The following is a 56,207-nucleotide window of genomic DNA, read 5'->3' on the forward strand; positions in this document are numbered from 1 at the left end:
GGCGCATGGTGACAGAGCGCCTGTCTGAAGGCACCGTTCGCGACATCGCCGCCATTATCGAGATAATCCGCAATTATCCGCAGGACAGCAACTACAACGAAGTCAGCCGCATCGCCGACAGCTCTCTCGGCCTGACGATTGCAATCGAGGAGAACGGCCAGCTGCCGCCGCCCCGCCAGCGCCCCTTCTTCGCGATCCTCGACAACATCCTTGCCGAACAGTTGAGCAGTCAGATCCGCATGCCGTTCTGGATCGATACGGTAGGCGACAGTCGGCTCGTCGAGATCCGCGTAAAAATGGACGAACGGGTGCTGCGGGTGTTTGCCAGACGCGGCTCTACCTACGCGTCCAACACCCACATCTTCCTGATCTGGATGATCGGCACCGCCTTCGTGCTGGTGGTGATTTCGATCCTGTTCCTGCGCGGCCAGATCCGCCCGATCCTGAGACTTGCCCAGGCGGCGGAAAGTTTCGGCAAGGGACAAAAGACCGAAGGCTTTTCGCCGCGCGGCGCAGACGAGGTAAGGCGCGCAGGCCTTGCCTTCATCCAGATGCGCGAACGGCTCGAACGGCAGATGGAGCAGCGCACCGCGATGCTGGCCGGCATCAGCCACGACCTGCGCACCATCCTCACCCGATTCAAGCTGCAGCTGGCGCTTGCCGGCAACAAGCCGGAACTCGCCGGCATGGAACAGGATGTCGAAGACATGCAGTCCATGCTGGAAGGCTACCTGGCGTTTGCCAAGGGCGAGGCCGAGGAGGACTTCGGTACGCTGTATCTGAGCGAGCTTCTCGAGAAATTCCGCGTAAGTTTCAGCCTGCACGGGCAGATCCTCACCTACCACATCGAGGGCGACGACGAGATCGCCGTCAGGCCGAACGCCTTCAACCGCCTGCTCGGAAACCTCGTCTCGAACAGCCAGCGCTACGCAGACAACCTGCATATCGATGCGCGCCACAGCGCCAAGTGGCTGACATTGACCCTCGATGACGACGGCCCGGGCGTTCCTGCGCAATCCCGCGAGGATGTGTTCAAGCCATTCCACAGGCTCGACGAGGCCCGCAATCTCGATGCGTCCGGAACCGGCCTCGGCCTCGCGATCGCCCGCGACATCGCCCGCTCGCATGGCGGCAATGTCACGCTGGACGACAGTCCGAGCGGTGGCTTGAGAGCTATCGTTCGCGTTCCCGCCTGACCGAAGGCCGGCAGTCAAAGAGCTCACGTGAGAGTTAGGGAGACTGTTGGCGAAACGGCTAAGGTGTCCGGTGAGGACGCCCTCGCGCCTGATCACATCATCTTCTTGCCGTTTGGAACGCCCTGCTCGACGGCAGCCAGAACGATCGCGCCGTTCTCGTCTTCAAAGCCAAGCGTCAGCACTTCGGAACGGACCGGCGCGATCTGGCGCGGCGGAAAATTGACGACGCCCAGCACCTGGCGTCCGAGCAGCGTTTCAGGCGTATAGTGGACGGTAATCTGCGCCGACGATTTCTTGACGCCGATCTCAGGCCCGAAATCGATCTTCAGCTTGAAGGCCGGCTTGCGGGCTTCCGGAAACGGCTCGACCTCGACGATCGTGCCAACCCGGATATCGACCTTCTCGAAGTCGGCAAAGCTTATCTCGTTAGACATGGCTGCTCAGCGTCCCAGTTCTTCCGCGCGGCTCCGCGCTGCCTCGATTGCCTTGTCGAACAGCGGCTGCATCCCATCGTCTGCCATCAGCACGGACAGTGCCGCAGCCGTGGTGCCGCCCGGAGACGTCACGTTCTGGCGAAGCCGCGAGGCATCCTCCGTCGATTGATGCAGAAGTTCTCCCGCACCCGACACGGTTTCGCGCGCAAGCCGCATCGCAAGATCGGCAGGAAGACCGGCTTTGCGCCCGGCCTCCGCCATGCATTCGACCAGATAGAAGACATAGGCCGGCCCGCTACCGGAAACGGCGGTGACGGCATCGATATCCGCCTCGCTCGAAACCCACTCGACCGGGCCGCTGACTTTGAGCAGCGCATGCACGGCGTCGCGCTGGGCGGCGGAAACCTTGTCGTTGGCATAGGCGCCGGTCACGCCGCGGCCGATCATGGCCGGCGTATTCGGCATGGCGCGCACCATCGCAGCCTCGCCGAGATGTCTCTGCATCGAGGACAACGTCTTGCCCGCCGCGACCGACACGACGACCGTCGCATCGCCGACCAGAGCCTTCAATGGCGGCAGGACGGCATCCATCAGCTGCGGCTTGACCGCAAGGAACAGAATGTCTGCCGACATGCCTTCAGGAATTGCCGTCACATGTGTCGCGCCGGCATCTGACATCATGGCCCGCATCGCATCTGACGGCGATGGATCAACGACGGTGACGGAAGCGCCGGGAACGCCGTTCTTCAACCAGCCGGAAAGCATGGCGCCGCCCATATTGCCGGCACCGACGAGAACGATCGAACCCAGCTGCAACGCCATCAAGCCTCGCCGACCGTCTCGAACAGAACGCAATCCATGGCAGCCTTCGCTTCCATGCCGGACCAGACGACGAACTGGAACGCCTGATAATAGGCCTCGCAGGCATCAAGCGCGCTGGAAAACAGAACCTCGACCTGCTGGTTCGTGGGTTCGGCACCGCCGGCCAGCAGAAGCGACTGGCGGAAGATCACCACGTCTTCCTGACGCCACAGGTCGAAATGCCCCATCAGCGTCTGACCATTCACGTAGGACAGAAGCCGGATGACCTCGTTCACACGGATATCGGGGATCTTCAGATCGAAGGCGCAGGCGAGATGCAGCGCCTCGAACTCCTCCATCCAGGAGAAGGATACGTGGTAGTCCGTCCACCGACCCTCCACGGTCATGGCGATCTCGTCTTCGCCGGACCGTTCGAATGTCCAATCGTTGGAAGCTGCGACGAACTCGATCATGTCCACCGGGTTCGACTGACGCTCAACGTTTAATTCCATGAGGCTCATGCGGCACCTTTTTGACCGGAATGAATGCGAATTCGAGCGGAACGCGCCAACACTTAACCGGAACTACATTTCGATGATCGCTCGTCGCCGCCAGAATAACTGAGTTACCCTGTCTGGAGCTTACCTTCAGCCTCGTCGGTAACCTGTCGGTCACCACCGGAAGCTCGCCGGCTCGTTTCGAATCATCGTGTAAAATCAGTGTAGCTAGACGGAGTCCGGCTGCCATCCCCTGAATGCCGATTTCCGTGGATTGAACCCCGAAACCGGTTCGCGCATGAGATCAGAACGGATGGTTAAATGACTCTGGACGCTGGCTTTTTTAAGAGTGTCCACAGGGCTTAATTTTTTGTAAATTCATGGGGATTTGGCGAGGCAAAACAGACGCCTGACTGTGCCGATTAGACGCGATGACGCTCAATCGCGAATAGGCTGGGAAAGATCGCCGCGCAGGCTTTTGGCGCTGGACTTTGACGGCGATCTCAAACGGAGATTGCGAATCCCCTGAGGGGCCACAGTTTATGGCCCGATCTGAAGTGGCCTACTGACCTGAATGGCCCTGATCATGGCTCTGGCTCTGGCCGAATTTTGCCTCCAGCGCATCGAGACGGGCCTTTAGCGCAACATTCTCGTCGCGGGCGCGGGCAGCCATCTCGCGAACGGCTTCGAATTCCTCCCGCTTGACCAGATCCATGTTGTTAAGGAACCGTTCCGCCTGGGCATGGAAAGCCGTCTCCACTTCCTTTCGCACACCCTGTGCAGCGCCGGCAGCGTCCGTCATCAGCCGTGCGAAATCGTCGAATATGCGGTTCGTTCCGGTCGACATAAGGTTCCGTCTCCTTGCCATCGGCAGCGATATCGGCCCGATATCGGCCTGTGTTTGTCCTATGGGATCTGAAGTAGGGCTTGGGTCGCCGCGTTGCAAGCGTCATCCACTGTTGCGCGCGTCTCAGAATGAGATTCATCTTGACCGGCGATGTCCCCAAGTCCATCTTTTCACACGACTGTGAGTAAGCGAGACACCTGTAATTTGTACGAAGCGCTTCATTTTTTTGCTCTCATGCCATTTCCCGAGATAAATCCGGTCGCGTTCTCCTTGGGGCCGCTTGCGGTACACTGGTATGGCCTTGCCTATGTTGCCGGTATCATGCTGGGCTGGCTTTACGCCCGCAAGCTGACCGCAAACGCGTCACTGTGGCCCAACGGTCAGGCCCCGATGACCGCGGTCCATCTCGACGACTTCCTCGTCTGGATCGCGGCAGGCGTCGTCCTTGGCGGCCGCATCGGCTACATCCTGTTTTACGATCTCGGCCCGATCCTGGAAAACCCGATCCGCGCGATCGAGATCTGGAACGGCGGCATGTCCTTCCATGGCGGCTTCCTTGGCGCAACGATTGCGATGATCGTGTTTGCCCGCCGTCATGCCATTCCGGTCTGGAGCATGTTCGACATCGTCGCCGCCGTCGTGCCGTTCGGCCTGCTGTTCGGCCGCATCGCCAATTTCGTCAATGGCGAACTCTGGGGCCGGTTGAGCGATGCACCATGGGCTGTCGTCTTCCCGACCGGTGGCCCGTTCGCCCGCCATCCGAGCCAACTCTATGAAGCAGGCCTGGAAGGCATCATCCTGCTTCTGGTGCTGGCACTCCTGATCTATCGTTTCAAGGCCCTTCGTGTACCCGGCACCATCTGCGGCGCGTTCGTCCTCGGCTACGGGCTCTGCCGAATTTTTGTCGAGTTCTTCCGCGAACCGGATGTGCAGCTCGGCTATTTGCTCGGCACCAATTGGCTAACGATGGGCATGGTGCTATCACTACCGATGGTTGCTGTTGGCATCTGGGCGATCACGCGGGCTCGCGTCGCCTCCGCGGCGAAAGTGTGAGGCACCCGTGAACAGCCCAGAAGTAACCACGCCCCTTGCCGAAAAGATCAAGACGCTGATCCGCGCCAGCGGACCGATCAGCGTCACCGACTATTTCGCGCTCTGCCTTGCCGATCCGGAATTCGGCTACTACCGCACCCGCGAACCTTTCGGCCGGCATGGCGATTTCGTCACCGCGCCGGAGATCAGCCAGCTGTTCGGCGAAATGGTCGGCATTTTCATGGTCCACGCCTGGCAGCGCCAAGGTAGCCCGGGCGATGTGCGCCTGGTCGAGATCGGTCCCGGCCGCGGCACGATGATGTCCGACATGCTGCGCGTCATCCAGCGCATCGCACCATCCCTGATGGACGGCCTGCGGGTCCATCTGGTGGAAACCAGCGAACGCCTTCGCGGCGTTCAGCGCGTTACGCTCGAGGCCTATTCGACAAAAATTTCCTGGCACGACAGTTTCGAAGACGTGCCGGAAGGGTTTACCCTGATCGCCGCCAACGAGTTGTTCGACGCGATCCCGATCCGCCAGTTCGTGCGGACCCCGACCGGTTTTCGCGAAAGGCTGGTGGGCCTTGGCCCGGAGGACGAGCTGTCCTTCGTCGCCGGCATCGCCACGCTCGATCCGGTCATCCTGCCCGCCCCGGTCGCTTCCATCCCGGAAGGCACGATCTTCGAATTCGCCCCTGCCCGCCAGGCCGTCATGCAGACGCTCTGCGAAAGGCTAAGGAATTTCGGCGGCAGTGCGCTCGTCATCGACTACGGCCATATGGTCACCAGTTTCGGCGATACTCTGCAGGCCGTAAAGAACCACGACTATGACCCGCCGCTTGCCAGCCCCGGCGAGGCAGATCTGACCAGCCATGTCGATTTCGAAGATCTCGCCAAGGTCGCCTTGGCGTCCGGCATTCATCTGAACGGCGGCCTCCATCAGGGCGAATTCCTCTATGGCCTCGGCCTTGCCGAACGGGCTTCAGCCCTTGCGCGCGACAAGGAACCGTCCGAACAGCGGCTGATAGCAGCTGCCGTCGATCGCCTTGCCGGCGAAGGTGCGGGCAAGATGGGCGAACTCTTCAAGGTCATCGCCGTCTCGGGCTCCGCGGTCAATCTGATGCCCTTCCGTCCGGTCGACTGAAAGAGCACGTCCGGGCGGATTGACACACGCTATCGGCTTGCGCCAATCTCGCGCCCAATCGAAGCAGCGAGTGCCGCCGACGGTGCATCACGCAAAAACCAACAAAATCAGCAGGGTGGATAAACCGATGCCGGAGAACGCCTCGCCGACGCCGATCGAAAGCGCCCTATTGAACGCGACAGCCGGCGCCAAGATCCGCCACGGCTTCTTCACGCGAAAGGGCGGCGTGTCGGACGGAATCTACGCCGGTCTCAATGTCGGTGTCGGGTCGAAAGACGATCAGACGCTCGTTCTCGAAAACCGCCGGCGGGTTGCGGCCTGGTTCGATCTGCCGCTCGAAAAGCTCGCAACCGTCCATCAGGTCCATTCGCCTGATGTGGTCGTGGTCGATGCTGCCTATTCCGGCGAGCGCCCGCAGGTCGATGCGATGGTCGCGGCCACGCCGGGCGTCGTGATCGGCGTCCTGTCTGCCGATTGCGGCCCCATCCTGTTTGCCGATGGCGACAATGGCGTGATCGGCGCGGCTCACGCCGGCTGGAAGGGCGCGCTGACAGGCGTGCTCGAAAACACGATCGACGCGATGGTGTCGCTCGGCGCTGAAAGGGAAAAGATCGTGGCCGTTCTCGGACCCTCGATCGGCCCTGACAGCTACGAGGTCGGCCCGGAATTCGTGGAACGCTTCCTCGGCGTGAACCCCGAATACGCAGCCTTCTTCACACCGTCTCCAAAGCCGCAGCATTCCATGTTCGATCTACCCGCTCTCACCATGTCGCGCCTGAAGGCGGCAGGCGTCACCGCTGAGAACCTCGGCCTCGACACCTACCCGGATCGGGAACGCTTCTTTTCCTATCGCCGCACGACGCATGACCAAGAGCCGGATTACGGCCGCCAGATTTCAGCCATCGCGCTTCAGCAATAAAAGTTCGGGAGGACTACCATGGCTCTGCACTTCGACAGATCGGAATATGCCGATCGCCTCGCCCGCCTGACGACGAAGATGGCCGAGGAAAAGCTCGATGCCATCCTGCTGTTTGCGCAGGAAAGCATGTACTGGCTGACCGGCTACGACACGTTCGGCTACTGCTTCTTCCAGACGCTGGTCGTGAAGGCCGATGGCTCGATGACGCTGCTCACGCGCTCTGCCGACCTTCGCCAGGCCCGCCAGACCTCGATCATCGAAAACATTGTGGTCTGGGTCGACCGGGTGAATGCCGATCCGACGCTGGATCTCAAGAACCTCTTGAGCGAACTCGATCTGCTCGGCGCAAGGATCGGCGTCGAATACGACACGCATGGCATGACCGGCCGCATCGCGCGCCTGCTCGACAACCAACTCACCAATTTCGGCCAGCTCAGTGACGCATCCTATCTGGTCAGCCGGCTGCGCCTCGTCAAAAGCGCGGCCGAGATCGCCCATGTGCAACGCGCCGCCGAACTGGCGGACGATGCGCTCGACGCCGCTCTGCCGCTGATCAAGTCCGGCGGCGACGAGGCCGATATCCTCGCGGCGATGCAGGGCGCGGTGTTTTCCGGCGGCGGCGATTATCCCGCCAACGAATTCATCATCGGTTCCGGCGAGGATGCGCTTCTGTGCCGTTACAAGGCCGGTCGCCGCAAGCTCGATGCCACCGACCAGCTGACGCTCGAATGGGCCGGCACCGCCGCCCACTATCACGTCGCGATGATGCGCACCGCGCTCGTCGGTGATCCCTCGCCGCGCCACAAGGAACTCTACAAGGCCTGCCTTGAGACGATCCGGGCGATCGAGGAGGTTCTGTCTCCAGGTCATACATTCGGAGACGTGTTCGATACCCATGCCAGGATCCTCGACGAACGCGGCCTCTCCCGTCACCGGCTGAACGCATGCGGCTACTCGTTGGGCGCCCGCTTCTCGCCGTCGTGGATGGAGCACCAGATGTTCCACTTCGGCAATCCGCAGGAGATCTTGCCCGGCATGACGCTGTTCGTGCACATGATCATCATGGACAGCGACAGCGGCGTGGCCATGACGCTCGGCCAGACCTATCTGACGACGGAAGGCGCCCCCCGGCCGCTTTCACGCCATGGTCTCGACCTTATCCAGGGCTGAGAAGCCCGCGATCATTGACAGGCCGGAAAATCCGACCTTAGCTTGTCGCGGGATGGGAACCGGCAAAGGGGCGAACGCATGCGGCTTATCGGAAAACTGCTTTCCGCCTGCATCGTTGCTCTGTCCGTCTCCGGCTGCAACACCAGCGAAGCGCTGACGCCGCGCGCCGAAATCGGCGGCGGCAATCGCGCATCGACACCGGTTACCCAGGCCGATACGGAGCGCATGGCCCGTTCCCCAAGGCCCGAGACCTACAGCAATCAGACCTACAGAAACGACACCTACCAGCCGCGCCCGCAAAATACGCTGGAAGCGCAGGCCCAGGCGATGCAGTCTGGCAACCAGACCTCGCCCGCCTCTTCAGGCCCACCGCCCGACTGGCAGGGCCAAAGCCAGGCTGAAGCCCAGTCTACCGCTGCAGCGCCCCAACAGGAGGCTTCCCTGCCCGCCGCCGGCAACACCATCCGCTTCCTGCCGATCATCGGTGCCCCCGTACAGGCCGTGACGCCGCTGTCGCGAAGGCTTGGCGCCGAAGCGCGCGCCGCTGGGCTGACGATCCGTCCCTCCAGCGATACGGGTACCGAGCAGATCCTCAAGGGCTATTTCTCGGCCTTCAGCGATGGCGAAAAGATCACCATCGTCTATGTCTGGGATGTTCTCGACAATACCGGCTCCAGGCTTCACCGCATGCAGGGGCAGGAAAATGTGCCCGGCAGCGGCCAGGATCCATGGGCCTCAGTGCCGTCCTCGACGATGGAACTCATCGCCGCAAAGACGATCCAGGACTATATGAGCTGGCGGCAATCGCATGGCGGTTAGGTAACCATGATGTGACACGGTCACTGTTTCTTCGCAAAAAACGGTGGCCTGAGGGAAAACGCTATTGCATTCGAAGGTGGCGCCGGTAAAAGGCCGCCATCCAGCTTCAATACAGGCGGACCGCAATGAAGGTTTTCGCAGGCAATTCGAACCGGCATCTGGCCGACGCGATCTGCAGCTATCTTAATGTACCAGTCGGAAAAGCCTCGGTAAGGCGATTTGCAGACCAGGAAATCTTCGTTGAAATACAGGAGAATGTCCGTGGGGAAGACGTGTTCGTCATCCAGTCCACGTCGTTTCCGACCAACGATCACCTGATGGAACTGCTGATCATGATCGATGCGTTCCGGCGGTCTTCCGCCAAGCGCATCACGGCTGTGCTTCCCTATTTCGGCTATGCTCGCCAGGACCGTAAGGCCGGGCCGCGCACGCCGATCTCGGCCAAGCTCGTCGCCAACCTCATCACCGAGGCCGGCGCCAACCGTGTCATGACGCTCGATCTGCACGCAGACCAGATCCAGGGCTTCTTCGATATCCCGACCGACAACCTCTACGCCGTGCCGATTCTTGCGCGCGACGTGAAGGAACACTACGACCTCAACAACGTCATGGTGGTCTCGCCGGATGTCGGCGGCGTGGTTCGCGCCCGTGCGCTTGCCAAGCGCCTGGGCTGCCAGCTCGCCATCGTCGACAAGCGGCGTGAACGCGCAGGCGAGTCGGAAGTCATGAACGTCATCGGTGACGTGACCGGCAAGGACTGTCTGCTGATCGACGATATCGTCGATTCCGGCGGCACGCTCTGCAACGCAGCCGAGGCGCTTCTAAAGAACGGCGCCACAAGCGTCACCGCCTACATCACCCACGGCGTGCTGTCGGGCGGTGCCGTTGCCCGCATCGCGGCGTCCAAGCTCAAGGAACTGGTGATCACGGATTCGATCCAGCCGACGACATCCGTTCAGTCGGCGCACAATATCCGCGTCATCACCACGGCAAACCTTCTCGGCGAGGCGATCAACCGTACCGCCATGGAAGAGTCCGTCTCGAGCTTGTTCGACTAGGATTGACGCATGACCGTGGGACGGGCTCGGCAGCAAAAACGCTGCGCCCCCTGTCCCACGGCTATGTAAGTCTGATAGAGGTCTGCCATCCATCTGCAGAGGGAGGACCTATCGCGATGTCGATCCTACGAAACAAGCCGAAATGGCTTGCACTTTTCATCCTGGCTCCAATGCTTTCCGCCTGCGTCGACGCAGGTCCAGGCCCCGGCTATCCGCCGGAACGTCCCGCCCCCGGCTGGAGCCGGCCCGATCGCCCCGATCCCCGTCCAGATTGGGATCGCCCATCCAGACCCGATCGCCCGGATCGTCCATCAAGGCCTGACCGCCCGGATTGGGATCGCCCCTCGAGGCCGGATCGTCCCGGCAGACCTGACCGTCCTGAAAATGGCGGCGGCATGTGCACCCGCGAATATCGCCCGGTCTGCGGCCAGCGTGGCGGTCGGCTCCAGACATTCCCGAATGCCTGCGAAGCCCGCAATGCCGGCTTCGGCGCGGTCTCTCCGGGCGAATGCCGCCGCTGATCGCGACGTGAGTTGAACGCCAAGAATATAAACGCCGGGATTTTCATCCCGGCGTTTTGCATTCGCGGCGTCTGTTGACTATGTAGGCGCGGTACCCAAGGAGTTCCGCATGGCCGCCCGCGACCGCTATTCCCGAAAACTCGAATGCTCGCAGTGCGGACATGCCGGTTATGCCGAAGTCTCCGAGTCCGACGACAAGCGCGCCAGCAATCGCGATTTTCGCATCGACGAACTCCCGAAAGGTTTTCAGACCGAGTTCGCCTCGAAAGATCCGCGCAAATACATGCTGCGCTGTAGCGACTGCGGCCACAAATTCCGGTTCGAGCAGAAAACGGCCTACGCCCCCGGCGGCGAACCTCGACGCTAGGTCAAACGTTTCCGCGATCTTCAGGCAGCGTTCTGGTTGGCCGAGCCCATTTCTGACCCAGACTGCGGGTTCGGCTGATCTTCCATCGGCATCGGCCGACCGAGAAGATAGCCCTGCACTTCGTGGCATCCTTCCCGCCGCAGAATGTCGAGCTGGTTCACCGTCTCGACACCCTCCGCGAGAACCGGGATCTGCAGGCCCTGCCCCAGAGCCAGAATTGCTCGCACCATGGCCGTTGCCTGCTCGCTGCGGTCCACTTCGGTCAGGAAGCTCCGGTCGAGCTTGATCTTGTCGAACGGGAAGGAGCGCAGCGTCTCCAGCGACGAATAGCCGGTCCCGAAATCGTCGATCGCAATCGATACGCCCAGCGCCTTGATGGAGCGAAGCGCATTCATCGCCCGCTGCTTGTCGCTGATGATCGAACTTTCGGTGATTTCAAGCTCGAGACGGCTTGGTTTCAGACCGGTTTCCAGAAGCACGGTATGGACCAGCGCCGGCATGTCGGCATGCGCGATCTGCACCGGCGACAGATTGACCGCGACCTTGTAGTCATTCGGCCAGTTGGCCGCCTCCCGGCATGCTTCGCGCAGAACCCACGCGCCGATCGGCAGGATGGCGCCGCATTCCTCCGCGACCCCGATGAAATCTGCCGGCGAGACATTGCCTCGCTCCGGATGGCTCCAGCGCAGCAGGACCTCGTAACCGGTGATCTCATCGGTCGCGACCGATTTTTGCACCTGGTAGTGCAGCCTGAGCTGATCCTGCTCGATCGCCGTCCAAAGATCCTCCGCCATCTTGGTGCGGTCGCGGGCGGCCTCGTCCATCTCGATGTCGTAGAAGCAGATGTCGCGCGAGAGCGAGCCCTTGGCGCGGTACATGGCCAGATCCGCGTTCGCGATCAGCGCATCGGGGGATGCCCCGTCATGCGGGTAGAGCGCAACACCCATGCTTGCGCCGGGACTGAGACGATGCACCTCGATCTGGATCGGCTGCCCGAACGCATCCGACAATCGGTCCAGGAACTCGGACACTTCGGCCAAATCCCCGTAGCGCTTCACGGCCACGAATTCGTCGCCGCCGAACCGGGCAAACATCTCGTGAGGCCGCACGATCGAATTCATCCGCTCGGCAATTTCCTTGAGCACGGCATCGCCGGCCGCGTGCCCGAACTGATCGTTGATCTGTTTAAACTTGTTGAGATCGATGCCGACGACCGCAACATGCCCGCCCTCGCTCTCCGCGTTACGCACCTCGGCTTCGAGATATTCCATCAGAGCCGGACGGTTCGGAAGCTGCGTCAGGCTGTCATGCTTCGCCATGAAGGCGATCTTTTCCTCCGACCGTATCCGCTCGCTGATATCCTCGAATGTCGAAACCCAGCCGCCCTGATCGAGATAGCTGAAATCGATCCGGATCGTCCGATCGTCGCTCAGTCGGTGTAGAAGGGCTTCCTGCCTGGAATTGATGGCTGCGATGTTGCGCTGGTAATGCTGTTCTGCCCGTGCTTCCGCCTCCGCCGCGTCGGCAAACGAGGTCCTGTAGCCAAGAGCCACGATCTCGCGGTATGTCATACCCGGCTTCAGAGCGCCTTCCTCAAACCGAAAAATCTGGCCATAGCGCCGGTTCGTCAGCACCAACCGCTGCTCGCGATCGAACAGGCAGATCCCCTGCGCCATGTTCTCAAGCGCCAGATCCAGGTTCTGCGTCACGGAGGCGATCCGGTCGGTGTCCTGTCTCTGACGGGTGATGTCGCGCGTGATCTTGGCGTAGCCGGCAAGCACGCCATCGTCGTCGAGGACGGGCTGGATCACCACATGTGCCCAGAACCAGCTCCCATCCTTGCGGTAGCGCCGGCCTTCCGCCTCGAACAGACCGGTTGTGCGCGCTGTTGCGAGCGCCTGTTCCGGCAGACCCCGGGCTTGTTCTTCATCCGAATAGAAACGTGCAAAATGCTGGCCAATGATCTCGTCGGCCCTGTACCCCTTGGCACGCTCTGCCCCTGCATTCCAGCTGGAGACGGCGCCCTCGGGTGAAAGCATGTAGATCGCGTAGTCGGTCACCCCGCGCACGAGCATCTGGAAATTGGCTTCGCTGGCCTTCGAGGACCGCGCCGCACGCCCGGTGATGGTGGCAACGGCCAGGCCCGACCCGATCAGCGACAGCGAGACGGCAATGATCGTTGCCAGCATCAGCGGCTTCGACAGCATCCCGTCTTCAGGCAGGATCCCGAAACCCGGAACAAGCGTTGCCGCGCCCATCGCGATGAAATGCATAAAGACGATACCGAGCGACAGGAGACCTGCAGCAAGAATGTTGTTTGCAAGGCCTCCCTTCAGGATCATGAGGAAGGCTGTCGTCGACATGACGATCGCGGTGACGATGGCAGCGATGACCAGCGGCTGCGACCAGACGATCAGGCCGCCGAACTCGATCGCCGCCATGCCGGTAAAATGCATGCAGGAAACGCCGGTACCGAATACCAGGCCGGCGGCCACAGCGCCGGATTTGCCGGTAAACAGCACGGCAAGCAGTCCCGCCGCAAATGTCGCGAGAAATGCAATACCAAGCGACAGCAGCGTCAGCGACAGATTGAATGTGAAGAGCTGGCCCGGATCGTAGGCGAGCATGGCCACGAAATGTGTTGCCCAGATCCCGAAGCCCCCTGCTCCGCCGGAGACGATCACCCAGCCGTAGCGGCTGCGGTCGTTTGCCTGTCGTGCCCGGGCGGCAAAAACCACGGTTCCCGCATTCGCAATGAAGCAGAGCGCCCCCGCCACGACGACGAGGAAGAGATTGTGCTCATAGGCCAGACAGGACAGAACGGCGTACATGTTAGATCTTGGTCTCCGGAGTTAACACCGTCTTGACCCTCACAATTTAACAAATTCGGTCGCCCGGACCTCGCATTTATCGAATCTCGCTAATTTCGAATGAACGTCATTAACGGATGGCAAAACGGCACATACCGGAAGTTTCATATTGGGCACGCGGGTATCTGGCGGTAGGTAACGACGACGACCGGTTTGCAGAGCCAACCACGCCGCAGATCCCTTGCGTCTCCTGCCCTGATGGACTATAGGGACCCCGTCCGCGTAGACACCCTTGGAGGCAACGCGGATGGAGAGCGTCGGACGATGCCCTCCGGTTTGACGCGGCACTGTCCGCGAAGAACTCTCCAAACAACCTCGAAAGGAATTGCCATGAGCAAGGAAACTTACGTGCTCAAGGCCGAGGCGCGCGAACGGGTCGGTAAGGGGTCCTCCCGTGAACTTCGCCGCAACGGTTTTATCCCTGCAGTCATCTATGGTGACAAGCAGGCTCCTCTGTCGATCGTGCTCAACACGAACGAAGTCACGAAGCGCATTCACGCTGGCGGTTTCATGACCACCATCGCGACGATCGAATTCGACGGCAAGAAGATCCAGGTCCTCCCGAAGGACTACCAGCTGGATCCGGTCCGCGACTTCACCATGCATGTCGACTTCCTGCGCGTTTCGGCCAAGACTGAAGTCAACGTCGAAGTACCGGTACACTTCGAAAACGAAGACAAGTCGGCCATCAAGCAGGGCGCCGTTCTGAACATCGTCCGTCACACGGTCGAGTTCCATTGCCCGGCCGACCAGATCCCGGAATTCATCACGGTTGATCTGACCGACGCCAAGATCGGCGACAGCCTCCACATCTCGGCCGTTAAGCTGCCGAAGGGCGTGACACCTGTCATCACCGACCGCGACTTCACCATCGCGACGATCGTTGCACCTGCTGCAGGCGTCGAAGAAGAAGAAGCGACTGAGACTGCGGCTCCTGAAGCCGAATAAGACATTTTCGTCTTGTCTTTCTGAGAGCCCGCCTTCCAACGAAGGCGGGCTTTTACGTTTTCCGGTCAGGATTACGTAACCCTCTTTAAGATCCGCTTCGCTTTACTCTTCCCGGCTTCAGTAAAGCTTAATCAATGGCTGGAATTATCCGGCCAATTACTGTGTTGGGGAACACGCAGTCGGCGACTAACACCGACTACAAGCAGGCGGGGAATACGGGTGGCTCATTCCGTTGAGAGTCGGTTCATAGCCATTATTTCGGGCGCGCTTCTGGCCGTCGTCGTGCCGTTGTTCACGCTGCTTTTGGCGTTGTCATCGCAGCAGGCGGTTCGGGCGCTCGAAGAGCATGTCGACATCGTTCTGGCGACGAACTCGCAAGCGCTTGCCAAGCCCCTCTGGGATCTCGATACCGAAAGCGTTCACCAGATCGCCGTCGCCATGGTGAAAGATCCGACCATCTACGCGGTTCGCGTCACCGACACGACGGGCAAACTGAATATATCGGAAGTCACGCCGCAAGAGATATCCCTGAGCGACCTGACGATCCGCTCGCAGCCCATCACCTACATGTCGAACTACGGCGCTCGCGTTGTCGGTAAGGTCAGCGTCAGCATCCCGACAATCGGCTGGTTCTCGAAGCTTCACGAATTCGAGTTCGCCTTCATCTCGATCTTCATCATCGCCATCCTGACCGTGTTCGGCGCCGCCATTCTCGGCAACCGCGTGATGGTGATCAAACCTCTTCTGCGTTTGACCGCCGCAATCGAAGCGACCCGTCGCCTCGGTTCTCGTCACCATGTCGACTGGCGCTCCACCGATGAAATGGGACGCCTGGCCAAGAGCTTCAACGAGATGCAGACCCTTCTCGAACACGAGGAGCGCGAGCTGAAACTGGCACATCGCAAGACGACGCAGACCTACAATCTCACGCCGGCCATGCTGTTTTCGCTCGACGCCGACGACAGGATCGCCGCCGTCAGCGACTACTGGCTCGTTGCGACCGGGTACAGCCGATCTGACATATTGAACCTGCCCTTCTGCGAACTGGTGATGCCGGAAGACCGCAGCCTCTACCACAACAGGAAATCGCAGGTGCGATCGCGCGGACCGGCGTTCGAAGTCACGGTGCGCTTCATCTGTCAGTCCGGCAAGACGATGAACGTCCTTATCGCCGAGACCGAACTCGGTTCCGCGGGCGACGGCGAGACCGGCTCGCTGAGCGTGATGACCGACGTCACCGAGCTCAAGCAGTCAGAAATCCGCAACTACCAGCAGGCCATTTCCGATCACCTGACCGGTCTTCTCAACCGTCAGGGGTTCGAGGCGGCGCTTGAGCAGAAAATCATCGAGGCGGATCGCAACGGAACCGACATCGCCTGTCTGTTCGTCGATCTCGATCGGTTCAAATCGATCAACGACAATCTCGGTCATGCGGCCGGCGATCTCGTGCTTGGCCAGTTCGTCGAGCGGATGCTGCCGCTTTTGGGCGACCACGACGCGGCATCGCGCCTGGGCGGCGACGAGTTTGCCATTCTTCTGTGTGGAGAGGGGTCGGAACGGCGCGGCACCGAGCTGTGCCAGAGAATCGTCGAGTTCTTTGACGTTCCATTCCGCATCGAGACCAACAGCGTGCGCCTTAGCGCCAGTATCGGCCTTGCCTTCTACCCTGCCCATGCCGCAAGCGGCGCCGAGCTTCTGCAGAAGTCGGATCTGGCCATGTATGCCCGCAAGCGCGACGGCAAGAACGGTGCGCAGGTCTATAATTCGGCCATCCTCGACAAGACGCGGGAACGTGCCGAAATCGAAACCGACATCGAAGCAGCGCTTGCCGCCAACTGGTTCGAAGCGCATCTCCAGCCGATCGTGGATATCAGGACCGGCGCCTGCAACGGCTTTGAAGCGCTCATGCGCATGCGCCATCCGCGCAAGGGGCTTGTTCCTCCGGGCGCAATCGTCAGCGTCGCCGAGGAAACCGGCACGATCGGCCAGATCGGCAATCTCATCCTTGAGGACGCCGTCGCCAATCTTGCCCGCATCTCCCGGATACCGGGCATGTTTGACACCTATGTCGCCGTCAACGTATCGCCGCTGCAATTCGATGCGAGCCTTCCCGTCAAGCTGTCAACCTTGCTCGGCCGCTACGCAATCCGCCCGTCCCGACTGGTCATCGAGATCACGGAGGCCGTGCTGATGCATGACAATCCGGAAATCCGCAGGCTGCTCGACGAGATCCGCAACATCGGTTGCCGCATCGCGCTTGACGACTTCGGAACCGGCTATTCCTCGCTCAGCTATCTCAGCCGTTTCCCGGTCGATATCGTCAAGATCGACCAATCCTTTATCCGGTCTCTCAACAATGGCGATGATGATATCGATCGTCGAAACAAGATGCTGATCGAAGGCATTGCCGCGATCTCGCACAAGATGAACTGCCATGTCGTCGCCGAAGGCGTCGAAACCGAATATCAGCGTTCGACACTCATCGACATGGGCATCGAATACGCTCAGGGTTACTACTTCGCACGACCGCAAGCGATCGGCGATGTCCTTACGATGTTGAACGCCGACCGAAGCGGCGACCGAATTGATTCTATTGCAAGCTGAAATTCCGGCCCTCGATGTGGAGCAGCAGATGTCCTCGATCAGGTGTGGCATGACAAGCGCAGCACTCGTCGTGCTTGCTCTCGCTGCAACAATCGGACCGTGGTCTTGCCTGCAGGCGCACGCCGCAGACAGGCTCCAGCTCAAGACAGAGCCCTATGCACCTTTCAGCTACCGTGATCAGAACGGGCGCTATGGCGGCGCGGGCATAGACCAGATCGATGTCATCATGCGGCAAGCGCAGATACCCTATGACGTTGAAATGATCCCTTGGGCGCGCGCCATCGCGCTCGCCGAGACCGAGCCGATGACCTGCGCCTTCTCGGCAGCACAGACAGCGGACCGCAAGCCGCGGTTCAAATGGGTCATGACGATCTCCGTGAACCATACGATCCTGGTCAAGCGGGCGGGCTCGTCGATCCACGCCACGACGCTCGATGAGGCGAAGAGCTTTCTGATCGGAACCCATCGGCTCGACTTTACCGAGGACCTTCTGAAATCGATGGGATTTGCGAACCTCGATCTCAGCGCCGATTTCGACACGTCGCTGCGCAAGCTCGTCCGGGGCCGGATCGACATGATGCCCATGTCGGAAGGCGTCTATCAGAGGCTGAAGAACAATGGCACCGACGTCGAGAGGGTGGTTCCCCTCTCCGAGGAGAAGCTCGGCATTGCCTGTCAGAAAACAGTCCCGGACGCCTTGATCGCTAAAATGCAGGCCGCACTCGACAGCATGATTCGTGATGGCCGCCAGGACACGATCTACCGGCGCTACGGCCTCAAGGCCGAACACTGAGCAAGCGATCAGCGGTGCCAATCAGTCGGCAGGGACGAAACCGGGTTGACTTCCGTTCCGTTTCGGGGTGGTGAGACCACATCCTGTACGAAAATTCGGACGCACTTCATGTTGATCATTGCGGGTCTCGGCAATCCCGGCAGCAAGTACTCCGGCAATCGCCACAATATCGGCTTCATGGCGCTCGACGCCATCCAGCGGCGGCCGGGCTTTTCGCCATGGGCAAAGAAGTTCAAGGCCCTCATTTCCGAAGGCGAGCTCGCTGGCGACAAGGTTCTGCTGATCAAGCCGCAGACCTACATGAACCTGTCGGGCGAAGCGGTCGGCGAGGCCATGCGCTTCTACAAGCTCGGCCCCGGAAACATCATCGCGATCTATGATGAACTCGATCTGGCGCCCGGCAAGGCGCGCATCAAGACGGCTGGCGGACATGGCGGTCACAACGGCATCAAGTCGCTCGACGCTCATTGTGGCAAGGATTACCGCCGCCTGCGGCTCGGCATCGGCCATCCCGGCGCCAAGGAATTCGTCAACAACCACGTGCTCGGCGATTTCGACAAGCTGGATCAGGCCTGGTTGCCGCAGCTTCTCGATGCGCTCGCCGACAATGCCGAAATGCTGGTGAAGGGCGAGGATTCGCAGCTGATGAACAAGCTGGCCCTTGCCGTCGGCAGCCAGCCGGACGAGGACGAAAAGCCGAAGCCCACCCCGAAGGCGCCAAAACCAGCGGGCAAGAGCCATATCCACCAGGCGCGCGGCGGCATGAAACCGAACATCCCGGCCACCGGCCCGATGGCCGACATGCTGAAGAAACTGTTCGGCGAGAAGGACAAGTAAGATGACACCAGATATGACCGCTCTCACGACCGAACTCGTCACGCTGCGCGATTACTGGCGCTATGCAATCTCGCGCTTCAACGCCGCCAATCTTTCCTTTGGCCACGGCACCACGACTGCCGGCGACGACGCGGCCTTTCTGCTGCTCGATACGCTCGACCTGCCGATCGACGCGCTCGATCCCTTCCTCGACGCCCGCCTCCTGCCGGCCGAGCGCAGGCTTCTCGCAGAGCGTATCGAGGCCCGCGTCACGACCCGCAAACCCTCCGCATATCTCACCGGCCGCGCCTATATCCAGGGCGTCCGGTTTCTGGTTGACGAGCGGGTCATCGTGCCACGCTCGCATATCGGCGAGATCCTGTTTCGCGAATATCTCGGTCCGAACGGATCGTCCTTCCTGCCCGACCAGATGATGGTCGAGACTGCTGTGGACATCTGCACGGGCTCCGGCTGCCTCGCGGTGCTGGCCGCCAAATTCTTCCCCAACGCCGCCGTCGATGCGGTCGATCTGTCGGCCGACGCGCTGGAAGTGGCAAAGCTGAATCTTAGGGAACACGAGGTCGAACAGCAGGTGAGCCTGCATCAGGGCGATCTGTTCCAGCCGCTCGCAGGCCGGAAATACGACCTGATCATCACCAACCCGCCCTATGTCGATCACGACGCGATGGATGGTTTCCCGGCGGAATTCCGTGCCGAGCCTTCGATGGCGTTCGATGGCGGTGTTGATGGTCTCGATCTGGTGCGGACATTGCTGGCAGACGCCGCAAACCACCTCAATCCCGAAGGCGGCATGATCTGCGAGATCGGCTCCGGCCGTGAAATCCTCGAGGAGGAATTTCCGGGTCTCGACTTCGTCTGGCTGGAAACCGAGGAATCGCAGGACGCAGTGTTCTGGATCTCGGCCGAAGCTCTCGGCGTCACCGCTTCCTGAGCCGACGACCGGCTATTCTTCAGGCTCGGTCGTGAACATCAGCGGAAAACCGGCTTCCTTGGCGAGATCGATCGCCTCGGTGGACTTGGTCTCTGCAATATCCTTGGTGCAGACAACCACGACCGCCACACCCATCTGGTGGGCGGTCATCATCACCCGGCGGCCGGTATCCTCGCTCATCCGGAACACGGCTTTCAGAACCATGGTCACGAATTCGCGTGGCGTATAATCGTCGTTGACGAGCATAACCTTGTAGAGCTTCGGCCGCTCCAGCTTGGGCTTTGTCGTCGTCTTCGGCGTGAGGGTGGTGTCTCCGGCCATCCGCATCTCCTGATGACGTTCGCCATGCTCAAACAGCAATGATTGTATGCTGGCTATATCGCACCGACGGGTCGGAAATTCAAGCAACTGCGGTGATTTGCCCGATTGGGACCGGTGGGTCTGATTTGTGTTTGCATCGCAAGCCGACGTCTCGTTTCCCAATTCTGTTTTGCGTCGTTACCAGCGTCCCCGCCGCCTCCCCCAAGCCGCCAACCCTTGACCGCCCGGCCTGTTTCCCCCATAGCCACGGCAACGAACAATTCTAGTCAGACGGGGTCCGTCCCATGGGTTTCAAATGCGGTATCGTCGGCCTGCCGAATGTCGGCAAGTCCACGCTCTTTAACGCTCTCACCAAGACTGCAGCGGCGCAGGCTGCCAACTATCCGTTCTGCACGATCGAGCCGAACACCGGCGAGGTCGCGGTTCCGGATCCGCGCATGCAGCAGCTGGCCACCATCGCCGGCTCCAAGGAAATCATTCCAACCCGTATCTCCTTCGTCGATATCGCCGGCCTCGTGCGCGGCGCCTCGAAGGGTGAAGGTCTCGGCAACAAGTTCCTCGCCAATATCCGCGAAGTCGATGCTGTCGTGCACGTGCTGCGCTGCTTCGAAGACGACGACATTACCCATGTCGAAGGCCGTATCAATCCGGTCGGCGATGCCGAGACGATCGAGACCGAGCTGATGCTTGCCGACCTCGAAAGCCTGGAACGCCGCGTCGAGCAGACCCGCAAGCGCGCCAAGACCAACGACAAGGAATCCGTCGCCCAGCTGCCGGTCATGGAAGCCGTCATCAAGCTTCTCAACGACGGAAAGCCTGCCCGCATTCTTCTGAAGACGCTGGCAGCCGACGACATCGAGATCTTGAAGGCTCTAAACCTCCTGACCTCGCATCCCGTCCTCTACGTCTGCAACGTCGCCGAAAGCGATGCCGTCGATGGCAACGAGCACACCAAGGCCGTGGCCGCGATGGCCAAGGAACAGGGTGCCGAATGCGTCATCATCTCGGCCGCCATCGAGTCCGAAGTCGCGCAGCTGCCGGAAGACGAAGCCAAGGAATTCCTCTCGGCCCTCGGCCTTGAAGAAGCAGGCCTCGACCGCCTGATCCGCGCCGGTTACAATCTCCTTCACCTGATCACCTATTTCACGGTCGGCCCCAAGGAAACCCGCGCCTGGACCATCGTCCGCGGCACCAAGGCCCCGGCTGCTGCCGGCGTCATCCACACGGATTTCGAACGCGGCTTCATCCGCGCCTTCACGATCGGCTTTGATGACTACGTCGCCTTCAAGGGCGAAGTCGGCGCCAAGGAAGCCGGCAAGGGCCGCGACGAAGGCAAGGAATATGTCGTAAACGACGGCGACGTGATCCACTTCCGCTTCAACACCTGATCGGGAACCCGCGGAGGCGCGAACGAGATGATGGAAATCGAATATCACTTCGAGGACTTCACCCCGGATCGCGCCTTCCCGCTTGCGGATAAGCTTGTCACGGCCGAGGAAATCGTCGAGTTCGCCACCGAATTCGACCCTCAGCCCATGCATCTCGATGAAGCCGCCGGACGTGCCAGCATTCTCGGCGGTCTCTCGGCGTCCGGCTGGCATACATCGTCGATGTTCATGCGGATGATGTATGACGGCTGGCTGTCGCGCGCAGCGTCCGAAGGCTCGCCCGGCATCGAACTGATGGAATGGAAAAAGCCGGTCCTCGCTGGCGACACGCTGTCCGGCCGCTCCACCGTGGCCTCGACCCGCCTGCTCCGCTCCCGCCCGGGCATCGGCCTCGTCAACTTCCTGCACGAAGTCACCAATCAGCGAGGCCAGATCGTCATGCGCGGTGAAAACCCGATCATGATCCGGCTCCGAAACGCGGCCGAGGTCACGGCATGAGGCTGATCGAACTCTCTCCCCCCGGCACGCGGATCGAAACCGGCACGCTGCTCTTCACCCCTGAAGACATCATCCGGTTCGCCCGGAAATTCGATCCGCAACCCTTCCATGTGGATGCGGAAGCCGCAAAACACTACGTCTTCGGCGGGCTCTGCGCCTCCGGCTGGCACACATGCGCGGGCTGGATGAAGACGTTCATGGCCTATTGGACAGCGGAAGTCGTACGCCTCGAAGCCGCCGGCCTCGCCGCCCCGAAACTCGGCCCTTCCGCCGGCTTCAAGTCGCTGCAGTGGCTGAAACCCGTCTATGCCGGCGACAGCATCACCTATTCCGTGACCCTGATCGAATCGCGCCCGCTCGGAAGCCGCCCCGGCACCTTCATCAACCTGACGGAAAATGACGGCGTCAACCAACACGGCGAGACGGTGATGCGCTACGAAGGCACCGTTCTCGAATTCACCTGACACCACTATCGCACGGCAACAGCAGCAACGCCCGCCCCCACCATCACCGCTCCGCAGCCCCGGTTGACGCGCCGCAGAACCGCTGGGCGCTTCAGTGCTGCCCTCGCCCGCCCGGCAAGAACCACGTGGCCGCCGATCACCAGAACCTCGACGGCGACGATGACAAGCGCCAAAACGCCGGCCTGCTCCATCGTGAGATTGGGTCCAACGACGTTGGGCAGGAGCGCTATGTAAAAGAGCGGCATTTTCGGATTGCCGAGATTGAGAAGGACACCGGTCGCAAATGTCGCCACCAGCCCCGACCGGCCCGTTACCACGGCATGATCGGCCGGAACCGGCTCGGCAAACCACAACCGCACGCCCATCCAGACCAGATAGGCAGCCCCGGCATAGCGCAGCACCGTCATTGCCATGCCCAGCTCCTCCGCCACCAGCGACAGGCCGAACACGGCGAGGAACAGAAAGATCAGGATGCCGGTGACCGTTCCGGCTCCGTAGGCGATACCGGCGGCCGCACCGTGCGACACCGTACGGGCCATGATCGTCACATTGTCGGGTCCGGGACTTGCCGCGAAAACCAGAAACGCGGCGGCAAAGGCAGTCAGGCTTGCGATATCCATGGCCGTCTCCCCGAGGCTCCGGTCAAGTCCGGAACGGGTGAAGGATATCGCCTCCGCCGCCGGTCGCAATCCTCAAAACCGGCGGCATTTGGGAATTTTCTTCAGTGCCCTTCGAACTCGATCAGCGTACGCACTTCGACGCCGAGGGCTTCCAGCTTCTTGCGGCCGCCGAGTTCCGGCAGGTCGATGACGAAACAGGCCGATACGATCTCCGCACCCATCTGGCGCAGCAGCTTCACCGCACCTTCGGCCGTGCCGCCGGTCGCGATCAGGTCGTCCGTCAGGATGACTTTCTCGCCGGGCTTGATCGCATCCACATGCATTTCCATCTCGTCGACGCCGTATTCGAGGCTGTAGGCCACGCGCACGGTCTCGTGCGGCAGCTTGCCCTTCTTGCGGATCGGCACGAACCCTGCCGAGAGCTGGTGCGCCAGTGCGCCACCGAGAATAAAGCCACGCGCCTCGATACCGGCCACTTGGGCGATGGACATGTCGGCATAAGGTTTCACCAGGTCGTCCACCGCCTGACGGAACGCCTTGGCATCGCCAAGCAGCGTCGTGATGTCGCGAAAGATGATACCTGGTTTCGGGTAATCACGGATGGCACGGATGGAGGCGGCGAGTGTGTCGTCACGGGAGGACATTGGGGCGGGAGCCTTGTTTGTTGTTCGTTGCTAAAGGAAAGCAATAGGCAGCTGCGGTCGACATTGTCCAGATCAAACCGCGCACTACCCGCCGACGCAACAGTGCCCCCCAGCGAAGCATTCTCGTCCGCCGTCTCTTCAACCAAAACCGATCTGAGTATTCACCGCAATCGATACCTGCACTCTCGACATTCCGCCATCCATTAGAAATCACGAATAAGTAAACTGTCGCCCGGCCCTCGCATTACGCGCTGGCTCGTTTGAATGCGGAAGATCGATTTTCCGATTCATCATCACTTTATTTGATTTAGAGTAAATTAGTTACTTGTGAAAGAAACGGCATTAATGTTTCGTTAACAAATTGGGCCGCAGTCTAGGGTTGGCAACATTGCCAATTTCTATCAAAGCGCGAATGATCGCGCCCATTGAGGTCCTTCATGACGAAGACAATACTCGCGACGATTTTCGCCGCTACAGCCCTTTCCCTGACGTCCAGCGCCGCATTTGCCCAGACACTGGATGCCAACATGGATGTCTCCATGACCGTGGCTGCCGAATGCACGCTGGCCACTGATCCGGTAGCCTTCGGCAATCAGGCCCTGATGGATGTAGCCGTCGAGGTCCCCGGAAACATGACCGTGCAATGCACGGCGAATGCGCCCTATCAGATACAGCTCGGTGTCGGCAATGGCGCCCTGGCAACCGTTGAAACCCGCTTTATGACAGGCGTAGCCAACGGTGGTCTGGCGACCTATACGGTTCACCAGGGCTTGGCGACCGGCCCGATCTGGGGCGCCACCCTCGGTACGAACACGCTTGACGGCACCGCGACTGGCGCAGCAGACGTCATTCCGTTCACGGCAGTGCTTGCAGCGAACCAGAGCGTCCAAGCTGATACCTACGCCGACGTCTTGATCGCAACGATCAACTACTAAGCACGAAGCTTGCGGCAAGCTCCGGCGGCGCGGCGTGTCGCTAACCTGAAAATAAGGATGACAAGATGATCTCCATGCGCTTCATGGCAGCGAGCCTATTCGCATGCCTGATAGCCGGCGGTGCCGGAGCAGCTGCTTTGAGGGTTTCTCCGATCACTTTGGATCTGAAAGCCTCTTCCCCCACGGGAACGGTTCGGGTGTGGGAAGACGGGTTGCGGCCGGTCAAGGTGCAGGTGCGGGTTTTTCGCTGGACGAAGGTCAATGGCAAGGATCGCCTGGATCCCACCACGGACGTGGTTGCCAGCCCCCCGGTCACCACGCTGAAGCCTGGTACTGAGAACTCGATCAGAGTTGTCCGTGTCAGCAAGAAGCCGATTGTCGGAACAGAGTCCTACCGGCTTCTGATCGATCAGCTGCCCGAGGCCGGGCGAAAGACCCCCGGTCAGGTCAGCGTCATGATCCGGCATTCGATCCCCGTTCGGTTTACCGACTAGGGGGTCGGTCGCATGGCGCGTCAGACAGCCCTGCTCCTGGCGCGCTTGTGCCTCGCCGTCCTCGTCCTGCCGACCGCAGGTCATGCGGCATCCGGGGATACGTCTCCGGATGCCGATCTGGCGGCCGACGCCGATCCTTTTGACGTCCCTGCGGCCACCGATACGGGCGGGCCGAGCGACCTCTATCTGTACGTATCGATCAACGGCGTAAAGACCGATCTCGTTGCCGCCTTCCGGCAGGCACCGGACGGATCCCTCTCGATCGAGATCGAGCAGCTGCGCAATATCGGCATCAAGCCCGCCAAGACGGCAATCGGCGAAGATGGCCGCGTAACCATCGATCAGCTACCATCAGTCACTTTCGTCTACGACGATCTGCAGCAAACGATCGATTTTACCGCATCGAACGGCGAACGCGCGCCAAAAATCATCGACGCCAAGGCGCCGCGCGGCGGCGCGCCGAAGAGACCGAGACTGAAGGCGCAATCCTCGTCCGGTGCACTCCTCAACTACAATATCGTCGCGTCTTCCGACAATTCCGAAAAGGATTCGCGGTTCGGCTTCACCGGCGTGAGCGGCGCTTTCGAAGCCGTGTATTTCAGCCCGCTGGGCGTCCTCAGCAATACATTTATCGCCAGCACCTCTGACGATACCTACTACGGCTCGACGCGCCTGGACACGACCTGGCGCTATTCGGATCAGGACTCGATGGTCACCTACAGCGCCGGTGACGTCATCACCGGCGGCCTGAACTGGACGCGCCCGACCCGTCTGGGAGGCCTGCAGGTGCAACGCAGCTTCTCGCTGCGATCCGACCTGGTCACCTTTCCCGTGCCGGAACTGTCGGCAAGCGCTGCCGTGCCTTCCACCGTCGATGTCTATCTCAATGATGCCAAGCGCTTTTCCAGTTCGGTCGGCGCAGGTCCGTTCGACATCACCAACCTGCCCTTCGTCGACGGAAGCGGCAATGCCCGGGTTGTCGTCACCGACGCTCAAGGGCAGCAGGTGTCGACCGAAAGCAGCTTCATCGCGTCCAGTCAGATGCTCGCCCGCGGGCTTTACGATTTCTCCGCCGAGCTGGGCTTTGCGCGACACGGCTACGGGATCGACTCGAACGACTACGATTCCCGCCCTTACGGATCGCTGACCCTGCGCACCGGCGCGACCAACTGGCTGACGATGGAAGGCCATGCCGAGGGCGGCGCGGATCTCGTCCATGGCGGCGTCGGCGCCGTGTTCGCCGCGCCTTGGAGTGGCGTCATCTCGCTCTCTGGCGCTGGCAGCTATCACGATGGTGCAATAGGCGAGCAGGTTGGCATGACCTGGGAGAGACAGATGCGAGGCTTTCACCTCAGAGCCCGCATGCAGCGCAGCTTCGGCAGTTTTCAGGACATTGCCTCGGTCACAGCCGACAAGCGCAGCTCCACCGACGGGATCTTGCTCGGATCAGCGGCGCCGCCCAAGGCGCTCGACCAGGTATCCCTGTCGGTCCCAATGCCTTTCGACCGATCGAACCTGAACTTCAGCTTCACCAATGCCGAGACCGCAGAAGGTGACCGGCAGCGTATCCTCGGCCTTTCCTACAGCCGCCCGGTGTTCAATGACAGCACGTTTTCCGTGTCCGCGATCAAGAGCCTGACCGACGGCACTGTCGGAATCTATGCGAGCCTCTTCGTCCCGATCGGCAAGCGGATCTCGGCCACCACATCGGTAGCATCGCAGTCAGACGAAACCAGCGTGACGCAGACGGTCAGCCGCACGCTGGGTCAGCAGATCGGCGACTACGGCTGGAGCGTTGGCCGGACGCAGTCGGAAAACGCGATCAACTCGGCAGCCGTCAGCTACCGCGCTTCGGCGGCAAAAGTGGCGGCGCGCGTCGACCAACGCGGCAGCAAGACAAGGGCCAGTGTGACCGTTGATGGAGCTCTGGTCGCGGCCGGAGGCGGCGTCTTCGCGTCCAACCGCATCAACGACGCGTTCGCCATCGTCGATGCAGGCGCGCCCGGCGTCGAGGTCCAGCATGAGAACAGACCAGCCGGCCGCACAAACAGCGGCGGCAAGCTGCTCCTTCCGAACCTGCGCTCCTATCAGGAAAACCACATTGCGATCGACCCCGAGGATCTGCCGCTCGACGCCGTCGTCAACACCACCCGCACCGTCGTGGTGCCGGCCGACCGATCGGGGATCGTCGTCAACTTCGAGGTCGACGTCGATGCGAACGCCGCACTGGTGACCTTCTCCGGACCGGACGGAAAACCCATCGCAGTCGGCGCCAGCGGCACGACGAAGACCGGATCGGAACCTTTCGTCGTCGGCTATGACGGCCAGACGCTCGTGGAAAATCTGAAAGCCAGCAACCGCCTCACCCTGACGCTGCCGGATGAGACCACCTGCGTGGCAACCTTCCAATACAAGCCCCAGCGGGGCAAACAGGTGAGTATTACCGATGCGATATGCCAGCCTTAAGCGCCTCAGAACGCTTCTTCTCCAGGCCGGGATCGGCCTGCTCCTCTATGGAGCCGGCGCCGGCGACGCCGCGGCCGCAAGCTGTACCGTCGACATCGATTCCGCCAACTTCGGCAATGTCGATACGCTCTCGGGCGTGTCCGCCGATACGACGGCGCAGGTTTCGATCAGTTGCAGCGGCGTCAGCGCCAACGCAACAGCGGTCACGCTCTGCGGCAATCTCGGCAGCGGCAGCGGTGGCACATCCGGCGGAACCCGCACCATGCGATCGGGCACGAACGAGCTCGGCTACCAGCTTTACGCCGACGCCAGCCGCGCGACCCGCTGGGGTTCGTATGACGATACGACACTCGGCCAGCCACGGACGATCCGCATCGCCGCATCTGATGGCGAGGCCAATGGCGCCGTGACGCTTTACGGCGGGCTGTCTGCCGGCCAGACGAGCGCTGGCACCGGCACCTACCTCTCCTCGTTCAGCACCGGCGAGGTGCGGTTCTACTACGAAGAGGGAAGTACCCTCGACTGCACGGCACCGACGTCGGCGACACTGGCGCAGGCAAGTTTTACCGTTCAGGCAACAGTTGCGGCAAACTGCCTGATCGCCGTTTCAAACCTTGATTTCGGTCTTCACGGCCTGATCGATTCCGAAGTGACTGCGAGCGGTGGGGTCGACGTCACCTGCACGCCGAACTCAACCTACAGCATCGCCATGGATGGCGGCCTGGCTGCGGCCACCAACCCGGAACAACGGTTGATGCGCTCCGGTACCAACACGATCGCTTACGGCCTTTACGCCGATCAGGCCCATTCTCGACCCTGGGGTGCGACAGGTAGCGCACTGGTCTCCGGCACGGGGGCCGGCGCCGTGCAGTCGATACCTGTCTTTGGCCGCGTCGCTCCGCAACCGGCTGCCGCCGGCAACTACACCGACACGGTGATCGTCACCGTTACCTATTTTTGACCTCTGCCGAAGGACGGGGCTGCCCGGACCTCTGATCGGCTAATCGCAAGACATGAAAAAAGGCGGCCGAAGCCGCCTTTTTGGTCAAAACTTTGAAGCTCAGTGCGGCTTGCGGGCATAGACCGATTTCTTGGTCAGATAGATCAGCCCGGTAAAGATCACCAGGAAGATCATCACCATGAAACCGGTGCGCTTGCGCTCTTCCAGATGCGGCTCGGCAGTAAACATCAGGAACGCGGCGACGTCCTTCGAATACTGATCCACCGTCTGCGGCGTACCGTCGTCATAGCTCACCTGATCATTGCTGATCGGCGGGGCCATGGCGAGCGCTGAGGCATTGGCAAAGTACGGATTGTAGTGCGTCCCCGGTGCGACTTCCACGCCCGGAGGCGGATCCTGGTAGCCGGTCAGCAGCGCGTGGATATAGTCCGGGCCGCCTTCCTGGTACTGGGTAAAGATGTCGAACACGAACTGCGGGAAGCCGCGGGTGATGCCGCGCGCCTTGGCAAGCAACGACATATCCGGCGGTGCAGCACCGTTGTTGGCCGCCGCCGCCGCCTGGGCGTTCGGATAGGGCGACGGAAAGTGGTCCGATGGTACCGCCTTGCGGGTAAACATCTCGCCGTCGTCGTTCGGACCGTCCTGCACCTCGTAATTGGCCGCAAGCGCCTTCACCTGACCGTCCGAATAGCCGAGATCCTCAAGCGTGCGGAACGACACGAGCCGCATCGAATGGCAGGCGGAACAGACTTCCGTATAGACCTTGAGGCCGCGCTGCAGCTGGCCCTTGTCGTAGTGGCCGAAGGGACCGGCAAAGGTCCAGTCCACAGGTTCCGGATGACGCAGCGGATAATGCGGCGTGCCGCCCTCCGCATGGTCACCGCCGCCGCCGCCGGCTGTACCGGCGCCGACGTCATGCTTTTCCTGCGCACTCAAGGACGTCATAGTGAGGCCGAGTGCCAGGGTGAGCGAAGCGAGGCCGAGTGTTATTTTCTTCATGTAAGTCTCCTCCCGCCTGCGCTCAGGCATTTGCCTGACCGGCCGCAACGCCGGCATTGGCTGATCTGCCCTGTTTCTCCAGCACCGCTTCCGTGATCGAATTCGGAATGCGGCGAGGTGTCTCGAACAGGCCGAGCAGCGGCATGATCACGAGGAAGAAGCCGAAGTAGTAGAGCGTTCCGATCTGCGACAGCACGACGAAAATGCCTTCCGCCGGCTGTGACCCCAGCCAACCGAGCATGATCGCATTGGCGACGAAGATCCAGAAGAACGTCTTGTACCAGGGCCGGTAGACGGCCGAACGCACCTTCGATGTATCGAGCCATGGCAGGAAGAACAGGATGATGATCGCACCGAACATCACCAGGACGCCGCCGAGCTTGCTATCGATAAACAGGAAGTTGAAGGTGATCGCGCGCAGCATCGCGTAGAATGGCAGGTAGTACCATTCGGGCACGATATGTGCCGGGGTCTTCAGGGCATCAGCCGGGATGTAGTTGTCCGGATGGCCGAGATAGTTCGGCATGTAGAAGATGAACCAGGCGTAGACGATCAGGAACACCGAAACGCCGAGCGCATCCTTGAGCGTCGCATAAGGCGTAAACGGCACCGTATCGGTCTTCGTCTTTATCTCGACGCCGGTCGGATTGGTCTGGCCGGTCACATGCAGTGCCCAGATATGCAGGACGACGACGCCCGCAATCATGAACGGCAGCAGGTAATGCAGCGAGAAGAAGCGATTGAGCGTCGGCTGGTCGACGGCAAAGCCGCCGAGCAGGAACTGCTGTATCCATTCACCCACCAGCGGGAAGGCCGAGAAGAAGCCGGTGATGACGGTGGCACCCCAGAACGACATCTGTCCCCAGGGCAGAACGTAGCCCATGAAGCCGGTCGCCATCATCAGGAGATAGATGACGACGCCGAGGATCCAGAGGATTTCGCGTGGCGCTTTGTAGGAGCCGTAGTAGAGACCGCGTCCGATATGCAGGTAGACGGCGATAAAGAAGAACGACGCGCCGTTGGCGTGCATGTAGCGCAGCAGCCAACCATGGTTGACGTCGCGCATGATCTTCTCGACCGAGTCGAACGCGTCGACCGTCGATGCGGTGTAATGCATGGCCAGCACGACGCCGGTCAGGATCTGTACGATCAGCATGACCGCAAGCATGGCGCCGAACGTATAGGCGTAGTTGAGGTTTCTCGGCACCGGAAACGAGATGAAACTGTCATGGATCAGACGCGGCAGCGGCAGCCGCTGGTCGACCCATTTTTCAATGCCGGTGGATGGCTGGTAGGACGAATGATCGCTCATGAGAATGCTCCCCTCACCCGATCCGGATCACGGTATCCGACGCAAATGCGAACGTCGGGATGGCCAGGTTTTGCGGAGCAGGTCCCTTACGGATACGGCCTGCCGTATCGTAGTGGGACCCATGACACGGACAGAACCACCCGCCGAAGTCCCCGGACTGACCGAGCGGCACGCAACCCAGATGGGTGCAGGAGCCGATCATCACGATCCAGTTTTCCTTGCCGGCGCCGGCAGAACGATCGACGCCCGATGCTTCCGCATCGGCCGGCAAGTTGGCATTGCGCGCCACCGGATCCTTGAGCGCGGCAAGCTCGACCTTGTTGGCCTCTTCGAGTTCCTTCGGCGTCCGGTTGCGGATGAACACCGGCTTGCCCCGCCATTTGACGGTGAGCGACATACCCGGCTCAAGAGCTGCGACATTCACTTCGATCGATGCGAGCGCAAGCGTCGATGCATCAGGCCGCATCTGGTCGATGAACGGCCAGGCAACAGCCGCGACGCCCACGGCGCCAGCCATGCCGGTAGTCAAATATAGGAAATCGCGCCGCGTGGGTTCACCCGAATGGGGCTCCACGCGTGCACTATGCGTATCGTGCTCGCTCACGGTCAGTCATCCTCTCACGCTCCAGCGGATAAATCCGCATCGCTCCTCCGCGCGGCTCCCCCGACACACTCATGCCTTGGGAATCCCAGCAAATAGCGCCTCATGTGCTTGATCGCAGATAAAGTCCCAACTTGGCAAGTGCCTGCCCGCCACATTCTGGCCAGGATGCGGACCGTCCCCCTGTATTGCCGGATATGCGCCGCATTGGATCGAACTGCCCCACCCCGGGACGCGCGGGCGTGGCGAAGCGGCCACAACCCCAGATCGCCTGCCCTTCCTTGCCCCTGGCCGGGCCTGTTGCGTTGCCAGTGGCGGAACGGCATGCTAGGCGGCAGAAAGCTTCATGGCAGCCGGCTCGGAAATCCTGAATGAGAAAGACGTTATCGGTCGCCATCTGCGTCATCGTGTCGCTGGTCCTTCTCGCGATCTTGACACGCTATCTGCGGCCTCACTGGATCCTCGCAACGCTGCACAGCCTGCAATTTCATGCGGCCGCGGCCTGCGTCGGCGGCATGGCACTGGCGCTTCTTATCCACCGCAACCTCGCAAGCTATGCCCTGCTTCTGGTCGCGCTGCTTTTGACCGCGCACCCTCTGTGGATGGCGCGCGAAATTGCGGCGGAGGTCACGCCTGCCGATCAGAGCGCACCGACCTTCCGGCTGATGTCCTTCAACATCCTCTCCGAAAACTACGAAAATGCCGAGGGCATCACCCGCGCCATCCTGTCATCGGGCGCCGATGTGGTGAACATCATGGAAGGCGAATCGCTTTACGAACATCTGACGCAGATCGCCACGGTCTATCCCTACCGCGTCGGTTGCGGCGTGCTCATGGAAGAGTGCGACCAGATGATGTTTTCAAAAAACCCGATCGAAAACGCTTCGGTTCGAAGCCTGAGCAATATCTTCGACAATCGCTTTATCATGGGCGAGGTCACGGTTTCCGGGCGCAAGGTCCATGTCGTCGGCATCCATACGACGAAGCCGTATTTCGACAACTTCCACACGATGGAACTCATGAATGCAGCGCTCGCCATCACCGCCACCGATGGCCCGCTGGTTCTGTCAGGCGATTTCAACGCCTCAAGCCTGCCACCCAACATGCGGATGTTTCTGAACTCGACGGGTCTGAAGACAGCAGCCTTCGAGCCGCCCACCTGGCCAGTCCGGGCGCGGATGCTGGGTCTGGCGATCGACCACGTCTATGTGCGTGCCCCGCTCAAGATAAAGTCGCTCACCCGCATGCCGAACACCTACGGCTCCAACCACGCCGGGCTGATCGCCGACATCGCAATCACCGGACCTTGACCACGTCGCCTTCGTCTTCGATCCCCAGAAACCCGCCAGACTGGCGCGACCAGAGGTCCGCGTAGAGACCGCCCGCCGCAATCAGCTCGTTATGGGTGCCCTGCTCGATGATGGCGCCCTTGTCCATCACGATCAGCCGGTCGAGCGTCGCGATCGTCGAAAGCCGGTGCGCGATCGCGAGCACGGTCTTGCCCTGCATCAGCCGCTCCAGATTGGACTGGATCGCCGCTTCCACTTCCGAATCGAGCGCCGATGTTGCCTCGTCCAGCACCAGGATTGGCGCGTCCTTCAGCATCACCCGGGCAATCGCCACCCGCTGTCGCTGTCCGCCCGACAGTTTCACGCCGCGCTCGCCCACATGCGCATCGAACCCTCGGCGGCCGCGCTGGTCGGTCAGCGTCTGAATAAACCCGTCTGCCTCGGCCTTCTTGGCCGCATCGAGAAGCTGTGCGTCGGTCGCATCGGGTCTCCCGAACAGGATGTTGTCGCGAAGCGAGCGATGCAGCAGCGACGTGTCCTGCGTCACCATGCCGAGATTGGCACGCAGCGACTCCTGGCTCACCGTCGCAATGTCCTGCCCGTCGATGAGGATGCGCCCGCCCTCCAGATCGTAGAAGCGCAGCAGCAGGTTGACGAGCGTCGACTTGCCCGCCCCCGATCGTCCAACGATCCCGATCTTCTCTCCCGCCCGGATGGAGAGCGACAGGTTGTCGATCACGCCCTCGCCCTTGCCGTAGTGAAACCGGATGTTCTCAAACCGAATCTCCGGCTGCTCCACCTTCAGCTCCGTCGCGCCGGGCACATCCACCAACCCGATCGGCTTTGAGATCAGCTCGGCCGCATTCTGGACGGTGCCGAAATTGCGCATGATGCCGTTGAACTGGGTCATCAGACGGCCGAGCAGGAAATTGAGCCGCAGCACCAGCGCCAAGGTAAAGGCGACCGCGCCGGAACTGATCAGCCCGGACAGCCACAGATGGATCGACAGCGCCGCCATGCTGCTGATCATGATGCCCGACAGAAGCGCCATCGACGCCCGGACGCCGGTGATGAAACGGGTAAAGTGGATGAGCGTGGTCTGATAGGTCTCAAATCCCTGCCGCATGTAGCGGTCATTGGCCTCGTCGCGCCCGAACAGTTTCAGCGTCTGGATATTGCTGTAGGCGTCGACCATGCGGCCGTTGAGCATGGAGGCAGCCTCCGCCGTCTCGCGCGAGTGGTACCGAATGCGCGGCACGAAATAACGGGCCAGAAATCCGAACACCAGCACCCAGACGCAGACCAGTACGCCGAGCCGCAAGTCGAGCCCGCCGACCAGGACCAGCATGGAGACGGAATAGATCGTGACGAACCAGACGCTTTCCATCAGCGAGGTCACGAGATCGCCCGCCGCCTGCCCGCCCGACCAGACCTTGGTGACGATCCGGCCGGAAAAGTCGTTCTGGAAAAACGACAGCGATTGGCGCGCAACATGCATGTAGGACTGCCAGCGCATCAGGTTGTAGAACCCGGGCGTAATGATCTGCTGGTCGATCAGCGCGGTCGACATCGTCACCAGGAAGCGCACGACACCGATCAGCACCAGCATGCCCAACAGCTCGCCGCCATGCTGGTCGAGCAGCACCGTCCAGCCGTCACCCGGCTTGATCGTCGACAGGATATCCACGAGCCGCCCTACGAACCAGAACAGCGCCGCCTCGATCGCCGCCGTCAGACCACCCAGAATGAGCATCCCGAAGAACGGCGCCTTGGCCTGCGAGATGTAGAACCAGATAAAGGCGAACACGTCTTCGGGCGGACGCAGATCGTCCTTGCGCGCAAACGGCTGAACATAATTTTCGAAGGCGCGGAAGAGGCGAATGATCATGCCGCAGGATATAGGCGGATTTCGAAAGGGGCAAAGGCTGGGATGCGGCTGTCGCCGGATAATTCCGCAATCGCCCGCTTTTCATAAGGGGGGCTTCAAAACGAAAACGGCCGCCGAAGCAGCCGTTTCCAGAACTCATCATTTTGGCAGAGGATCAGAACTCCGACCATTCCTGCTTGGCCGCAGTCTGGCCGCCGCCGAATGCCGAGGCAATCCGGTTGCCCATTGCGCGCACGGGTGACTGTGCCGGTCGCGATGCAGGCGTGGCCGAGCGGACGGCACTACGTCCCTCTTCCAGCTTGAACTGTGCCAAAAGCTCGATCAGCGATGCAGCCTGCGCGGCAAGGCTGTGGCTGGCAGCCGTCGTCTGCTCTACCATCGCCGCGTTCTGCTGGGTGCCCTGGTCCATATGATTGACCGAGGTGCTGATCTCCGACAGACCCGTCGACTGCTCACGCGAAGACACGACTATCGAGGCGACGTTGGTGTTGATCTGCTGCACTTCGGTCACGATCGATTGCAAGGCAGCACCTGTCTGGCCGACCAGCGCAACGCCGTCACGCACCTTTTCGCCCGAAGCACCGATCAGAACCTTGATCTCACGCGCTGCTTTCGCGGACCGCTGGGCAAGTTCGCGGACTTCCTGGGCAACGACCGCAAAGCCTTTGCCTGCCTCGCCGGCCCTGGCTGCCTCGACACCGGCGTTCAGCGCCAGAAGATTGGTCTGGAAAGCGATGTCGTCGATCACGCCGATGATGTTGCCGATCTCGCCGGACGACTTTTCGATCGCTTCCATCGCAACGACGGCCTGGCGAACGATATCGCCGGACTTTTCGGCACCGTCGCGGGTGTGCTCGACGAGCTTGCCGGCTTCTCCGGCACGGGCTGCCGAATCCTTGACGGCCGTCGTTACCTCCTCGAGCGCCGCAGCGGTCTCTTCGACCGATGCCGCCTGCTGCTCGGTACGCTTCGACAGATCGTCTGCGGCTGAGCGGATCTCGTTGGCACCGGCATCGATCATCCGGGCATTGTCACCGACCGACCGAAGGACAGTCTGCAGATTGTCCATCGAGGCGTTAAAGTTGACGCGCAGCTGATCGAGCTGTCCGGCGAACGGCTGTCCGATGCGGAAGGTCATATCGCCGTGCGAGAGGGAGTTCAGACCGTTGGCAAGACTATCGACGGCAAACGAAACCTCGGCCGCCTCATGCGCCTTCTGCTCCTCGCGAGCAATCCGCTCGCTCTCGCTCATCGAACGGTTGGCTTCGGTTTCCCGCTCCAGGCGCTCGCGCTCCAGGGCGTTGTTGCGGAACACGGAGACGGCTGCTGCCATCTCGCCGATTTCATCCTTCCGCCCCGCGTAAGGGATCGCAACCTGCGCATTACCGGAGGCAAGCGTGTTCATCGAACCGGTAATGTCGGCAATCGGGCGCGCAACGCGGAAGTAGGACAAAAGCCCTGCAGCAAGCGCGAGAAGTGTTGCGAAGACGACGACGACTATCGTCGAGATCGCTGCAAACCGTGCGGCGCTATCTGCGACCTTGCCGTATTCGAGGCTGTGCAGCCGGTTGTCGTTGATCATGTCCAGCATCACATCGCCGGCCTCGCCGCCTTTGGGCACCATCTGCGCGATGACGGCCTTGGCCTCATAGACGCGCGAGGCCCCCAGCAGGCTGACGAACTGAGCTCCCAGCTTGTCGTAATCGGCAACGATCGCCTCGAGCTTTTCGATCTTGTCCTTGGTCACATCGAGGCTGGCCGTGTCGGCGAATGTCTTGAAAGCCTCGGCACGCTCTTGCGTCTTGGCGCGGATCTGATCGAGCCACTGCTTCTGGTCAGCGGCATTGCTGGCCGAAAGCGCCATCAAATAAAGACGCCGGATATCGGACAGGATCCTGTCCATATTGGAGGTCATCACCGAGCGTTCCATGCGACGGCTGATATTGGACGTCTGAGCATCGAGCTGGTTGACGGAGCGCATGGCGAGTGCGCCCTGAAGGATCACCAGCAGAACGGTGATGCCGAAGAGAGCGGGCAGAAGAAACTTGATCTTTATCTTGCTGAACATCTGGGACCGGAGCCGAAATGAGAGGGAGTTTAATCCCTCGAGACTTGACAGCTTTAGATAAAGAAAAACTTACTGCGTCTCGGCCATAAAAAAATATTAGCGTCGTCGCAAATACCTGACATTGTTGAATGTTTCGGTAACCGCGGCGTCGTTCCCTAGGGAGCCGCCGAGAGCGTGAGCGACCATCCCGGGGTGGCTCGGAACATGCGCAACAAGTGATAAATCGTTGCCGTCGCGCCATCCCGCCGATCGGAAGCGTCCAGCGCCCATCGGACGCGTGACGACCGTTGTCGGCCGCCGGTTTCCCGGTGACCGCAAGCCTCTTCCGTCAACGGTTTACTCGGCAGCCTGGCCCTCGTCCTCATGCCCGATGAAGCCGCCGGACTGACGGTTCCAGAGGTCCGCATAGATGCCGCCCTGATCCGCCAGTTCGCGATGCGTGCCGGTCTCGACGATGGCGCCCCGGTCGAGCACGATCACCCGGTCCATCTCCGTGAGCGTCGACAGCCGATGCGCGATGGCAATGACCGTCTTGCCCTGCATCAGGGCAAACAGGTTTTCCTGGATTGCCGCTTCGACTTCCGAATCCAGCGCAGAGGTCGCCTCGTCCAGCACCAGGATCGGCGCATCTTTCAGGAACACGCGGGCGATCGCGATCCGCTGACGCTGGCCACCCGAAAGCTTGACGCCCCGTTCGCCCACATGCGCGTCGAGCCCCTTGCGCCCCTGAAGATCGACAAGGCTTTCCACGAAGTCCCAGGCATTGGCCCGCTTGGTCGCCTCGATGATCTCGGCATCGGTCGCGTCCGGCCGGCCATAGGCGATATTGTCGCGGATCGAGCGATGCAGCAGCGATGTGTCCTGTGTCACCACGCCGACCAAGGACCGCAAACTGTCCTGCGTCACACCGGCAATGTCCTGCCCGTCGATGGTGATCCGCCCGCTTTCCAGATCGTAGAACCGCAGGAGCAGGTTCATCAGAGTCGTCTTGCCAGCCCCGGAGCGCCCGACCAGACCAACCTTCTCGCCGGCCTTGATATCCAGCGTCAGCCCGTCGATGACGCCCGCTGCCTTGCCGTAATGGAAGCGCACGTCGTCGTAGACGATATGGCCTTTCGCCGCCGAAAGCTTCGACGCATCCTCGACATCGGTGACGTCATGCGGCTTGGTCATCATCGACATGCCGTCATAGACCGTGCCGATATTCTCAAACAGCGCCGAGACTTCCCACATGATCCACTGCGACATGCCGTTGATGCGCATCGCAAGGCCGATCGCGATGGCGATTGCGCCGATCGAGATCGCGCTGTCCAGCCAGAACCAGATCGACAACGTCGCGACGGCAAACAGGGCTGCACAGTTGTAGAAATAAACCAGCACCTGGAACGCGGTCACCTTGCGCATCTGCCCATGCACGGTCTTCAGGAACACGTCCATCGCATCCTTGGCGTAGTCTTCCTCACGGCCGGAATGCGAAAACAGCTTCACCGTCGCGATGTTGGTGTAGCTGTCGACGACACGCCCGGTCATCATCGAGCGCGCATCCGCCTGCGCCGCCGAAATCTTCCGGAGCTTGGGAACGTAGTAGGCGACAGTGGCCGAATAGAAGGCGATCCAGACCACCAACGGCACCGCCAGACGGATATCCGCGACCGCAACCACCGCCACCATCGAGATGAAGTAGGTTGCCACATAGACGAAGACGTCGAGCACCTTCATCACCACTTCGCGGATCGCCAGCGACGTCTGCATGACCTTGGTCGAGACGCGACCCGCAAACTCGTTGGCAAAGAAGGTCATCGAGTGGTTGAGCAGGAACCGGTGCATCTGCCAGCGGGCGATCATCGGAAAATTGCCCATCAGGATCTGGTGCATGATGAGAGAATTGAGGCCGGCGACGAGCGGCAGCCCGACCAGCACCATCAGTGCCATGGCAACCAGCGTCATTCCCTCGTTCTGAAGGAAGGTCGAACGCTCCGCATGCGTCAGCCAGTCGACGATATTGCCCAGAAACTGGAACAGCATCACTTCGCCGAGCGCGATGAACATCGTGCAGACCGACATGATCAGCACCCAGGGCCAGACCGGCTTGGTATAGTGCCAGAGGAAGGCGATCAGGCCGGCAGGCGGCAGGCCTGGGGTCTCCTCGGGATAAGGGTGAACCCGCCGTTCGAACCAGGAAAACATCGATAGCTCCGTCAATCGGACCCGCTTCACGCAACGCAAACGCGCCGACGGCGAACCGGTCAGTTATGTTGTGAGCGCTGCCGCATATCGGCCGTGCAAAATACAAAGGTGAAAAGACTGCGTGAAACCGCGGACGCCTAAGCCTGTCGGACAAATACCGGGGGGCGGAGGCGCATAGGCACGGTCATATCCATGTAGGCCTCCATAGGCTGGCGTTAAAGATCGATGCCCTTTTACCCGTTCATTGCCATTTTGAAAAGTCCCAAATCTGCGGCAATCCGATCGAAACCGCCCTCAAACGCTTGAGCTCACAGGCCGGCTCGGCTTAAGGAAAACCATGACCAACCTGCGCATCGCCCTCTACCAGCCTGACATTCCCGGCAATACCGGCACGATCCTTCGCCTCGCCGCCTGCCTCGGCCTCGGCGTCGATATCATCGAACCGGCCGGCTTCGATATTTCGGATCGCAACCTGAAACGCTCAGGCATGGATTACCTGGCAAACGTCGAACTCACCCGCCACGTCAACTGGCAGCAGTTCGACGACTGGCGGAGATCCGAAAACCGGCGGCTGGTCCTCGCCTCCACAAAGGCCGCCCAGCCTTACGTCGCCTTCCAGTTTCAGCCCACCGACATCCTCCTGTTCGGCCGCGAGAGCGCGGGCGTCCCGGACGTCGTCCATGACATGGCAGATGCGCGCGTCCTGATCCCGATGCGCGAAGGACAACGCTCCATCAACGTCGCCATGTCGGCCGCAATGATATCAGGAGAAGCGCTGCGGCAGACGGGTTTCACCGCATAAACGGCACGCGCATTTGGCGTCTTTTACACGCCTGAGTTTACTCTATGATGCGGAGAAATGCGTGTCGATCATGGCCTTGGCTACCGGCTCTATTTCATAAAGCGCGGAGACACCGTTGTCGTCCTTCTGTGCGGTGGCGACAAAAGCAGTCAGCAGCGCGATATTGCCGAGGCAAAGCGACTGGCAAATGAGTGGAGAGATTAGCGATGCCCCTCGAGACCCGTCTATTCGATCCTTCGGAATATCTGGATACCGAAGAAGGAATCCACGAATTCATGGTCGCAGCCTTCGAGGAAGGCGATCCGGCCTTCATCGCCAAATGCCTCGGAACCGTCGCCAAGGCCCGCAACATGAGCAAGCTTGCCCGCAAAACCGGGATGAGCCGGGCGGCGCTCTACAAGGCTTTGAGCGGCGAAGGCAATCCGGAATTTACCACAATTCTGAAGGTGATGAAGGCTTTGGGTCTTGAACTCATGCCGGTCCCGGCGAAAGAGCAGGCCACCGAAGACGCTGCCTGATCTCCTTTTGCACCCACGCCAAAACGCGTAAAAAACTGTCGCGAACAGTGATTTGCACATCGGCGTAATCGGCCTATATTCGTTAGCCGGCAATTCATTATCGCACTTCATTCGATAGGAACCGTCCCCGGGCGAAGACAATCCGATATGCAATCCACCATCGTGATCATCAATCTTTTCGGCGCCGTGGCCCTGCTTCTGTTTGGCCTTGCGCAGGTCAAGGATGGCGTCACCCGCGCCTTCGGGACACGCCTCAAGACGGGTCTAGCCCGCGGCACCAGCAGCAGCCTGCGCTCCTTCGTCTCCGGCCTTGTCGCCACGATCGCCCTGCAAAGTTCGACCGCGACCGCACTGACGCTCGCTTCGTTTGCCGAACGCGGCATGGTGCGTCCACGCATGGCGCAGATCGTGCTCCTCGGCGCCAATGTCGGCACCGCCGTTACCGCTTGGCTGGTCGCGACCGGCATCGAGTGGCTGTCGCCCCTTCTCATCCTCATCGGTCTGGTCATGCTTCGCGGTGCATCGCCAGCCCGCAAAGGCGGCGGCACGGCCATGATAGGCGTCGGCCTGATGCTGCTGTCGCTGCATCTGCTTGGGCTCGCCACCGAACCGATGCGCCAGTCGCCGGCGCTCGCGGCCTTTATCGGCCTGCTCGATGACGCGTGGCCGGTGGCGCTGATCCTGTCGGCGGTTCTGGCTTTCGTTTCGTCGTCCAGCCTGGCGGTCGTGGTGCTGATCCTCTCGCTCGCCTCGACCGGAAATGTCTCCGCCGGCCTGGTAATCGTGCTCATCCTCGGCGCCAATCTCGGTGGCGCCATTCCACCCGTCGTCGCCACTCTTTCTGCGCCGGCTGCGGCAAGACGCATCACGCTCGGCAACCTTGTCACCCGCGGCATCGGTTGCGCGATCGCGTTGCCGCTCGCGGGCCCTGTCGCCGATGCCGTTCAAGCCCTGCCGCTGTCGCCGGAAAAGCTCCCGGTCGATGCACACCTCGCCTTCAACATCCTGCTGGCGCTGGTCGTATTCCCGTTCTCAGCCCAAGTCTCCCGCCTTGCAGCTCGCCTCGTCCCTGATGATCCGCAGCGAGACGACGGCCCCCGCTTCCTCGATCAGGACGCGCTCGACAACCCTGTGATGGCGCTCGCCAACGCGACGCGCGAAGTGCTCGGCGTCGGCGACACCATCGAGCGCATGCTGATCCGCACCGAAAATGCCTTCAAACGTAACGATATCGCACCACTTGCAGACATCGCCGGGCTCGAGTCACGGGTCGATCACCTTCATCAGGATGTGAAGCTCTACCTGTCGGAACTGGGCCGCACCGGTCTCGATGCGGAGAACGCGCGCCGCTCCATCGCCATCATCGATTACGCGATCAACCTCGAACATATCGGCGACATCATCGAAAAAGGCATCGCCGAACAGGTCCGCAAGAAGATCGCGCACGGCCTCAAGTTCTCGGACGACGGCTTCGATGAATTGCAGGTGCTGCTCAGCCTGACCGTCGACAACCTGAGAACCGCCCAGACGATCTTCCAGACCGGCGATCTGGCGCTGGCGCGGCAGTTGATGGAAATCAAGGTGGAAGTCCGCCGGCTCGAAAAGCGGTCCGCCGAAAAGCATCTGGAGCGGTTGCGCGACGGACGACTGGAAAGCCTGCAGACCAGCTCGCTGCATCTCGACATGCTGCGTGACCTCAAACGCATCAATGCGCACATCGTGTCGGTTGCGCATCCGATCCTCGATGACAGCGGCGCACTGATCGAAAGCCGCCTTCGCCTCGCCGAACCCGGCGCCTGAGGGACTTCCTTAGTCCGCCGTCGGAAGTCTCCGCATGGTGAACTCGATGCGGTCGCCCTCCAGCTGGCGCCAGCTTTCCACTTCGGTCCAGTAGGCAGCCTTCGGAAATTCGTCGAACCATTGCCGCGCTTTTTCGCGGGCATCCTCGCGGGTCATCAGAAATGTCTCGCGCACGAACATGCTGCCCGGTCCGCCGGCCTGTTCCTGCCGGTGGCGGTGAATTCTGCGCTTCAGCCCGTCGAGTGGCGGGGGTGTGAATTTCGCCATCAAACCCTCTTATCGGCACCTGGTGACATCAAGATAATATGGTCTCACACGCATTGCGAGTCTGTTTTCCTGTCTTAAAACGGGCGGCCTCACGCGCTTGGGAATGGCCGGCGCAAGTCTGAGATGCTAAGTGCCGCCGGCGAGGATGCGGAATCAGATCAAAGGCATAGCGGAAAAGGAAAAGACCATGGAACGGCCGGCATTGCCCAAGGAACTGCCCGAAAATCTCGAAGAGAAGAAGGCAGCCGCGCGAGCCTGGTTCGAGAGCCTCCGCGACACGATCTGTGCTTCCTTCGAGGCTTTGGAAGACGAGCTGACCGGCCCGCTCTCCGATCAGCCGCCCGGCCGCTTTACCCGGAAGAACTGGCTTCGCAACGAGGGCGAAGGCGGCGGCGGCACGATGTCGATGATGGAAGGCCGCGTCTTCGAGAAGGTCGGCGTCCATACGTCCACCGTCCACGGCGAGTTTTCCGAAGAATTCCGCAAGCAGATCCCCGGCGCCGACGAAGACCCCGCATTCTGGGCGTCGGGCATTTCGCTCATTGCCCATCCGGTCAATCCCAATGTGCCGGCAGTGCACATGAACACCCGCATGGTCGTCACCACCAGCCAGTGGTTCGGTGGCGGCGCCGACCTGACGCCGGTCCTCGACATCCGCCGCAGCCAGGAAGACCCCGATACCCAGCTTTTCCACCGGGTCATGGAAATCACATGTAATCGGCACGCGGTCGCCGATTACCCCCGCTACAAGGCATGGTGCGAAGACTATTTCTTCCTGAAGCACCGCAACGAGCCCCGCGGCGTCGGCGGCATCTTTTTCGACTGGCTCCACTCGGATGCGGAAAAAGGCGGCTGGGATGCCGATTTCGCCTTCACGCAGGATGTCGGCCGCGCCTTCAACCTCCTCTACCCGAAGATCGTACGCGGCAATTTCAACCGGCCCTGGACCGAAGAGAACCGCGACGAGCAACTGATCCGTCGCGGCCGCTACGTGGAGTTCAACCTTCTCTACGACCGCGGTACAATTTTCGGCCTGAAGACAGGCGGCAATGTGGAATCGATCTTGTCCTCGATGCCACCGGCAGTCCGCTGGCCCTGATCATTTTGGCACGCCGGGCAGTCTGCTCTCAAGAAATTGATGACTGTAAGGCCACTGGTAGTTGTCATCTGCGAAAAATTCGATGTTCGAATCGGTGTGTTCGGTGCTAGCGTGCGTTCTGGTTGCACGGGAGAACAGCCATGACCCCATCAAACAGCCTGACAAAACCAAGTCCATACCCCGTTTCGAAGTTGATGAAGACGCCCGAATTGGTCGAGCGTCTGGCCGTCGAAATGCGAGCCAGAAGCGGTGGCGAACTGCCCCACGCGTTCTGTGTCGAGCAAGTGAAGCGGCAGCTTGCCGGTAAGTCGGCGGAATCCGGCGCGGCCAATGCCGCTCACATGATGATCCCCGCGGAGCGGGCATCCGTATTCCACTCCTGGGCGATCTCCGAATAGGAGGATTGATCAGGAGCTCTGCTTCACGATCTCGTCCAGCCGGGCGGCCAGCGCTGCCCGGTCGGGGTTGAAGTTACGCTCCACCCAGAAGTCCTCGATCTGCTTCAGGATCTCACCGACCCTCTTGCCGGCAGGCACACCTGCCGAGAGAACGTCGGCGCCCGCGATCGGAAAGACCGGCTTGGCGTAGCCCTCGGCCCGCTTCAGAAGAACCGACAGCCTTGCCGACTTGCGCATCGCCATTGGATCGCCCTCGGCCGCTGCTCTGGCCGACGACAGCGCCAGCTTGACGCGCGCAACCATGCCGGCCGCGCCATTTCGGTAGAGCAGACGATCGAAGCCGACATCCGTCACCTCGTCGGGAATGGCGGGCGCGGACGCCCAGACGGCCAGCTTCGCCGCATCGGCATTCGAAAACCGCAGCCGCTTCGCCATCGCCGCCAGCCGCTCCGCATCGGGCGGCACGATCGAAGCAAGCCGCAGCAGCGGATCCGGCGTCCACCCGAGCGCCGCTTCCGCAGCGACCAGCGGATGGATGCCGTCGATGCCCCATTTTTCGGTTTCCGGCAGGATTTCCGTCAGAACACCCGCCTGCCGCATCCACAAAAGTGCGCGAGACGGATCGGGGGCAGCCAGCAGTTTCTTCGTCTCGCCCCAGACCCGCTCGCCAGAAAGCGTCGAAAGCCTGTCCTTGGCGCGTGCCGATGCCCGCAATCCATCGGCATCCGGCCGGCCGGATCCGTAATAGGCGAAAAACCGGAAGAACCTGAGAATGCGCAGATGATCCTCGGCAATCCGCTGCGAAGCGTCGCCGATGAAACGGATGACCCGCTTCTCGATGTCGGGCAGACCTCCGACCAGATCGACCACGGCGCCCGATGCATCCGCATAGAGTGCATTGATGGTGAGGTCGCGCCGTTCCGCGTCAGCCTGCCAGTCGGTGCCGAAGGACACCTTGGCATGCCTACCGTCCGTCTCGATGTCGCGGCGAAGCGTCGTCACCTCGAACGGCGTGCCGTCGATCACCAGCGTTACCGTCCCATGCTCGATGCCGGTCGGCACGGCCTTCATGCCGGCAGCTTCTGCCCGCTCCACCACATCCTGCGGCAGAAGCGTCGTCGCCACGTCGATATCGGCGACGGCGAGCCCCATCAGCGCGTTGCGCACCGCGCCACCCGCCACCCGCGCCTCGCCGCCATCGGCGTTCAGAAGCGCTAGAAGCCGCTGCAGAGCGGCATCGTTGAACCATGCCTCACCGGCAACCGAGGGGGTAGCAATGGAGGTCATGCGTAAAGCCTTTCATACAGCGTGCGTAAAATTCCGGCGGTAATGCCCCATATTTCCCGGTCCTCATAGGGCATGACGTAGAAGTGCCGGGTTGCGCCATTCCAGTCGCGGGTGCCGCGCTGGTGGTTCGCCTCGTCCATCAGAAAGGACAGCGGCACTTCGAAAGCCGCATCCACCTCGTCCGGATTGAGCGTCAGTTCAAAACCGCGGCTCACAACGGCCAACACCGGCGTGATCCGAAATCCGGTCGCCGCGTAATAATCGGGAAGCCTGGCCAGCGGCTCGACGAAACGTCGGTCGAGACCGATCTCTTCCTCGGCCTCGCGCAGCGCCGCCACCTCAGGCGATCCGTCTTCGGGATCGATCGCACCGCCCGGAAACGCGATCTGCCCGGAATGCTTGCGCAGCTTCACGGTCCGCTGCGTCAGGATCACCTTGGCGCCATCGGCATCGTCGATGACAGGCACCAGCACCGCGGCGTCCTTCAGCTTGGATTGAATGGTCGCGTTCACCCAGGCCGGGTTAAGCACATGATCGCCATGATCGCGCCAGGCATCCTCGATCGGCCCGCCCTTCTGGGACAGCGAACGGCGGCGAAACTCGTCGGCGGAATAAAAACCGAGACCACTCATCGCGACAACAATTCCAGCTCCGCCGCCGGCATCACCGGGAACACCGTATCGCAGGAGCGGACTGCGAACATCGCGACGCCATCGATCTCGATCGTCTCACCGAGCGCGACCAGATCATACATCACCGCCCGCGACACCAGTGCCTCGAGCCGTCCACGGATATGCAGGTAGGGCTTCAGCTCCTGCCCCTCGCCTGCGATCGCAAAGCGGATCGGATGATCGCTGCCTGCCTCCACCACATCCCCGACACCGGTGCGAAACGTCAGCACCTGCTGGCCGTCTCGTAGGCTCGTTTGCATCTCAACCGCCACGAACGGCGCATCGACGACACGGATCGCAACCTTTTCCACAGGCGTGACGAGATAGGTTCGGCCGTCCTCGTCCTTGCGCAACACGGTCGAAAACAGCCTGACCAGCGGCGCCCGGCCGATCGGCGTGCCCAGATAGAACCATGTCCCGTCGGCACGGATTTCCATGTCGAGATCGCCGCAGAACGGCGGGTTCCACCGCTCGACCGGCGGCAGGCCGGGAATTTCGCCTCTCGGGCCACCACTTGCCTGCTCGGACGCATGGGCAATCATCGCCGCGAGACCAGCGGCATCGGCCGCCTTATTAATTGGTTCTACTGCCATTTTTCAGTCCCGGTTCGACCTTAAGCATCAGCCAAGGTGAATGTTCTCACGAGATAGTCATTCATCGCGTGCTTGTCAGCCTTATTTGGCGGAATAAGTTTCAAGGTCTAAGGTGGCCGCTGCGATGCAGCGATTCACGGTCGGACGGATAGGTTCGGCGAAGCCTGCTGGATCTGGATACCAATCAAGGGTGATGGTGAACGACATGGGCATGATGAATTCTACGCAAACAGTCCTCGACGAGAAAGCCATCATCGCCTCGGCCGAAAAGGCACTTGCCGATATCGCCGCCATCCGCGAGGAAGTCGCCAAGGTCATCTTCGGCCAGGAACGTGTCGTCGAAAACACCATGCTCGCGGTTCTCTCGGGCGGTCATGCGCTGCTGGTCGGTGTTCCCGGCCTCGCCAAGACCAAACTCGTCTCGACGCTCGGCACCGTCCTCGGGCTTGATTCTAACCGCATCCAGTTCACGCCCGACCTGATGCCGTCGGATATTCTGGGCTCCGAAGTGATGGATACGGATGAGACCGGACGCCGCTCCTTCCGCTTCGTCAAGGGACCCGTCTTCGGACAGCTGCTGATGGCCGACGAAATCAACCGCGCTTCGCCGCGCACCCAGTCTGCGCTGCTGCAGGCCATGCAGGAATATCACATCACCGTGGCCGGCCAGCGCTATGACCTGCCGGCACCATTCCACGTCCTTGCCACGCAGAACCCGCTGGAACAGGAAGGCACCTATCCGCTTCCCGAAGCGCAGCTCGACCGGTTCCTGCTGCAGGTGGACGTTCTCTACCCGGAGCTTGCCGCCGAGCGTCAGATCCTGCTCGAAACGACAGGCAGCGCCGAAGCCAAGGCGCGCAGCGTAATCGACGCGACGCGGCTGAAGGACATCCAGGCGCTGATCCGCCAGATGCCTGTCTCCGACAAGGTGGTCGATGCGATCCTGTCGCTCGTCCGCTCTGCCCGACCGGGCCACGGCAACGCGTCCACCGACAAGCATGTCGCCTGGGGTCCAGGCCCGCGTGCCGGCCAGTCGCTGATGCTGACGGCCCGCGCCCGCGCGCTTTACGAAGGCCGCCTCGCTCCTTCGCTCGACGATATCCACGCGCTTGCCGAACCGGTCCTGCAGCACCGCATGGCGCTGACATTTGCCGCCCGCGCCGAAGGCATGTCGGTGCGCGATGTCATTGCCGGCCTGGTCAAACAGGCCCGCGGCTGAAGATCGCCGGTTCAGGCTAGAAAGGAACCTCCGTGGCATCCATCGGCCAGATCGTCGATCAAACCGCCAGCAGCGATGTGCTTCATCGCGCCCAGCAGCGCGCCATGCTGGTGCCCGATTGCATGGTCGAGGCAAAGCGCATCGCCAATACGGTGATTGCCGGCTGGCACGGCCGCCGCAAGCGCGGCATGGGTGAAAACTTCTGGCAGTTCCGGCCCTATGCGGAGGGCGAAAGCCTGTCGCGAATCGACTGGCGCCGCTCGGCCCGCGACGATCATACCTATGTCCGCGACCGCGAATGGGAGGCGGCCCACACGATCTGGCTCTGGGCAGACATGTCGCCGTCGATGATGTACAAGTCGACATTCGGATCGGTATCGAAGGAAAGCCGCGCGCTGGTCATCATGCTGGCGCTCGCCGAAATCCTTGCCCGCTCCGGCGAGCGGATCGGATGCCCCGGCATCATGGAACCCGTCTCTGCCCGCAACGCCGCAGAACGGCTGGCGACCGCCATCATGCACGCACCGCAGGCGACCGGCCTGCCGGATACGGGCATGATCCGCGGCCAAAGCGATATCGTCCTAATCGGCGATTTCCTCGATGACGCCGACAAGGTCATGGACCGCATCACGCCGCTCGGACGCCGCGGCCTGCGCGGCCATGTGATCGAGGTTGCCGATCCCGCCGAAGAGACCTTCCCCTATACCGGCCGCACCGAATTCACCGATCCCGAAACCGGCGAAAAGCTCGTCTCCGGCCGCGCCGAAAACATCCGCGAAGACTATCAGCGCGCTTATCTCGCCCGCCGCGATGCGCTCGGAGAAGGCCTTCGCCGTCTCGGCTGGAGTTTCGTGTTCCACCGCACCGACCGTCTCGCCTCCGAGGCTCTGGTCGCGGTCCACGGCTACCTCTCCGGCATGCCGGCACCTCGACGTGTTGAGACCGGACGCATGGAGGAGAGGTCATGAGCGCGCTCGCCTTCGCCTATCCCGCCATCCTGTTCGGCCTGATCGCCCTGCCCGCCATCTGGTGGCTTCTGCGGCTGACCCCGCCACGGCCGAAATCGGAGGTCTTTCCGCCTCTGCGCATTCTCGCAAGCGTCCTGAAGCGCGAGGAAACGCCGTCGCAAAGCCCCTGGTGGCTGACGCTTCTGCGCATGGCTCTGGCCGCAGCGATCATTCTGGCCATCGCCGATCCCGTCATCAACCCGCGCACGAGTTCGCTCAACACCGGCGGCCCGCTGGCGCTGATCATCGACAACGGCTGGGCGACATCGACCGACTGGGAACGCCGCGTCGAGACCGCCAATCTCCTGATCGACGATGCCGAAAGCGCTGACCTCCCGGTCGCGATCGCCTTCACCGCCGATCAGAACCAGGAAGCAACCCCCGGCAGTGCCGCCGCAGCGCGCGACAAGCTTGCCGCCGCAAGCCCGAGGCCGCTTGTGCCCGACCGCGCCCGTGCCGTCACCGCTCTGCGCGAAGCCCTCAACGGCACCCGCCCCGGCACGCTGGCGCTCGTCTCCGACGGCATCGCCGCCACGACCGACGCCGAAACGATGACCGCCCTTGCCGGCCTCTCGGCAGGCGACATGCGCGTCCTCGAGGGCGATGGACAATCGGCCGTCGCCATCACAGGTGCCACCAACAATTCCATGGCGATGAATGTCAGCGCCACCCGCCTTTCCACCGCTGGCACCCAGCAGTTCACCGTCAACGCGCTTGATCCGCAAGGTCGCTCGCTTGCCGCAGGCACGCTCCAATTTGCCGATGGCGCCAACATGGCGACGACGGAAATCTCCGCCCCGTTCGAACTGCGCAACGATTTCGCCCGCCTCTCCATCGAAGGCATCGCAACCGCCGGTGCAGCCCACCTTCTCGACGACGGTTTCCGCCGCCGCCGCGTGGCGCTCATCGCCGGCGAAAGCGGCAGCGACTTCCAGCCGCTGCTGCAACCGCTCTACTATATCAGCCGGGCTCTCCAGCCCTATGCCGACGTGATCCAGCCCAACACCGCCGATCTCTCGGTGTCGATCCCGCAGATCCTCGAGGACAATCCGTCGGCAATCATCATGGCCGATGTCGGCCGCCTGCCGCCGGAAATCTCCCAGCCGCTGCAACGCTGGATCGCGCGCGGCGGTACACTGGTCCGCTTCGCCGGCCCTCGCCTTGCCGCAGCACCGGCCGACGATCCGCTGGTGCCGGTCACCTTGCGCCAGGGCGAACGCGCGCTCGGCGGCGCCATGTCCTGGTCGGAGCCGCAGGCACTCGCCGATTTCCCGAATTTCGGCCCCTTCGCCGGCCTGCCGCGCGCAGCCGATATCACCGTGACCCGCCAGGTTCTCGCCGAACCGACGCCGGACCTTGCCGAGCGCACGTGGGCAAGCCTTGCTGATGGCACGCCGCTGGTCACCGAAAAGGAGGTCGAAGCCGGCCGTATCGTGCTGTTCCACACCAGCGCGGAAGCGACATGGTCCAACTTGCCGCTGTCTGGGAATTTCGTCGAAATGCTGCGCCGGCTGGTGCAGATGGCCCGCGTCGGCGGTGCTGCCGGTGGCAGCGCATCCGGAGCACCAGGCACAGAAGGAGCCGCTGCAGCCCTGCCGCCCTACCGTCTGCTGACCGCCGACGGCGTGATGACGACCGAGACCGGCGCTGCCCGCCCAATCACCATCCCGGCCAACGCAAGGCCTGTCGCAAGCTTCGATCACCCTCCGGGCCTCTACGGCACCGAAGACGGCTATTCCGCCGTCAATCTTCTGGCCCCGGCGACCGTGCTTGCCCCCTTCGATCCATCAGTCGGCGGAACGCAGGTTGCGCGTGATCAACTGGCTGGCGGCGAGGCCGTGTCGCTGCGTCCGACCCTGTTTGCTCTCGCCTTCGCGCTCCTCGTCCTCGATAGCCTGGTAATGCTCTTCATGAACGGTGCCTTTTCCCGCCGCCCCGGACGCTCCAAGCCGACGTCGACCCGAGCCTCCGGTACAGCCGCCTCCTTGATCCTCGGCTTCGCGCTGGCTTTGGCGCTGCTCAACCCGAACCCGTCGCTCGCCCAGCAGCCACCGGCCCAACCGCCTGCCGCGGCACAACAGCAATCGGCCCAGCCGCAGCCGTTTCGCGAAATGCAGCCCGGCGAAGGCGTAAAGCCTGGCGACGACCAGATCCTTGACCGCCTCGACACGACCCACCTTGCCTACGTCCAGACCGGCGAAAGCGATGTCGACAGCATCTCCGAGCGCGGGCTCGACGGTCTCACCCAATACATGAGCTACCGCACGACGCTGGAACCCGGCGCCCCTGTCGGACTCGACATCGCCAAGGACGACCTCTCCTTCTACCCGATCATCTACTGGCCGATTTCCGCGACAGCGCCGATGCCGTCGCAGGCCTCGATCTCGCGCATCGACGCCTATATGCGCAACGGCGGCACGGTCCTGTTCGACACCCGCGACCAGGTCTCAGCACTCGACGGCAGCTCCAGCCCCAACGGCCTGCGGCTGCAAGAAATTCTCGCCAGCATCGATATCCCGCCGCTTGAGCCGACACCGGAAAACCACGTCCTCACCCGCACGTTCTATCTGCTGAAGGATTTTCCCGGTCGCTATCGCGGCGGTCCGCTCTGGGTCGAAGCCCGTCAGGATGCGCGCAACTCCACCTCGCAGCTCTCCTCGGGCGGCGACGGCGTGACGCCGCTTCTGATCACGGGCAATGATTTTGCCGGCGCCTGGGCAGTCGATCAACAGGGTAACTCCATGCTCCCGACCGTACCGCCTGACGACATGCAGCGCGAATACGCCTACCGCGCCGGCGTCAACATCATGATGTACATGCTGACTGGCAACTACAAAGCCGATCAGGTCCACGTCCCCGCGCTCCTCGAACGGCTGGGGCAGTAACCGATGACCATCGAATTCGCCCCCTTCTTTTCCTGGCCGATCCTCGCAGCCCTCGGCGCTCTGGCCCTCGTCCTTGCCGTCACCGCCCTATTGCGCGGCGTCCGTGGTGCGGTCCTTCGCACGCTGGCGCTCGGCGCCCTCCTGATGGCGCTCGCCAACCCGACGCTCAACCAGGAAGATCGTGACCAGCTCTCCACCATCGTGCCGATCGTTGTTGACCGCTCCCAGAGCCAGGAGACGGCCGGCCGCGAGCAGCAGACGGATCAGGCGCTGGCGGAACTGCGCGACCGCTTCTCCCGCTATCCCCGCATCGAGACCCGCATCGTCGAGGCCGGAGACGATGTCGACAGCGATACACCCTCGACCAAGCTGTTCACCGCGCTCCGCTCCGCCATGTCGGACGTGCCGCCGGCCCGCGTCGGTGGCGCTGTGTTTCTCACCGACGGCCAGATCCATGATCTCCCCGGCATCAATCAGGATCTCGGCTTCAACGCACCCGTCCACGGGCTGATCACCGGCCAGCCAAACGAATTCGACCGCCGCATCGAAGTGCTGCGCGCGCCCCGCTTCGGCATTGTCGGCGAAGAGCAGGAACTGACACTGCGCGTGTTCGACGACGGTCGCCAGGGCGGCGGCCCCGCCGAAGTCATCGTGCGCATGAACGGCCAGCAGATCGCCACGCTGCAGGCAACGCCCGGCGTCACCACCCCGTTCTCGTTCAACGTCCAGCGCGGCGGCAACAATGTCATGGAGTTCTCGGTTGCCGAGCTCCCTGGCGAAGTGACCACCGCCAACAACCGCGCCGTCCATGTCATCGATGGCATCAGGCAGAACCTGCGCGTGCTGCTGGTGTCCGGCGAACCCCATGCCGGTGAGCGCGCTTGGCGTAACCTTCTAAAGTCCGACGCCTCCGTCGACCTCGTGCATTTCACCATCCTGCGTCCGCCGGAAAAGCAGGATGGCACGCCGATCAACGAGTTGTCGCTGATCGCCTTCCCCACCCGCGAGCTGTTCGTCGAGAAGATCAAGGATTTCGATCTGATCATCTTCGATCGCTACAAGCATCGCGGCGTGCTGCCGATCCTCTATTACGACTACATCTCCCAGTATGTGCAAAACGGCGGCGCGCTTTTGATCGCGGCAGGCCCGGAACATGCTGGCGAAGATTCGATTGCCGCGACGCCGCTCGAACAGGTCCTGCCGGCCGCACCCACAGGCGAAGTCCACAATGCCGGCTTCTTCCCGCATCTGTCGGAAGTCGGCACCAAGCACCCGGTAACCCGCGGTCTTGAAGGCTCCAACCAGACGCCGCCCGCCTGGGGACGCTGGTTCCGCACCATCGATGTCGATCCGCCGCAGGGTCAGACGGTAATGGAAGGTGATGGCGATCGCCCTCTCCTCGTCCTCAACCGTCAGGGCGAAGGCCGCGTTGCCATGCTCCTCTCGGATCAGGGCTGGCTCTGGGCCCGTGGCTTCGAAGGCGGCGGCCCGCATGTGGCGCTCTATCGCCGCATCGCTCACTGGCTGATGAAGGAACCCGAACTCGAGGAAGAGGCGCTGACCGCCCGCTCCGTCGGCCGCACGCTCGCCGCCACCCGCCAGACGATCGGCGACGACCCCGGCCCCGCAACGATCCGCTATCCGTCCGGCCGCACCGAGACCGTGCAGATGACGCCCGCCGGCCCCGGCGAATACCGCTATGAAAGCCGCATGGATGAAACCGGCCTGTTCGAGGTGAGAAACGGCGACTTCCAGACCCTTGTTCATGTCGGCGCGGTCGACTCGCCCGAGTTCAAGGCAATGATCTCCACCGAGGCAACCTTGCGGCCCTATGCCGACAAGACCCGCGGCCTCGTGACCCGCGTCGCCTCGGGCGACGGCATCACCATCCCCGACATCCTGCCGGTCCGCGGCGAAGTTCGTGTCAGTGATCCCAACCGCATGGTTATCCGCATGACCGACGAGACGGTGCTGCGCGGCATCAACACGCTGCCACTGTTTGCCGGCTTTGCCGGCCTGTCTGTGCTGTTGTTCGCCATGGCGGCAATGTGGTGGCGCGAGGGTCGCTGATGGACCACGAGCTTTATCTCACCGACGCGCCGAGCTCAGACGATCTTGCAATCGTCAGCAGCGGCCTCACAGCCTTCAACGAAGGCGAAGTCGGGCCCTCCGACCGGAAACTGCTCGCCGTGCTGATCCGCGACGAGAGCGGCACGGTCATCGGCGGCCTCTCGGGCTACACATCCTGGGGCTGGCTCTTCACGCAATTGCTGTTCATTCCGGAAACCCTGCGCGGCAAGGGCATGGCAGCAAAGCTTCTGACCGAGGCCGAAAATGAAGCCCGCACCCGCGGCTGCAAGGGCGCCTGGATCGATACGTTCAACCCACTCGCCCTCAAAGCCTACAAGAGCCACGGCTACCAAGTGTTTGGCGAGATTCCAAATTTCGTCGAAACCAGAACCCGCACCTTCCTTCAAAAAGCGCTTTAGTCTATCCATCTCGGCCGCAATCTGGGAGCATGGATATGGATCTGGAAATCGTCGAAGGCATCTCGCAGCAGGATGAAGACATCATCCTCGACAAGCTGAAAGCCTTCAACATCGAATGCTTCGGCGCGAGCGACCGCCGCGAACTGGCAATCCCGCTACGTGATACGGCCGGCGATATCGCAGGCGGCCTCGTCGGCTATACCGGCCGCGGCTGGCTTTACATCTCGATGCTGTTCATTCCGGAATTGATGCGCGCCAAGGGCCTCGCCGCCCGCCTCATGACCATGGCCGAAGCGGAGGCGGCCAAGCGCGGCTGTATCGGAGCCTATATCGATACGATGAACCCGGCAGCACTCGCGCTGTATCTGAAGCTCGGCTACCACCCGATCGGCAAGCTCGAAGGCCTCGCCGGCGGAAATGATGTAACGTGGCTGGAAAAACGATTCTAGATCAAGGGTTTTGCGCGAAGTCCTGACGGATCACAGCTCCCGCCAGCCGATCACGCCCTTCAGCCCGTCATGCACACCGTCCTTGAGCGGCACGACCAGCACCCGGCCCGGATCGACCGGTCCCGGAAAATCGAGCGCGTCATAGGCCACCTTCTCGAAGCCGAGCGGCATGTAATAGGGCGGATCGCCGATCAGGATCACGGCTTCCGACCCATGCCGGCGCGCGGCATCGATGGCGATCCGCACCAGTTCGCGGCCAATCCCGAGGTTCTTGTGCGACGGCCTGACCGCCAGCGGGCCCAGCATATGGCCCTTCACGCTTCCCGCCAGAACCGGCGTCATCCTCACCGAAGCGATCGTCTCGCCATCGTCAGCGCAGACAAACGAGATCGACCGGTCATGCGGCCCCTGCTCGCGAATGCGGGACGCAGCGCGCACATGCCGACCGGGGCCGAACGCCTCCTCGTTGATCACCTCGATGATGTCATCGTGAGACGCATCCTCGCTCAGATAGACGAGGTCGTGTTTCGCCATGGACCTGGCGGTGCTTTTGGAGGCAGAATTCTGGGATGCGGAGGATTGCGAGGCAACAAGATGCAGGGACATGGAGAACCGAAGCCGTAAGGAGAGAGCAGACAGGACGAGCGATATCGCGACGCGTTTTCAGGCGTCGTGGTCGATCTTCAGCGTCGTCGCAGTGTCCGCACTTCGGTCATTCTCTGATGTTCCCGAACAATCGTGACAAGCGAGCTATCAGAAAATATTCCACCCGTCCAATCCAAAAACGCAGCGTTTACAAAATCGCACCTCGTCATTGTCAGGCTTTGTCGTATCTAACAGAAAGACAACCAAGGAGATTGCAATGGGCATGCTGGTAGACGGTAAGTGGCACGACGTCTGGTACGACACCAAGGCCAGCAAGGGTCATTTCAAGCGTTCCGAATCACAGTTCCGCAACTGGGTGACAGCTGACGGGTCCGCCGGACCGTCAGGCACCTCCGGCTTCAAGGCCGAGGCCGGACGCTATCATCTCTATGTATCGCTCGCCTGCCCTTGGGCGCACCGGACGCTGATTTTCCGCAACCTCAAGAAGCTGCATGATCTGATCTCGGTCTCCGTCGTCGATTACCTGATGCTGGAAAACGGCTGGGAATTCCGCAAACGCGACGGCGCAACCGGCGACGCCCTGTTCGGCTCCGACTATCTCTACCAGGTCTATCTCAAAGCCGATCCCGCCTATTCCGGCCGCGTCACGGTTCCGGTCCTTTGGGACAAGCAGCAGAACACGATTGTCTCGAACGAAAGCGCCGAAATCATCCGCATGATGAACAGCGCCTTCGACGGCATCACCGGTTCCGATGTCGATTTCTACCCTGAAGATCTGCGCATTGAGATCGACGCGATCAACGCGGTCATCTACGACACCGTCAACAACGGCGTCTACAAGGCCGGCTTCGCCACCACGCAAGACGCCTATGAAGAGGCCGTCTCAAAGCTGTTCGAAACGCTCGACAGTCTCGAGACCCGTCTCTCGAAAAGCCGCTACCTGCTCGGAGACAAGCTGACCGAAGCCGACTGGCGGCTGTTCACCACACTCATCCGCTTCGATCCGGTCTATGTCGGCCACTTCAAATGCAACATCCGCCGCATCGCCGACTACCCGAACCTTTCAGCCTATCTGCGCGATCTCTACCAGCACGAGGGCGTGGCCGAGACCTGCAATCTCCTCCACATCAAGCACCACTACTACGAGAGCCACAAAACCATAAACCCGACCGGCATCGTCCCGACAGGACCAGA

The 56,207-nt window shown here is 61.6% G+C and carries 54 protein-coding genes (2 of these 54 running past the window's edge); 35 read left to right on the forward strand and 19 right to left on the reverse strand.

The annotated features are described in order from the left end of the window. On the forward strand, nt 1-1,196 hold the 3' portion of the coding sequence (locus IFT66_RS07325) for an ATP-binding protein (RefSeq protein WP_192077194.1). The gene continues 184 nt to the left of window position 1, outside the view; only the last 1,196 of its 1,380 coding nucleotides appear in the window; its start codon lies beyond the left edge, outside the window; the stop codon is at nt 1,194-1,196. 92 nt (nt 1,197-1,288) lie between these two features. Here the strand turns inward: IFT66_RS07325 and IFT66_RS07330 are convergent, their stop codons facing one another. The 4 genes from IFT66_RS07330 to IFT66_RS07345 all read right to left on the reverse strand — a co-directional run bounded on the left by IFT66_RS07330 (nt 1,289) and on the right by IFT66_RS07345 (nt 3,775). Further along, complete coding sequence (locus IFT66_RS07330; protein ID WP_192077195.1) at nt 1,289-1,630, reverse strand: tRNA-binding protein; 342 nt, start codon at nt 1,628-1,630, stop codon at nt 1,289-1,291. A gap of 6 nt (nt 1,631-1,636) precedes the next feature. Continuing rightward, nucleotides 1,637-2,452 (reverse strand): pyrroline-5-carboxylate reductase, encoded by an 816-nt coding sequence (gene proC, locus IFT66_RS07335; RefSeq protein WP_192077196.1) that lies wholly within the window; start codon nt 2,450-2,452, stop codon nt 1,637-1,639. Then, nucleotides 2,452-2,952: a YbjN domain-containing protein gene (locus IFT66_RS07340; protein WP_062455815.1), complete on the reverse strand. Its 501-nt coding sequence runs from the start codon at nt 2,950-2,952 to the stop codon at nt 2,452-2,454. The genes proC and IFT66_RS07340 overlap by 1 nt, the downstream gene beginning before the upstream one ends. 538 nt (nt 2,953-3,490) lie before the next feature. Continuing rightward, nucleotides 3,491-3,775, reverse strand: a complete 285-nt coding sequence (locus IFT66_RS07345; RefSeq protein ID WP_062582967.1) for an accessory factor UbiK family protein — start codon at nt 3,773-3,775, stop codon at nt 3,491-3,493. Between the two features lie 234 nt (nt 3,776-4,009). Here IFT66_RS07345 and lgt point away from each other — a divergent pair, with 234 nt between their 5' ends. From lgt to IFT66_RS07385, 8 genes are all read left to right on the forward strand, one after another. After that, on the forward strand, nt 4,010-4,828 hold the full coding sequence (gene lgt / locus IFT66_RS07350; protein WP_062457920.1) for a prolipoprotein diacylglyceryl transferase: 819 nt from the start codon (nt 4,010-4,012) through the stop codon (nt 4,826-4,828). A 7-nt stretch (nt 4,829-4,835) separates the two neighbouring features. Next, the gene (locus IFT66_RS07355; RefSeq protein ID WP_192077197.1) at nt 4,836-5,951 is read left to right on the forward strand and encodes an SAM-dependent methyltransferase; all 1,116 of its coding nucleotides are present in this window, start codon (nt 4,836-4,838) and stop codon (nt 5,949-5,951) included. Nucleotides 5,952-6,078: 127 nt separating this feature from the next. Further along, the gene (gene pgeF / locus IFT66_RS07360) at nt 6,079-6,870 is read left to right on the forward strand and encodes a peptidoglycan editing factor PgeF (RefSeq protein ID WP_192077198.1); all 792 of its coding nucleotides are present in this window, start codon (nt 6,079-6,081) and stop codon (nt 6,868-6,870) included. An 18-nt stretch (nt 6,871-6,888) separates the two neighbouring features. Continuing rightward, entirely contained in the window at nt 6,889-8,040 is a 1,152-nt protein-coding gene (locus tag IFT66_RS07365) for a M24 family metallopeptidase (RefSeq protein ID WP_192077199.1), read from the forward strand. A 78-nt stretch (nt 8,041-8,118) separates the two neighbouring features. Next, the gene (locus IFT66_RS07370) at nt 8,119-8,859 is read left to right on the forward strand and encodes a hypothetical protein (protein WP_192077200.1); all 741 of its coding nucleotides are present in this window, start codon (nt 8,119-8,121) and stop codon (nt 8,857-8,859) included. Between the two features lie 125 nt (nt 8,860-8,984). Beyond that, nucleotides 8,985-9,917, forward strand: coding sequence for a ribose-phosphate pyrophosphokinase (locus IFT66_RS07375; protein ID WP_062455798.1), 933 nt, complete (start codon nt 8,985-8,987; stop codon nt 9,915-9,917). A 116-nt stretch (nt 9,918-10,033) separates the two neighbouring features. Beyond that, nucleotides 10,034-10,438 carry a Kazal-type serine protease inhibitor family protein gene (locus IFT66_RS07380; protein ID WP_082472021.1) on the forward strand — a complete coding sequence of 135 codons (405 nt, stop codon included), beginning with the start codon at nt 10,034-10,036 and terminating at the stop codon, nt 10,436-10,438. A gap of 109 nt (nt 10,439-10,547) precedes the next feature. Beyond that, nucleotides 10,548-10,805, forward strand: a complete 258-nt coding sequence (locus tag IFT66_RS07385; RefSeq protein WP_062455795.1) for a hypothetical protein — start codon at nt 10,548-10,550, stop codon at nt 10,803-10,805. Between the two features lie 20 nt (nt 10,806-10,825). Here the strand turns inward: IFT66_RS07385 and IFT66_RS07390 are convergent, their stop codons facing one another. Next, nucleotides 10,826-13,636, reverse strand: coding sequence for a bifunctional diguanylate cyclase/phosphodiesterase (locus tag IFT66_RS07390; RefSeq protein WP_192077201.1), 2,811 nt, complete (start codon nt 13,634-13,636; stop codon nt 10,826-10,828). Between the two features lie 369 nt (nt 13,637-14,005). Here IFT66_RS07390 and IFT66_RS07395 point away from each other — a divergent pair, with 369 nt between their 5' ends. The 5 genes from IFT66_RS07395 (at nt 14,006) to prmB (ending at nt 19,788) form a co-directional block, all read left to right on the forward strand. After that, nucleotides 14,006-14,623: a 50S ribosomal protein L25/general stress protein Ctc gene (locus tag IFT66_RS07395; RefSeq protein ID WP_062455789.1), complete on the forward strand. Its 618-nt coding sequence runs from the start codon at nt 14,006-14,008 to the stop codon at nt 14,621-14,623. Nucleotides 14,624-14,842: 219 nt separating this feature from the next. After that, complete coding sequence (locus tag IFT66_RS07400) at nt 14,843-17,227, forward strand: EAL domain-containing protein (protein WP_184653548.1); 2,385 nt, start codon at nt 14,843-14,845, stop codon at nt 17,225-17,227. A gap of 28 nt (nt 17,228-17,255) precedes the next feature. After that, nucleotides 17,256-18,020, forward strand: coding sequence for a substrate-binding periplasmic protein (locus tag IFT66_RS07405; protein ID WP_249406393.1), 765 nt, complete (start codon nt 17,256-17,258; stop codon nt 18,018-18,020). A gap of 108 nt (nt 18,021-18,128) precedes the next feature. After that, nucleotides 18,129-18,857 (forward strand): aminoacyl-tRNA hydrolase, encoded by a 729-nt coding sequence (gene pth, locus IFT66_RS07410; protein ID WP_192077202.1) that lies wholly within the window; start codon nt 18,129-18,131, stop codon nt 18,855-18,857. A gap of 1 nt (nt 18,858) precedes the next feature. Then, a complete protein-coding gene (prmB, locus tag IFT66_RS07415; protein ID WP_192077203.1) occupies nt 18,859-19,788 on the forward strand; it encodes a 50S ribosomal protein L3 N(5)-glutamine methyltransferase in 930 nt (309 codons plus the stop codon). A 12-nt stretch (nt 19,789-19,800) separates the two neighbouring features. Here the strand turns inward: prmB and clpS are convergent, their stop codons facing one another. Further along, nucleotides 19,801-20,109, reverse strand: a complete 309-nt coding sequence (gene clpS / locus IFT66_RS07420) for an ATP-dependent Clp protease adapter ClpS (RefSeq protein ID WP_192077204.1) — start codon at nt 20,107-20,109, stop codon at nt 19,801-19,803. Nucleotides 20,110-20,393: 284 nt separating this feature from the next. Here clpS and ychF point away from each other — a divergent pair, with 284 nt between their 5' ends. Genes ychF through IFT66_RS07435 form a run of 3 tightly spaced genes read left to right on the forward strand, consistent with a single transcriptional unit; the run spans nt 20,394 to nt 22,459 of the window. Continuing rightward, on the forward strand, nt 20,394-21,497 hold the full coding sequence (ychF, locus tag IFT66_RS07425; protein ID WP_113110733.1) for a redox-regulated ATPase YchF: 1,104 nt from the start codon (nt 20,394-20,396) through the stop codon (nt 21,495-21,497). 27 nt (nt 21,498-21,524) lie between these two features. Then, on the forward strand, nt 21,525-21,995 hold the full coding sequence (locus IFT66_RS07430) for a MaoC family dehydratase (RefSeq protein WP_192077205.1): 471 nt from the start codon (nt 21,525-21,527) through the stop codon (nt 21,993-21,995). Then, complete coding sequence (locus IFT66_RS07435; RefSeq protein WP_062455766.1) at nt 21,992-22,459, forward strand: MaoC family dehydratase; 468 nt, start codon at nt 21,992-21,994, stop codon at nt 22,457-22,459. Before IFT66_RS07430 ends, IFT66_RS07435 begins: the two co-directional genes overlap by 4 nt. 5 nt (nt 22,460-22,464) lie before the next feature. Here the strand turns inward: IFT66_RS07435 and IFT66_RS07440 are convergent, their stop codons facing one another. Continuing rightward, complete coding sequence (locus IFT66_RS07440) at nt 22,465-23,079, reverse strand: LysE family translocator (protein ID WP_062455763.1); 615 nt, start codon at nt 23,077-23,079, stop codon at nt 22,465-22,467. A gap of 101 nt (nt 23,080-23,180) precedes the next feature. Beyond that, entirely contained in the window at nt 23,181-23,723 is a 543-nt protein-coding gene (locus IFT66_RS07445) for an adenine phosphoribosyltransferase (protein WP_192077206.1), read from the reverse strand. 437 nt (nt 23,724-24,160) lie between these two features. Here IFT66_RS07445 and IFT66_RS07450 point away from each other — a divergent pair, with 437 nt between their 5' ends. The 4 genes from IFT66_RS07450 (at nt 24,161) to IFT66_RS07465 (ending at nt 28,579) form a co-directional block, all read left to right on the forward strand. Continuing rightward, a complete protein-coding gene (locus tag IFT66_RS07450; RefSeq protein ID WP_192077207.1) occupies nt 24,161-24,658 on the forward strand; it encodes a Csu type fimbrial protein in 498 nt (165 codons plus the stop codon). A 65-nt stretch (nt 24,659-24,723) separates the two neighbouring features. Next, on the forward strand, nt 24,724-25,152 hold the full coding sequence (locus IFT66_RS07455) for a fimbrial biogenesis chaperone (protein WP_062455754.1): 429 nt from the start codon (nt 24,724-24,726) through the stop codon (nt 25,150-25,152). Between the two features lie 12 nt (nt 25,153-25,164). Continuing rightward, nucleotides 25,165-27,618, forward strand: coding sequence for a fimbria/pilus outer membrane usher protein (locus IFT66_RS07460; RefSeq protein ID WP_192077208.1), 2,454 nt, complete (start codon nt 25,165-25,167; stop codon nt 27,616-27,618). Next, entirely contained in the window at nt 27,599-28,579 is a 981-nt protein-coding gene (locus IFT66_RS07465) for a Csu type fimbrial protein (RefSeq protein WP_192077209.1), read from the forward strand. The genes IFT66_RS07460 and IFT66_RS07465 overlap by 20 nt, the downstream gene beginning before the upstream one ends. A gap of 99 nt (nt 28,580-28,678) precedes the next feature. On the opposite strand, the gene IFT66_RS07470 is transcribed toward IFT66_RS07465, so the two are convergent. Genes IFT66_RS07470 through petA form a run of 3 tightly spaced genes read right to left on the reverse strand, consistent with a single transcriptional unit; the run spans nt 28,679 to nt 31,494 of the window. Then, nucleotides 28,679-29,578, reverse strand: a complete 900-nt coding sequence (locus IFT66_RS07470; RefSeq protein WP_174196424.1) for a cytochrome c1 — start codon at nt 29,576-29,578, stop codon at nt 28,679-28,681. Nucleotides 29,579-29,600: 22 nt separating this feature from the next. Beyond that, complete coding sequence (locus IFT66_RS07475) at nt 29,601-30,890, reverse strand: cytochrome b (RefSeq protein ID WP_192077210.1); 1,290 nt, start codon at nt 30,888-30,890, stop codon at nt 29,601-29,603. Nucleotides 30,891-30,903: 13 nt separating this feature from the next. Next, complete coding sequence (gene petA, locus IFT66_RS07480) at nt 30,904-31,494, reverse strand: ubiquinol-cytochrome c reductase iron-sulfur subunit (protein WP_062582935.1); 591 nt, start codon at nt 31,492-31,494, stop codon at nt 30,904-30,906. 368 nt (nt 31,495-31,862) lie between these two features. On the opposite strand from petA, the gene IFT66_RS07485 reads away from it, so the two are divergent. Beyond that, nucleotides 31,863-32,801, forward strand: a complete 939-nt coding sequence (locus tag IFT66_RS07485; RefSeq protein WP_192077211.1) for an endonuclease/exonuclease/phosphatase family protein — start codon at nt 31,863-31,865, stop codon at nt 32,799-32,801. Here IFT66_RS07485 and IFT66_RS07490 read toward each other — a convergent pair. The 3 genes from IFT66_RS07490 to IFT66_RS07500 form a co-directional block, all read right to left on the reverse strand. Further along, a complete protein-coding gene (locus IFT66_RS07490; RefSeq protein WP_192077212.1) occupies nt 32,788-34,668 on the reverse strand; it encodes an ABC transporter ATP-binding protein in 1,881 nt (626 codons plus the stop codon). The two genes, IFT66_RS07485 and IFT66_RS07490, sit on opposite strands and share 14 nt — an antisense overlap. A gap of 154 nt (nt 34,669-34,822) precedes the next feature. Continuing rightward, nucleotides 34,823-36,736: a HAMP domain-containing methyl-accepting chemotaxis protein gene (locus IFT66_RS07495; protein ID WP_113167700.1), complete on the reverse strand. Its 1,914-nt coding sequence runs from the start codon at nt 36,734-36,736 to the stop codon at nt 34,823-34,825. Between the two features lie 336 nt (nt 36,737-37,072). Next, on the reverse strand, nt 37,073-38,923 hold the full coding sequence (locus tag IFT66_RS07500) for an ABC transporter ATP-binding protein (RefSeq protein ID WP_062455728.1): 1,851 nt from the start codon (nt 38,921-38,923) through the stop codon (nt 37,073-37,075). Nucleotides 38,924-39,260: 337 nt separating this feature from the next. Between IFT66_RS07500 and IFT66_RS07505 the strand changes: the two genes are divergently transcribed. From IFT66_RS07505 to IFT66_RS07520, 4 genes are all read left to right on the forward strand, one after another. Beyond that, nucleotides 39,261-39,725 (forward strand): tRNA (cytidine(34)-2'-O)-methyltransferase, encoded by a 465-nt coding sequence (locus IFT66_RS07505; RefSeq protein WP_192077213.1) that lies wholly within the window; start codon nt 39,261-39,263, stop codon nt 39,723-39,725. A 57-nt stretch (nt 39,726-39,782) separates the two neighbouring features. Further along, on the forward strand, nt 39,783-39,929 hold the full coding sequence (locus IFT66_RS07510; RefSeq protein WP_174196420.1) for a type II toxin-antitoxin system RelE/ParE family toxin: 147 nt from the start codon (nt 39,783-39,785) through the stop codon (nt 39,927-39,929). A gap of 2 nt (nt 39,930-39,931) precedes the next feature. Next, entirely contained in the window at nt 39,932-40,243 is a 312-nt protein-coding gene (locus IFT66_RS07515) for an addiction module antidote protein (protein WP_192077214.1), read from the forward strand. Between the two features lie 147 nt (nt 40,244-40,390). Next, nucleotides 40,391-42,043 carry a Na/Pi cotransporter family protein gene (locus IFT66_RS07520; protein ID WP_062582924.1) on the forward strand — a complete coding sequence of 551 codons (1,653 nt, stop codon included), beginning with the start codon at nt 40,391-40,393 and terminating at the stop codon, nt 42,041-42,043. 9 nt (nt 42,044-42,052) lie between these two features. Here the strand turns inward: IFT66_RS07520 and IFT66_RS07525 are convergent, their stop codons facing one another. Next, nucleotides 42,053-42,310, reverse strand: a complete 258-nt coding sequence (locus IFT66_RS07525; protein WP_062455715.1) for a hypothetical protein — start codon at nt 42,308-42,310, stop codon at nt 42,053-42,055. 187 nt (nt 42,311-42,497) lie between these two features. On the opposite strand from IFT66_RS07525, the gene hemF reads away from it, so the two are divergent. Next, nucleotides 42,498-43,409, forward strand: coding sequence for an oxygen-dependent coproporphyrinogen oxidase (hemF, locus tag IFT66_RS07530; RefSeq protein ID WP_062455712.1), 912 nt, complete (start codon nt 42,498-42,500; stop codon nt 43,407-43,409). A gap of 140 nt (nt 43,410-43,549) precedes the next feature. Continuing rightward, on the forward strand, nt 43,550-43,807 hold the full coding sequence (locus IFT66_RS07535; RefSeq protein WP_092660339.1) for a hypothetical protein: 258 nt from the start codon (nt 43,550-43,552) through the stop codon (nt 43,805-43,807). 9 nt (nt 43,808-43,816) lie between these two features. On the opposite strand, the gene IFT66_RS07540 is transcribed toward IFT66_RS07535, so the two are convergent. The 3 genes from IFT66_RS07540 to IFT66_RS07550 are packed head-to-tail and all read right to left on the reverse strand — an operon-like array spanning nt 43,817 to nt 46,358. Beyond that, complete coding sequence (locus IFT66_RS07540; protein WP_192077215.1) at nt 43,817-45,094, reverse strand: CCA tRNA nucleotidyltransferase; 1,278 nt, start codon at nt 45,092-45,094, stop codon at nt 43,817-43,819. Beyond that, a complete protein-coding gene (locus tag IFT66_RS07545; RefSeq protein WP_192077216.1) occupies nt 45,091-45,726 on the reverse strand; it encodes a CoA pyrophosphatase in 636 nt (211 codons plus the stop codon). The genes IFT66_RS07540 and IFT66_RS07545 overlap by 4 nt, the downstream gene beginning before the upstream one ends. After that, nucleotides 45,723-46,358, reverse strand: a complete 636-nt coding sequence (locus IFT66_RS07550; RefSeq protein ID WP_192077217.1) for a DUF1285 domain-containing protein — start codon at nt 46,356-46,358, stop codon at nt 45,723-45,725. Before IFT66_RS07550 ends, IFT66_RS07545 begins: the two co-directional genes overlap by 4 nt. Before the next feature lie 205 nt (nt 46,359-46,563). Here IFT66_RS07550 and IFT66_RS07555 point away from each other — a divergent pair, with 205 nt between their 5' ends. The 6 genes from IFT66_RS07555 to IFT66_RS07580 are packed head-to-tail and all read left to right on the forward strand — an operon-like array spanning nt 46,564 to nt 54,407. Next, nucleotides 46,564-47,577: an AAA family ATPase gene (locus IFT66_RS07555; protein ID WP_192077218.1), complete on the forward strand. Its 1,014-nt coding sequence runs from the start codon at nt 46,564-46,566 to the stop codon at nt 47,575-47,577. Between the two features lie 32 nt (nt 47,578-47,609). Further along, nucleotides 47,610-48,545 carry a DUF58 domain-containing protein gene (locus IFT66_RS07560; RefSeq protein ID WP_092660331.1) on the forward strand — a complete coding sequence of 312 codons (936 nt, stop codon included), beginning with the start codon at nt 47,610-47,612 and terminating at the stop codon, nt 48,543-48,545. Continuing rightward, complete coding sequence (locus IFT66_RS07565) at nt 48,542-51,469, forward strand: DUF4159 domain-containing protein (RefSeq protein WP_192077219.1); 2,928 nt, start codon at nt 48,542-48,544, stop codon at nt 51,467-51,469. Before IFT66_RS07560 ends, IFT66_RS07565 begins: the two co-directional genes overlap by 4 nt. Before the next feature lie 3 nt (nt 51,470-51,472). After that, on the forward strand, nt 51,473-53,539 hold the full coding sequence (locus IFT66_RS07570; protein ID WP_192077220.1) for a hypothetical protein: 2,067 nt from the start codon (nt 51,473-51,475) through the stop codon (nt 53,537-53,539). Beyond that, a complete protein-coding gene (locus IFT66_RS07575; RefSeq protein ID WP_192077221.1) occupies nt 53,539-53,958 on the forward strand; it encodes a GNAT family N-acetyltransferase in 420 nt (139 codons plus the stop codon). The genes IFT66_RS07570 and IFT66_RS07575 overlap by 1 nt, the downstream gene beginning before the upstream one ends. A gap of 29 nt (nt 53,959-53,987) precedes the next feature. Further along, nucleotides 53,988-54,407, forward strand: coding sequence for a GNAT family N-acetyltransferase (locus tag IFT66_RS07580; RefSeq protein ID WP_192077222.1), 420 nt, complete (start codon nt 53,988-53,990; stop codon nt 54,405-54,407). Between the two features lie 30 nt (nt 54,408-54,437). Here the strand turns inward: IFT66_RS07580 and IFT66_RS07585 are convergent, their stop codons facing one another. Beyond that, a complete protein-coding gene (locus tag IFT66_RS07585) occupies nt 54,438-54,941 on the reverse strand; it encodes a GNAT family N-acetyltransferase (RefSeq protein ID WP_192077223.1) in 504 nt (167 codons plus the stop codon). Nucleotides 54,942-55,269: 328 nt separating this feature from the next. On the opposite strand from IFT66_RS07585, the gene IFT66_RS07590 reads away from it, so the two are divergent. Continuing rightward, nucleotides 55,270-56,207: the 5' portion of a glutathione S-transferase family protein gene (locus IFT66_RS07590; protein ID WP_192077224.1), read on the forward strand. 34 nt of this gene lie beyond the right edge of the window; only the first 938 of its 972 coding nucleotides appear in the window; its start codon is at nt 55,270-55,272; its stop codon lies off the right edge, out of view.

Origin of the sequence: Rhizobium sp. CFBP 13726, assembly GCF_014841925.1 — a bacterium.
In the GTDB taxonomy this organism is placed as follows: domain Bacteria; phylum Pseudomonadota; class Alphaproteobacteria; order Rhizobiales; family Rhizobiaceae; genus Neorhizobium; species Neorhizobium soli.

What these genes read in the sequence shown, in the direction of transcription:
- IFT66_RS07370 (WP_192077200.1), top strand. Translation starts at nt 8,119, where the DNA reads ATGCGGCTTATCGGAAAACTGCTTTCCGCCTGCATCGTTGCTCTGTCC.
- IFT66_RS07395 (WP_062455789.1), top strand. Translation starts at nt 14,006, where the DNA reads ATGAGCAAGGAAACTTACGTGCTCAAGGCCGAGGCGCGCGAACGGGTC.
- clpS (WP_192077204.1), bottom strand. Translation starts at nt 20,109, where the DNA reads ATGGCCGGAGACACCACCCTCACGCCGAAGACGACGACAAAGCCCAAG.
- IFT66_RS07535 (WP_092660339.1), top strand. Translation starts at nt 43,550, where the DNA reads ATGACCCCATCAAACAGCCTGACAAAACCAAGTCCATACCCCGTTTCG.
- IFT66_RS07490 (WP_192077212.1), bottom strand. Translation starts at nt 34,668, where the DNA reads ATGATCATTCGCCTCTTCCGCGCCTTCGAAAATTATGTTCAGCCGTTT.
- lgt (WP_062457920.1), top strand. Translation starts at nt 4,010, where the DNA reads ATGCCATTTCCCGAGATAAATCCGGTCGCGTTCTCCTTGGGGCCGCTT.
- ychF (WP_113110733.1), top strand. Translation starts at nt 20,394, where the DNA reads ATGGGTTTCAAATGCGGTATCGTCGGCCTGCCGAATGTCGGCAAGTCC.
- IFT66_RS07495 (WP_113167700.1), bottom strand. Translation starts at nt 36,736, where the DNA reads ATGTTCAGCAAGATAAAGATCAAGTTTCTTCTGCCCGCTCTCTTCGGC.
- IFT66_RS07460 (WP_192077208.1), top strand. Translation starts at nt 25,165, where the DNA reads ATGGCGCGTCAGACAGCCCTGCTCCTGGCGCGCTTGTGCCTCGCCGTC.
- IFT66_RS07555 (WP_192077218.1), top strand. Translation starts at nt 46,564, where the DNA reads ATGGGCATGATGAATTCTACGCAAACAGTCCTCGACGAGAAAGCCATC.
- IFT66_RS07455 (WP_062455754.1), top strand. Translation starts at nt 24,724, where the DNA reads ATGATCTCCATGCGCTTCATGGCAGCGAGCCTATTCGCATGCCTGATA.
- IFT66_RS07330 (WP_192077195.1), bottom strand. Translation starts at nt 1,630, where the DNA reads ATGTCTAACGAGATAAGCTTTGCCGACTTCGAGAAGGTCGATATCCGG.
- IFT66_RS07505 (WP_192077213.1), top strand. Translation starts at nt 39,261, where the DNA reads ATGACCAACCTGCGCATCGCCCTCTACCAGCCTGACATTCCCGGCAAT.
- IFT66_RS07445 (WP_192077206.1), bottom strand. Translation starts at nt 23,723, where the DNA reads ATGTCCTCCCGTGACGACACACTCGCCGCCTCCATCCGTGCCATCCGT.
- IFT66_RS07575 (WP_192077221.1), top strand. Translation starts at nt 53,539, where the DNA reads ATGGACCACGAGCTTTATCTCACCGACGCGCCGAGCTCAGACGATCTT.
- IFT66_RS07375 (WP_062455798.1), top strand. Translation starts at nt 8,985, where the DNA reads ATGAAGGTTTTCGCAGGCAATTCGAACCGGCATCTGGCCGACGCGATC.
- IFT66_RS07545 (WP_192077216.1), bottom strand. Translation starts at nt 45,726, where the DNA reads ATGAGTGGTCTCGGTTTTTATTCCGCCGACGAGTTTCGCCGCCGTTCG.
- IFT66_RS07585 (WP_192077223.1), bottom strand. Translation starts at nt 54,941, where the DNA reads ATGGCGAAACACGACCTCGTCTATCTGAGCGAGGATGCGTCTCACGAT.
- IFT66_RS07580 (WP_192077222.1), top strand. Translation starts at nt 53,988, where the DNA reads ATGGATATGGATCTGGAAATCGTCGAAGGCATCTCGCAGCAGGATGAA.
- IFT66_RS07500 (WP_062455728.1), bottom strand. Translation starts at nt 38,923, where the DNA reads ATGTTTTCCTGGTTCGAACGGCGGGTTCACCCTTATCCCGAGGAGACC.
- IFT66_RS07430 (WP_192077205.1), top strand. Translation starts at nt 21,525, where the DNA reads ATGATGGAAATCGAATATCACTTCGAGGACTTCACCCCGGATCGCGCC.
- IFT66_RS07510 (WP_174196420.1), top strand. Translation starts at nt 39,783, where the DNA reads ATGCGTGTCGATCATGGCCTTGGCTACCGGCTCTATTTCATAAAGCGC.
- IFT66_RS07435 (WP_062455766.1), top strand. Translation starts at nt 21,992, where the DNA reads ATGAGGCTGATCGAACTCTCTCCCCCCGGCACGCGGATCGAAACCGGC.
- IFT66_RS07540 (WP_192077215.1), bottom strand. Translation starts at nt 45,094, where the DNA reads ATGACCTCCATTGCTACCCCCTCGGTTGCCGGTGAGGCATGGTTCAAC.
- hemF (WP_062455712.1), top strand. Translation starts at nt 42,498, where the DNA reads ATGGAACGGCCGGCATTGCCCAAGGAACTGCCCGAAAATCTCGAAGAG.
- IFT66_RS07340 (WP_062455815.1), bottom strand. Translation starts at nt 2,952, where the DNA reads ATGAGCCTCATGGAATTAAACGTTGAGCGTCAGTCGAACCCGGTGGAC.
- IFT66_RS07440 (WP_062455763.1), bottom strand. Translation starts at nt 23,079, where the DNA reads ATGGATATCGCAAGCCTGACTGCCTTTGCCGCCGCGTTTCTGGTTTTC.
- prmB (WP_192077203.1), top strand. Translation starts at nt 18,859, where the DNA reads ATGACACCAGATATGACCGCTCTCACGACCGAACTCGTCACGCTGCGC.
- IFT66_RS07405 (WP_249406393.1), top strand. Translation starts at nt 17,256, where the DNA reads ATGTCCTCGATCAGGTGTGGCATGACAAGCGCAGCACTCGTCGTGCTT.
- IFT66_RS07365 (WP_192077199.1), top strand. Translation starts at nt 6,889, where the DNA reads ATGGCTCTGCACTTCGACAGATCGGAATATGCCGATCGCCTCGCCCGC.
- IFT66_RS07465 (WP_192077209.1), top strand. Translation starts at nt 27,599, where the DNA reads ATGCGATATGCCAGCCTTAAGCGCCTCAGAACGCTTCTTCTCCAGGCC.
- IFT66_RS07470 (WP_174196424.1), bottom strand. Translation starts at nt 29,578, where the DNA reads ATGAAGAAAATAACACTCGGCCTCGCTTCGCTCACCCTGGCACTCGGC.
- IFT66_RS07475 (WP_192077210.1), bottom strand. Translation starts at nt 30,890, where the DNA reads ATGAGCGATCATTCGTCCTACCAGCCATCCACCGGCATTGAAAAATGG.
- IFT66_RS07345 (WP_062582967.1), bottom strand. Translation starts at nt 3,775, where the DNA reads ATGTCGACCGGAACGAACCGCATATTCGACGATTTCGCACGGCTGATG.
- proC (WP_192077196.1), bottom strand. Translation starts at nt 2,452, where the DNA reads ATGGCGTTGCAGCTGGGTTCGATCGTTCTCGTCGGTGCCGGCAATATG.
- pgeF (WP_192077198.1), top strand. Translation starts at nt 6,079, where the DNA reads ATGCCGGAGAACGCCTCGCCGACGCCGATCGAAAGCGCCCTATTGAAC.
- IFT66_RS07570 (WP_192077220.1), top strand. Translation starts at nt 51,473, where the DNA reads ATGACCATCGAATTCGCCCCCTTCTTTTCCTGGCCGATCCTCGCAGCC.
- IFT66_RS07390 (WP_192077201.1), bottom strand. Translation starts at nt 13,636, where the DNA reads ATGTACGCCGTTCTGTCCTGTCTGGCCTATGAGCACAATCTCTTCCTC.
- IFT66_RS07525 (WP_062455715.1), bottom strand. Translation starts at nt 42,310, where the DNA reads ATGGCGAAATTCACACCCCCGCCACTCGACGGGCTGAAGCGCAGAATT.
- IFT66_RS07485 (WP_192077211.1), top strand. Translation starts at nt 31,863, where the DNA reads ATGAGAAAGACGTTATCGGTCGCCATCTGCGTCATCGTGTCGCTGGTC.
- IFT66_RS07565 (WP_192077219.1), top strand. Translation starts at nt 48,542, where the DNA reads ATGAGCGCGCTCGCCTTCGCCTATCCCGCCATCCTGTTCGGCCTGATC.
- IFT66_RS07520 (WP_062582924.1), top strand. Translation starts at nt 40,391, where the DNA reads ATGCAATCCACCATCGTGATCATCAATCTTTTCGGCGCCGTGGCCCTG.
- IFT66_RS07550 (WP_192077217.1), bottom strand. Translation starts at nt 46,358, where the DNA reads ATGGCAGTAGAACCAATTAATAAGGCGGCCGATGCCGCTGGTCTCGCG.
- pth (WP_192077202.1), top strand. Translation starts at nt 18,129, where the DNA reads ATGTTGATCATTGCGGGTCTCGGCAATCCCGGCAGCAAGTACTCCGGC.
- IFT66_RS07385 (WP_062455795.1), top strand. Translation starts at nt 10,548, where the DNA reads ATGGCCGCCCGCGACCGCTATTCCCGAAAACTCGAATGCTCGCAGTGC.
- IFT66_RS07380 (WP_082472021.1), top strand. Translation starts at nt 10,034, where the DNA reads ATGTCGATCCTACGAAACAAGCCGAAATGGCTTGCACTTTTCATCCTG.
- IFT66_RS07515 (WP_192077214.1), top strand. Translation starts at nt 39,932, where the DNA reads ATGCCCCTCGAGACCCGTCTATTCGATCCTTCGGAATATCTGGATACC.
- IFT66_RS07450 (WP_192077207.1), top strand. Translation starts at nt 24,161, where the DNA reads ATGACGAAGACAATACTCGCGACGATTTTCGCCGCTACAGCCCTTTCC.